This is a genomic window from Gordonia oleivorans, from assembly GCF_040044975.1.
GTDB lineage: Bacteria > Actinomycetota > Actinomycetes > Mycobacteriales > Mycobacteriaceae > Gordonia > Gordonia oleivorans.
Window position 1 is genome coordinate 1 of sequence record NZ_JBDZDI010000028.1, and the last position, 55719, is coordinate 55719.

Annotated in this window: 62 protein-coding genes (1 of these 62 only partly in view); 36 read left to right on the forward strand and 26 right to left on the reverse strand. The window is 65.8% G+C overall.

Going from position 1 to position 55719, the window contains the following annotated elements; translation table 11 throughout:
* The coding region (locus ABLE92_RS23930) for a hypothetical protein (RefSeq protein WP_348807302.1) at positions 1-298 on the forward strand (298 nt) is incomplete at its 5' end.
* Positions 299-325: 27 nt separating this feature from the next.
* Here ABLE92_RS23930 and ABLE92_RS23935 read toward each other — a convergent pair.
* Positions 326-1510, reverse strand: a complete 1185-nt coding sequence (locus ABLE92_RS23935) for an ROK family transcriptional regulator (protein WP_348807303.1) — start codon at positions 1508-1510, stop codon at positions 326-328.
* 47 nt (positions 1511-1557) lie between these two features.
* Between ABLE92_RS23935 and ABLE92_RS23940 the strand changes: the two genes are divergently transcribed.
* The 15 genes from ABLE92_RS23940 to ABLE92_RS24010 all read left to right on the forward strand — a co-directional run bounded on the left by ABLE92_RS23940 (position 1558) and on the right by ABLE92_RS24010 (position 15832).
* Positions 1558-2736 carry an MFS transporter gene (locus ABLE92_RS23940; RefSeq protein ID WP_348807304.1) on the forward strand — a complete coding sequence of 393 codons (1179 nt, stop codon included), beginning with the start codon at positions 1558-1560 and terminating at the stop codon, positions 2734-2736.
* A 207-nt stretch (positions 2737-2943) separates the two neighbouring features.
* A complete protein-coding gene (locus ABLE92_RS23945) occupies positions 2944-3897 on the forward strand; it encodes a LysR family transcriptional regulator (protein ID WP_348807305.1) in 954 nt (317 codons plus the stop codon).
* Between the two features lie 229 nt (positions 3898-4126).
* On the forward strand, positions 4127-5098 hold the full coding sequence (locus tag ABLE92_RS23950) for a putative oxygenase MesX (RefSeq protein WP_348807306.1): 972 nt from the start codon (positions 4127-4129) through the stop codon (positions 5096-5098).
* 26 nt (positions 5099-5124) lie between these two features.
* The gene (locus ABLE92_RS23955) at positions 5125-6150 is read left to right on the forward strand and encodes a methionine synthase (protein ID WP_348807307.1); all 1026 of its coding nucleotides are present in this window, start codon (positions 5125-5127) and stop codon (positions 6148-6150) included.
* Positions 6151-6313: 163 nt separating this feature from the next.
* Positions 6314-6550, forward strand: coding sequence for a type II toxin-antitoxin system Phd/YefM family antitoxin (locus ABLE92_RS23960; protein WP_348807308.1), 237 nt, complete (start codon positions 6314-6316; stop codon positions 6548-6550).
* Positions 6547-6945, forward strand: coding sequence for a type II toxin-antitoxin system VapC family toxin (locus tag ABLE92_RS23965; protein ID WP_348807309.1), 399 nt, complete (start codon positions 6547-6549; stop codon positions 6943-6945). The genes ABLE92_RS23960 and ABLE92_RS23965 overlap by 4 nt, the downstream gene beginning before the upstream one ends.
* 45 nt (positions 6946-6990) lie before the next feature.
* A complete protein-coding gene (locus ABLE92_RS23970; protein ID WP_348807310.1) occupies positions 6991-7470 on the forward strand; it encodes a TspO/MBR family protein in 480 nt (159 codons plus the stop codon).
* A 93-nt stretch (positions 7471-7563) separates the two neighbouring features.
* A complete protein-coding gene (locus ABLE92_RS23975) occupies positions 7564-7800 on the forward strand; it encodes a type II toxin-antitoxin system VapB family antitoxin (RefSeq protein ID WP_348807311.1) in 237 nt (78 codons plus the stop codon).
* Positions 7797-8216 carry a type II toxin-antitoxin system VapC family toxin gene (locus ABLE92_RS23980; protein ID WP_348807312.1) on the forward strand — a complete coding sequence of 140 codons (420 nt, stop codon included), beginning with the start codon at positions 7797-7799 and terminating at the stop codon, positions 8214-8216. The genes ABLE92_RS23975 and ABLE92_RS23980 overlap by 4 nt, the downstream gene beginning before the upstream one ends.
* Positions 8217-8369: 153 nt before the next feature.
* Positions 8370-9236 (forward strand): alpha/beta fold hydrolase, encoded by an 867-nt coding sequence (locus ABLE92_RS23985; RefSeq protein WP_348807313.1) that lies wholly within the window; start codon positions 8370-8372, stop codon positions 9234-9236.
* 156 nt (positions 9237-9392) lie between these two features.
* The gene (locus ABLE92_RS23990) at positions 9393-11399 is read left to right on the forward strand and encodes a sulfatase-like hydrolase/transferase (RefSeq protein WP_348807314.1); all 2007 of its coding nucleotides are present in this window, start codon (positions 9393-9395) and stop codon (positions 11397-11399) included.
* A gap of 113 nt (positions 11400-11512) precedes the next feature.
* A complete protein-coding gene (locus ABLE92_RS23995) occupies positions 11513-12871 on the forward strand; it encodes an HNH endonuclease (RefSeq protein WP_348807315.1) in 1359 nt (452 codons plus the stop codon).
* An 84-nt stretch (positions 12872-12955) separates the two neighbouring features.
* On the forward strand, positions 12956-13423 hold the full coding sequence (locus ABLE92_RS24000; RefSeq protein WP_348807316.1) for a DUF1877 family protein: 468 nt from the start codon (positions 12956-12958) through the stop codon (positions 13421-13423).
* Between the two features lie 31 nt (positions 13424-13454).
* The gene (locus tag ABLE92_RS24005; protein ID WP_348807317.1) at positions 13455-14255 is read left to right on the forward strand and encodes a methyltransferase domain-containing protein; all 801 of its coding nucleotides are present in this window, start codon (positions 13455-13457) and stop codon (positions 14253-14255) included.
* 296 nt (positions 14256-14551) lie between these two features.
* Positions 14552-15832: a lipase family protein gene (locus ABLE92_RS24010; protein ID WP_348807364.1), complete on the forward strand. Its 1281-nt coding sequence runs from the start codon at positions 14552-14554 to the stop codon at positions 15830-15832.
* 7 nt (positions 15833-15839) lie between these two features.
* Here the strand turns inward: ABLE92_RS24010 and ABLE92_RS24015 are convergent, their stop codons facing one another.
* On the reverse strand, positions 15840-16277 hold the full coding sequence (locus tag ABLE92_RS24015; protein WP_348807318.1) for an NUDIX hydrolase: 438 nt from the start codon (positions 16275-16277) through the stop codon (positions 15840-15842).
* A gap of 18 nt (positions 16278-16295) precedes the next feature.
* Here ABLE92_RS24015 and ABLE92_RS24020 point away from each other — a divergent pair, with 18 nt between their 5' ends.
* The 4 genes from ABLE92_RS24020 to ABLE92_RS24035 all read left to right on the forward strand — a co-directional run bounded on the left by ABLE92_RS24020 (position 16296) and on the right by ABLE92_RS24035 (position 18588).
* A complete protein-coding gene (locus ABLE92_RS24020) occupies positions 16296-17048 on the forward strand; it encodes a mycothiol-dependent nitroreductase Rv2466c family protein (RefSeq protein ID WP_425476289.1) in 753 nt (250 codons plus the stop codon).
* Positions 17049-17141: 93 nt separating this feature from the next.
* Positions 17142-17663 carry a hypothetical protein gene (locus tag ABLE92_RS24025; RefSeq protein ID WP_348807320.1) on the forward strand — a complete coding sequence of 174 codons (522 nt, stop codon included), beginning with the start codon at positions 17142-17144 and terminating at the stop codon, positions 17661-17663.
* Between the two features lie 39 nt (positions 17664-17702).
* On the forward strand, positions 17703-18044 hold the full coding sequence (locus tag ABLE92_RS24030) for a DUF1801 domain-containing protein (protein WP_348807321.1): 342 nt from the start codon (positions 17703-17705) through the stop codon (positions 18042-18044).
* A 22-nt stretch (positions 18045-18066) separates the two neighbouring features.
* Positions 18067-18588 carry a methylated-DNA--[protein]-cysteine S-methyltransferase gene (locus ABLE92_RS24035; protein WP_348807322.1) on the forward strand — a complete coding sequence of 174 codons (522 nt, stop codon included), beginning with the start codon at positions 18067-18069 and terminating at the stop codon, positions 18586-18588.
* A 17-nt stretch (positions 18589-18605) separates the two neighbouring features.
* Here the strand turns inward: ABLE92_RS24035 and ABLE92_RS24040 are convergent, their stop codons facing one another.
* Complete coding sequence (locus tag ABLE92_RS24040; protein ID WP_348807323.1) at positions 18606-19121, reverse strand: MarR family winged helix-turn-helix transcriptional regulator; 516 nt, start codon at positions 19119-19121, stop codon at positions 18606-18608.
* A gap of 128 nt (positions 19122-19249) precedes the next feature.
* Between ABLE92_RS24040 and ygiD the strand changes: the two genes are divergently transcribed.
* Entirely contained in the window at positions 19250-20026 is a 777-nt protein-coding gene (gene ygiD / locus ABLE92_RS24045; protein WP_348807365.1) for a 4,5-DOPA-extradiol-dioxygenase, read from the forward strand.
* A 5-nt stretch (positions 20027-20031) separates the two neighbouring features.
* Here the strand turns inward: ygiD and ABLE92_RS24050 are convergent, their stop codons facing one another.
* The gene (locus ABLE92_RS24050) at positions 20032-20409 is read right to left on the reverse strand and encodes a DUF2510 domain-containing protein (RefSeq protein WP_348807324.1); all 378 of its coding nucleotides are present in this window, start codon (positions 20407-20409) and stop codon (positions 20032-20034) included.
* Between the two features lie 69 nt (positions 20410-20478).
* Between ABLE92_RS24050 and ABLE92_RS24055 the strand changes: the two genes are divergently transcribed.
* Positions 20479-21150, forward strand: a complete 672-nt coding sequence (locus ABLE92_RS24055) for a YoaK family protein (RefSeq protein ID WP_348807325.1) — start codon at positions 20479-20481, stop codon at positions 21148-21150.
* Positions 21151-21161: 11 nt separating this feature from the next.
* Here the strand turns inward: ABLE92_RS24055 and ABLE92_RS24060 are convergent, their stop codons facing one another.
* Together ABLE92_RS24060 and ABLE92_RS24065 are read right to left on the reverse strand one after the other, a co-directional pair.
* The gene (locus ABLE92_RS24060; protein ID WP_348807326.1) at positions 21162-21398 is read right to left on the reverse strand and encodes a hypothetical protein; all 237 of its coding nucleotides are present in this window, start codon (positions 21396-21398) and stop codon (positions 21162-21164) included.
* 53 nt (positions 21399-21451) lie between these two features.
* Positions 21452-22105, reverse strand: coding sequence for a winged helix-turn-helix transcriptional regulator (locus tag ABLE92_RS24065; RefSeq protein WP_348807327.1), 654 nt, complete (start codon positions 22103-22105; stop codon positions 21452-21454).
* A gap of 48 nt (positions 22106-22153) precedes the next feature.
* On the opposite strand from ABLE92_RS24065, the gene ABLE92_RS24070 reads away from it, so the two are divergent.
* Positions 22154-23053, forward strand: a complete 900-nt coding sequence (locus tag ABLE92_RS24070) for an alpha/beta fold hydrolase (RefSeq protein WP_348807328.1) — start codon at positions 22154-22156, stop codon at positions 23051-23053.
* Between the two features lie 4 nt (positions 23054-23057).
* Here the strand turns inward: ABLE92_RS24070 and ABLE92_RS24075 are convergent, their stop codons facing one another.
* The 3 genes from ABLE92_RS24075 to ABLE92_RS24085 all read right to left on the reverse strand — a co-directional run bounded on the left by ABLE92_RS24075 (position 23058) and on the right by ABLE92_RS24085 (position 25771).
* Positions 23058-23870: an SDR family NAD(P)-dependent oxidoreductase gene (locus ABLE92_RS24075; RefSeq protein WP_425476288.1), complete on the reverse strand. Its 813-nt coding sequence runs from the start codon at positions 23868-23870 to the stop codon at positions 23058-23060.
* 391 nt (positions 23871-24261) lie between these two features.
* Entirely contained in the window at positions 24262-25050 is a 789-nt protein-coding gene (locus tag ABLE92_RS24080; RefSeq protein WP_348807329.1) for a hypothetical protein, read from the reverse strand.
* 277 nt (positions 25051-25327) lie between these two features.
* Complete coding sequence (locus ABLE92_RS24085; protein WP_425476262.1) at positions 25328-25771, reverse strand: cupin domain-containing protein; 444 nt, start codon at positions 25769-25771, stop codon at positions 25328-25330.
* A 157-nt stretch (positions 25772-25928) separates the two neighbouring features.
* On the opposite strand from ABLE92_RS24085, the gene ABLE92_RS24090 reads away from it, so the two are divergent.
* Positions 25929-26939, forward strand: a complete 1011-nt coding sequence (locus ABLE92_RS24090; RefSeq protein WP_348807331.1) for an acrylyl-CoA reductase family protein — start codon at positions 25929-25931, stop codon at positions 26937-26939.
* A 100-nt stretch (positions 26940-27039) separates the two neighbouring features.
* The gene (locus ABLE92_RS24095; RefSeq protein ID WP_348807332.1) at positions 27040-27921 is read left to right on the forward strand and encodes a formate/nitrite transporter family protein; all 882 of its coding nucleotides are present in this window, start codon (positions 27040-27042) and stop codon (positions 27919-27921) included.
* A gap of 11 nt (positions 27922-27932) precedes the next feature.
* Here the strand turns inward: ABLE92_RS24095 and ABLE92_RS24100 are convergent, their stop codons facing one another.
* Both ABLE92_RS24100 and ABLE92_RS24105 read right to left on the reverse strand, forming a co-directional pair.
* Entirely contained in the window at positions 27933-28409 is a 477-nt protein-coding gene (locus tag ABLE92_RS24100) for a glutathione peroxidase (protein ID WP_348807367.1), read from the reverse strand.
* Between the two features lie 491 nt (positions 28410-28900).
* Positions 28901-29383, reverse strand: coding sequence for a GAF domain-containing protein (locus ABLE92_RS24105; protein WP_348807333.1), 483 nt, complete (start codon positions 29381-29383; stop codon positions 28901-28903).
* A 105-nt stretch (positions 29384-29488) separates the two neighbouring features.
* Here ABLE92_RS24105 and ABLE92_RS24110 point away from each other — a divergent pair, with 105 nt between their 5' ends.
* Positions 29489-30625 carry a metallophosphoesterase gene (locus tag ABLE92_RS24110; protein WP_348807368.1) on the forward strand — a complete coding sequence of 379 codons (1137 nt, stop codon included), beginning with the start codon at positions 29489-29491 and terminating at the stop codon, positions 30623-30625.
* Here the strand turns inward: ABLE92_RS24110 and ABLE92_RS24115 are convergent.
* From ABLE92_RS24115 to ABLE92_RS24145, 7 genes are all read right to left on the reverse strand, one after another.
* Positions 30597-32111, reverse strand: coding sequence for an APC family permease (locus ABLE92_RS24115; RefSeq protein WP_348807334.1), 1515 nt, complete (start codon positions 32109-32111; stop codon positions 30597-30599). The genes ABLE92_RS24110 and ABLE92_RS24115 overlap by 29 nt on opposite strands.
* Positions 32112-32172: 61 nt before the next feature.
* Positions 32173-32676 carry a flavin reductase family protein gene (locus ABLE92_RS24120; protein ID WP_348807335.1) on the reverse strand — a complete coding sequence of 168 codons (504 nt, stop codon included), beginning with the start codon at positions 32674-32676 and terminating at the stop codon, positions 32173-32175.
* On the reverse strand, positions 32673-33170 hold the full coding sequence (locus ABLE92_RS24125) for an NAD(P)H-dependent oxidoreductase (protein WP_348807336.1): 498 nt from the start codon (positions 33168-33170) through the stop codon (positions 32673-32675). Before ABLE92_RS24125 ends, ABLE92_RS24120 begins: the two co-directional genes overlap by 4 nt.
* A 5-nt stretch (positions 33171-33175) precedes the next feature.
* The gene (locus ABLE92_RS24130; protein WP_348807337.1) at positions 33176-34363 is read right to left on the reverse strand and encodes an LLM class flavin-dependent oxidoreductase; all 1188 of its coding nucleotides are present in this window, start codon (positions 34361-34363) and stop codon (positions 33176-33178) included.
* 132 nt (positions 34364-34495) lie between these two features.
* The gene (locus tag ABLE92_RS24135) at positions 34496-34930 is read right to left on the reverse strand and encodes a hypothetical protein (protein WP_348807338.1); all 435 of its coding nucleotides are present in this window, start codon (positions 34928-34930) and stop codon (positions 34496-34498) included.
* Between the two features lie 151 nt (positions 34931-35081).
* Positions 35082-36095 carry a zinc-binding metallopeptidase family protein gene (locus tag ABLE92_RS24140; protein WP_348807339.1) on the reverse strand — a complete coding sequence of 338 codons (1014 nt, stop codon included), beginning with the start codon at positions 36093-36095 and terminating at the stop codon, positions 35082-35084.
* Positions 36096-36242: 147 nt separating this feature from the next.
* A complete protein-coding gene (locus tag ABLE92_RS24145) occupies positions 36243-37106 on the reverse strand; it encodes a sulfurtransferase (RefSeq protein ID WP_348807340.1) in 864 nt (287 codons plus the stop codon).
* 94 nt (positions 37107-37200) lie between these two features.
* On the opposite strand from ABLE92_RS24145, the gene ABLE92_RS24150 reads away from it, so the two are divergent.
* A complete protein-coding gene (locus ABLE92_RS24150) occupies positions 37201-37491 on the forward strand; it encodes a hypothetical protein (protein ID WP_348807341.1) in 291 nt (96 codons plus the stop codon).
* A 169-nt stretch (positions 37492-37660) separates the two neighbouring features.
* Here the strand turns inward: ABLE92_RS24150 and ABLE92_RS24155 are convergent, their stop codons facing one another.
* Together ABLE92_RS24155 and ABLE92_RS24160 are read right to left on the reverse strand one after the other, a co-directional pair.
* Positions 37661-38524: an SDR family oxidoreductase gene (locus ABLE92_RS24155; protein ID WP_348807342.1), complete on the reverse strand. Its 864-nt coding sequence runs from the start codon at positions 38522-38524 to the stop codon at positions 37661-37663.
* Between the two features lie 38 nt (positions 38525-38562).
* On the reverse strand, positions 38563-39060 hold the full coding sequence (locus ABLE92_RS24160; RefSeq protein ID WP_348807343.1) for a MarR family winged helix-turn-helix transcriptional regulator: 498 nt from the start codon (positions 39058-39060) through the stop codon (positions 38563-38565).
* 118 nt (positions 39061-39178) lie between these two features.
* Between ABLE92_RS24160 and ABLE92_RS24165 the strand changes: the two genes are divergently transcribed.
* Positions 39179-40687 (forward strand): MFS transporter, encoded by a 1509-nt coding sequence (locus ABLE92_RS24165; RefSeq protein ID WP_348807344.1) that lies wholly within the window; start codon positions 39179-39181, stop codon positions 40685-40687.
* A 128-nt stretch (positions 40688-40815) separates the two neighbouring features.
* The gene (locus ABLE92_RS24170) at positions 40816-41631 is read left to right on the forward strand and encodes an SDR family NAD(P)-dependent oxidoreductase (protein ID WP_348807345.1); all 816 of its coding nucleotides are present in this window, start codon (positions 40816-40818) and stop codon (positions 41629-41631) included.
* An 8-nt stretch (positions 41632-41639) separates the two neighbouring features.
* Here the strand turns inward: ABLE92_RS24170 and ABLE92_RS24175 are convergent, their stop codons facing one another.
* From ABLE92_RS24175 to ABLE92_RS24195, 5 genes are read right to left on the reverse strand one after another with little or no spacing between them, the layout of a single operon-like run.
* The gene (locus tag ABLE92_RS24175; protein ID WP_348807346.1) at positions 41640-42746 is read right to left on the reverse strand and encodes an ABC transporter ATP-binding protein; all 1107 of its coding nucleotides are present in this window, start codon (positions 42744-42746) and stop codon (positions 41640-41642) included.
* 49 nt (positions 42747-42795) lie between these two features.
* Complete coding sequence (locus tag ABLE92_RS24180) at positions 42796-43683, reverse strand: carbohydrate ABC transporter permease (RefSeq protein WP_348807347.1); 888 nt, start codon at positions 43681-43683, stop codon at positions 42796-42798.
* Positions 43683-44642 carry a carbohydrate ABC transporter permease gene (locus ABLE92_RS24185; RefSeq protein WP_348807348.1) on the reverse strand — a complete coding sequence of 320 codons (960 nt, stop codon included), beginning with the start codon at positions 44640-44642 and terminating at the stop codon, positions 43683-43685. The genes ABLE92_RS24180 and ABLE92_RS24185 overlap by 1 nt, the downstream gene beginning before the upstream one ends.
* A 2-nt stretch (positions 44643-44644) precedes the next feature.
* Positions 44645-46003, reverse strand: coding sequence for an ABC transporter substrate-binding protein (locus ABLE92_RS24190; RefSeq protein WP_496560846.1), 1359 nt, complete (start codon positions 46001-46003; stop codon positions 44645-44647).
* A 29-nt stretch (positions 46004-46032) separates the two neighbouring features.
* On the reverse strand, positions 46033-47040 hold the full coding sequence (locus ABLE92_RS24195) for a sugar-binding transcriptional regulator (protein WP_348807349.1): 1008 nt from the start codon (positions 47038-47040) through the stop codon (positions 46033-46035).
* A gap of 129 nt (positions 47041-47169) precedes the next feature.
* Here ABLE92_RS24195 and ABLE92_RS24200 point away from each other — a divergent pair, with 129 nt between their 5' ends.
* From ABLE92_RS24200 to ABLE92_RS24215, 4 genes are read left to right on the forward strand one after another with little or no spacing between them, the layout of a single operon-like run.
* Positions 47170-48216 (forward strand): NAD(P)-dependent alcohol dehydrogenase, encoded by a 1047-nt coding sequence (locus tag ABLE92_RS24200; protein WP_348807370.1) that lies wholly within the window; start codon positions 47170-47172, stop codon positions 48214-48216.
* Positions 48217-48219: 3 nt separating this feature from the next.
* The gene (locus ABLE92_RS24205) at positions 48220-49686 is read left to right on the forward strand and encodes a mannitol dehydrogenase family protein (protein WP_348807350.1); all 1467 of its coding nucleotides are present in this window, start codon (positions 48220-48222) and stop codon (positions 49684-49686) included.
* Positions 49683-51074, forward strand: coding sequence for a xylulokinase (locus tag ABLE92_RS24210; protein ID WP_348807351.1), 1392 nt, complete (start codon positions 49683-49685; stop codon positions 51072-51074). The genes ABLE92_RS24205 and ABLE92_RS24210 overlap by 4 nt, the downstream gene beginning before the upstream one ends.
* A gap of 5 nt (positions 51075-51079) precedes the next feature.
* Complete coding sequence (locus ABLE92_RS24215; protein ID WP_348807352.1) at positions 51080-52423, forward strand: plasmid pRiA4b ORF-3 family protein; 1344 nt, start codon at positions 51080-51082, stop codon at positions 52421-52423.
* Positions 52424-52467: 44 nt separating this feature from the next.
* On the opposite strand, the gene ABLE92_RS24220 is transcribed toward ABLE92_RS24215, so the two are convergent.
* Positions 52468-53160 carry a GntR family transcriptional regulator gene (locus ABLE92_RS24220; protein WP_348807353.1) on the reverse strand — a complete coding sequence of 231 codons (693 nt, stop codon included), beginning with the start codon at positions 53158-53160 and terminating at the stop codon, positions 52468-52470.
* Between the two features lie 126 nt (positions 53161-53286).
* Between ABLE92_RS24220 and ABLE92_RS24225 the strand changes: the two genes are divergently transcribed.
* The 3 genes from ABLE92_RS24225 to ABLE92_RS24235 all read left to right on the forward strand — a co-directional run.
* A complete protein-coding gene (locus ABLE92_RS24225) occupies positions 53287-54468 on the forward strand; it encodes an acyl-CoA dehydrogenase family protein (RefSeq protein ID WP_348807354.1) in 1182 nt (393 codons plus the stop codon).
* Between the two features lie 288 nt (positions 54469-54756).
* On the forward strand, positions 54757-55503 hold the full coding sequence (gene fabG, locus ABLE92_RS24230; protein ID WP_348807355.1) for a 3-oxoacyl-ACP reductase FabG: 747 nt from the start codon (positions 54757-54759) through the stop codon (positions 55501-55503).
* Positions 55500-55719 carry the 5' end (the start) of an acetyl-CoA C-acetyltransferase gene (locus ABLE92_RS24235; protein ID WP_348807356.1) on the forward strand. The gene runs 1007 nt beyond the window's last position, so only the first 220 of its 1227 coding nucleotides appear in the window; the start codon lies at positions 55500-55502; its stop codon lies beyond the right edge, outside the window. The genes fabG and ABLE92_RS24235 overlap by 4 nt, the downstream gene beginning before the upstream one ends.

Here is a 55719-nt window from a genome sequence, read left to right on the forward strand (position 1 = left end):
CTCCCCGCCATGCTCGGCCAACATCCGCAACGCACGCGCCTTGACCTCCGGATCAATCTTCTTGGGCATACCGCTCATCCTTCCTGACTCAAAAGGAAGCGGCACGAAACCCGGGGGGATTCAGGTCGAGGACTCGCCGACCGGCTACCGCAGCGCCATCGCCGCAGGATGCCATGTCATTGTCCTCAACCTGGTCGCCAGACCCGCAACCGTGTTCCCCGACGCCGAGCTGATCACCGAATCACCCATTGCCGCAGCTCAATACATTCTCGAAACCCGCGGACAACAACAGACCTGACATCTTCGGAAACGCGACAACCGCTCCTCAGCGGTCGGCCCATCGCGCCAAGGCCTCCACGCTTGTCGCGTGATCCACGCCGCGCACAGCCGCCCCGCGCAGCGGGCCGTCGTCGGCGTAGTGGGCATCGAGAACCGGGGGCGGCGCGGATTTCCGGAACGACATCAATCCCGACACGTACGCGGTGTCGAATGACTCTGCCGCACTGGCCCGCAGGAGCGGACCGAGACCACCGAGGGTGACGACATCGGGGTCGTGGAGATTGACCAGCCCACCGATTCCCCGCCCGAAGACCTCGGCGACCTTTTCGAAGGCCACACGTGACCGCGCATCCGCGGGTCGGCGTGCGAGTTCGAGGGCGTATCCGACCGGATCTCGGGGCACCGGGTCACCATGGTGAGCAGCCAGGGCATGTCCACCGACGACCAGATCCCAGCATCCCTCCGCCCCGCATGGACATTGCTGTCCCGGGGTGCCGAATGGAATATGTCCGTACTCCCCGGCACTGCCGTGTGCGCCGAGAGCCGGGACACCGTCGAGGATCAGCGCACCACCCACACCCACCGCGACGATGACGTGAAGCACCGTGCCCACCCCGCGCCCGGCACCGGAGCGCGCCTCGGCCAACCCCGCGAGCGTCGCGTCGTTTCCGATCAGCATCGGCACGTCGTCTCCGTGTGTGGGGAAGCCGGCGATGACCGGTGAGAGGTCCACATCACGCCACCCCGACGTCGTGAATTGGACGAGCATGTCATCGCTCACCGTGCCCGCAACGGAGATCGAGACCGCCCGGACACGCGAGCCGACCGTGGCGCCAACCGACCCGATGACATCAGCCAGGTCCGCCACGACTTGTTCCGGACCGGAGCGCAGCTCATCCGCTTGGACCTCCACACGCGGCTCCGAATCGATACCCGCCAGCGCCACCCGCCATCCAGCTCCGCCCAGTTCCGCGGCGACCACCAGCGGGCCCTGCGGATGAGGTTGGAGAATCGTCGTCGGTCGGCCTCGTTGGCCGGTGGAGGCCGACTGCTCAGAGATCAGCTCCAAAGTGCGCATCCTGCCGAGCAGGTCCGCAGCGGTGCCGCTACTGATCCCCAGCACCTCAGTCGCCTCCGCACGAGTGATTCCGGGGCGATCCCGGACGGCGTCGATCAAGCGCGCCGCGGTCGACCATCGAGCGGCGGCCATCCCCCGCGCAGGTGTGGTCATCGTCATCCCAACTTTATTAAACTCGACAGCCGAGTATATTAGTGGCAGTGACCGCCCCGACCATGACCCACACCGAGCCAACCCACGGCGTACGCGCCGCGATGCCGGGATTGCTCGCACTGGCCATCGCATCTTTTCTCGCGGTCACCACCGAGATGTTGCCAGTCGGATTGCTACCCACGATCGGCGACGCGTTTGGACTGCCGGAATCGACCACCGGTCTGCTCGTCACCGTTTACGCGGCGATGGTGGCAACGCTCTCCGTGCCCCTCACCATCGCGACCCGACGATTTCCCCGACGCGCACTGCTATCGGCGACAGTCGTCGGATATTTACTCAGCAACATCATCATCGCCTGCGCGCCCGGCTTCGCGGTGATCGCCGCCGGACGAGTGGTCGGCGGTATTGCCCACGCCCTGTTCTTCTCTGTCTGCATCGGCTACGTGCCGCGGATCGTCGAGAAAGATCAGGTCGGCCGTGCGCTGGCCGTGGTCAGTGGCGGTTCCACGGCGGGCTTCGTCCTCGGTGTGCCCATCTCCACCACGCTCGGTTCACTGGTGGGATGGCGTGCGGCATTCGCCGTCCTCGCGGGGCTCGCCGCGTTGACGCTCGCCCTACTCCGCGTGAAACTGCCTGCGGTACCAGGGATCACATCACGTCCGCCTGCCAGGTCACGCCGCGAACGCCGCGATCTCCGAGCGGTGGTCACCTCGAACATGGCCACCTTCATCGGGCAATACACCGTCTACTCCTACATTGCCGTCATCCTGCTCACCGGCGGCGCCCACAAGTCGTGGATCGGACCACTACTGCTGGTGTGCGGTCTGTGCGGCCTGGTCGGCCTGGCATGCGTGGGCCGCACGATCGATCGCCGACAGCGCACCACCATCCTCGCCGTGCTCGGATTACTCACCGCGGCAATCCTGTTCGTCGGCGTCGCACACGCCTGGCTCCCCGCACTGATCGTCGCCGTGGCGCTGTGGAGCGGCGCCTTCGGCGGAGTGCCGTCGATGTATCAGGCGGCCGCCGTGAATGCCGCACCGCGCTCGCCGGAGCTCGCGGGCGCCTGGATCAATTCCACCGCCAACATCGGTATCGCGCTCGGCGCATTGATCGGCGGCAGGCTGATCGATGGTCCGCTGATGACCCTGGCCGTCACCGGTGCCGTGTTCATCGTCGTCGGAGCCGCTGTCATCTATCGGACGCGATCGGCGCCCGCATCATGACGGTAGCGGACACGCGGCCGCACGCCGTCGAATGACAGTTCGTGCCGGTTGCCGCGCTTCCGGCACCCCATCCGCACCCGCAGGTCAAAGCCCTTGCCGCGCGCGGTGAGTATCTGGACTGGCAGACGGCCATCAGTGACGAACGGCCGGCACTCGTGGACAGTGCCGCAAGCCCTGAATACCCGGTCGGCTCGATAGTCTCTTGCCATGGCACGGCAGACCGCGGGAGCGCTGCGGGGAATCACCCTGCAGCAGTTGCGCTACTTCGTGGAGGTGGCAGCGGAGGGATCGATCAGTGCCGCGGCCGACATACTTTATGTGGCGCAACCGACCATGTCCGCGGCACTCAAAGACCTTGAAGGTCGGCTGGGACGTACGCTCTTCGTCCGTTCGACGCGGGGAGTGACTCTCACCGACGACGGAGCGGAGTTCCTCGGATACGCGCGCCAGGTCGTCGAGCAAGCAGAACTTCTGGAACAGAAGTATCTGGGGCGCGGCCCCTCGCGTCGACTCCTGGCCGTATCGACTCAGCACTACTCATTCGTCGTCGATGCCTTCGCGCGCATGGTGAAAGCCTCTGAAGCCGCCGAGTATTCGTTCAGTCTCCGCGAGACCCGCACCTGGGACATCATCGAGGATGTTCGTACGCTGCGCAGCGAGGTCGGGGTGCTCTACCGCAACGACTTCAACGCAAGCGTGATCAACAAGCTGATCCGCGAAGCCGGGCTGGTCTTCACGCCGCTGTTCTTCGCGTCACCGCACATCTTCATCGCCCGTACGAACCCCCTCGCAGGGAGAGAGAGCGTGACGCTGAAGGACCTCGAAGACCTGCCCCGGCTCACGTTCGACCAGGGTGTGAACAACTCGTTCTACCTCGCCGAAGAGATTCTCTCGACGCGGTCGTCGAAGCAAGAGATCCGCGTGAGCGATCGAGCAACCATTTTCAACCTGATGATCGGTCTCGGCGGTTACACCATCTCGACGGGCATCATCTCCGACGATCTGGATCCGTCGATCGTCGCCGTTGCGCTCGACGTGGACGAACGCATCGAGATCGGTTGGATCGGCCATGCCTCGGTCTCGTTGACCGCTCAGGCGCAGCGTTTCGTGGCGGAGATGCGCGACGTCGTCTCGGAGTTCGGAGTCGAACTGCTGACATAGCCAATGCCTATGCCTGGCGATCGAAACTAGGAATTAGGCTATCGCGGCCGGTCTCCATACACTGATTTTCACGCCGCTTCGGACTACTGACTCCCAGGTGTCGTCGGTCCGTTCGATTGACCCTCGACCATCGCGAGCTCGATTTCGAAGCGCTATGAAACTCAAGCAGAGAACCGCGCGACGACGCGCACGTGGAATCACTCCTGCGCAGTGATAGGGGCATCAGAGCATGAGAAATGAATGTGTCTTCAGCATCGGCACGACGCGCTTCGACGAGGACTACACCCCGTCGAGCAACTCGCGCGGCACGACAAACTTCGCGAATCTCGCACGCGGAGAAGACCGTCAGCAGAACCTGCGCAACGCGGTGTCGATGATGAACACCCGTGTCAACGAGCTCCTTCATTGGGACAATCCGCGTGGTGACCGCTACGAACTCGAACTCGACATCGTGTCGGTGGATCTGCATCTCACGACAGTCGGGGACGACGCCGCCTTCCCGGTGATCGAAGTGCTCGACGTCGACATCCTCGACACCACCACGGGCGCCCGCACCGAAGGGATCGTCGGGAACAACTTTTCCTCCTACATCCGTGACTACGATTTCAGCGTCCGGCTCCCGGGACACCAGGCGACAGGAATCCCCAACGACTTCGGCGATCTGCACGGTCAGGTCTTTCAACGTTTCCTGGAATCCGACGAGTACCGCGACCGGTTCTCACAGGCGCCGGTCATCTGCATCAGTGTCTCGACGTCGCGGACCTACACCAGGCTCACCAATCGCCACCCGATCCTCGGCGTGGAGTACGAGGCGGACGCGCTGTCGCTCACCGATGAGTACTTCGGGAAGATGGGCCTCACGGTGCGCTACTTCATGCCTCCGGGCTCCGCGGCTCCGTTGGCCTTCTACCACCGCGGCGATCTACTCAACGACTACTCGTTCATCGCGCTCGCGGGAACGGTCGCGACGATGGAGACGTTCCAGAAGATCTATCGTCCCGAGATCTACAACGCGAACACTGCGGCGTCGGAGGTGTACCGGCCGAGTCTCGACAACGGCAACTACTCGCTTCCGCTGGTGACCTACGACCGTGTCGAGCGCACTCAGCTCGCCACCACACAGGGAAAGTTCACCGAAGTGAGTCTCATGCAGCCGTACGGCCATGTCCTGGAGCGTTGGGCCACCAAGCAACCGGCCTGACCACGCGAGACCGTAAGGAACGAGAGATGGACACACTCCTGCCCGCCACGATCGTCGGCAGTCTGCCCAAGCCCTCGTGGCTCTCGGAGCCCGAGAAGCTTTGGTCGCCATGGAAGTTGCACGACGACGAACTGCGCGATGGAAAACTCGACGCCCAGACGCTCGCCGCGCACGAGCAGAGCCGTGCCGGGCTCGACATCATCAGCGATGGCGAGCAGACGCGTCAGCATTTCGTGACCACGTTCATCGAGCACCTCAGTGGCGTCGACTTCGAACGGCGCGAGACCGTGCGAATCCGTGACCGCTACGACGCGAGCGTCCCGACGGTCGTCGGCGCGGTGAGTCGCGAAAAGCCGGTGTTCGCAGCGGATGCGGCGCATCTTCGAGCAGCGACCGATCAGCCGATCAAATGGGCGCTGCCCGGCCCGATGACAATGGTCGATACGCTCTACGACGCCCACTACAAGAGTCGCGAAAAGCTGGCGTGGGAATTCGCAACCATCTTGAACCAAGAAGCGAAGGACCTGGAAGCAGCCGGTGTCGACGTCATCCAGATCGACGAGCCCGCATTCAACGTGTTCTTCGACGAACTGAAGGACTGGGGCGTCGCGGCGCTCGAGCGCGTGACCGACGGGTTGAGTTGCCAGACCGCCGTACACATCTGTTACGGCTACGGCATCAAGGCCAACACCGATTGGAAGGCGACGCTGGGAGCCGAGTGGCGCCAGTACGAAGAGTCGTTCCCCCTCCTGCAACAGTCATCGATCGACATTGTGTCGCTGGAGAGTCACAAATCGCGAGTACCTGTCGAGGTCATCGAACTGCTTCGCGGCAAGACGGTCATGCTGGGCGCGATCGACGTCGCCAGCGACACCATCGAGACGCCGGAGGAAGTCGCGGCGACACTGCGCAGCGCACTCCCCTACGTCGACAAGGACAAGCTCTGGGCCAGCGGGAACTGCGGGATGGCACCGCTCGCCCGACGTGTCGCACGGGACAAGATGGTCGCGCTCGCCCAGGGAGCCGAACTTCTGCGCGCAGAACTCTCCTAGCCGGCCCGGAGGTTCACCGTGCGGCGGGTCCGACACGACCGGGGTGTTCGGACGCTACGGCGATCCGGTGAGCGCGGCCTGGTCAGATGGCGTCGCACCTCCACGCAGCCAGACTGGACGAATATGACTATTCAGACTAGTCCGACCGGTGTACTGTGAGCCCATGAAGACCGTCAGCAGCACCGAGGCCAAGGCGCGTCTCAACGCGCTCCTCGCCGAGGTCGAGCGGACCGGCGAACCGGTCACGATTACCAACCATGGGCGTGCGGTGGCCGTGGTCTCCCCCACCGCTGCACGGCCTCGCGCGTTCGGCCAGTTTCCCGGACTCGTGATTCCCGACGATTTCGATGCCCCGTTGCCCGAAGCCGAGTTGGACATCTGGGAGGGGTCCGCTTCGTGACCGCGGTCCTGCTCGACACCAACGCATTCCTGTGGTTGCTGCAGAACCCTGACCGCCTCGGGAGTCACGCGCTCGAAGTGCTCGAGAATCCGGCCCATGAACTGTATGTCTCTGCGGCGTCGGCGTGGGAGATCGCCATCAAGACCCGACTGGGTCGACTCGATGCCGGACCAGTCCTGTCGACCTGGACTGCCACGCTGGACGCCATGGCGGCAAGCGATCTTGCCATCGACTCTGCCGACGCGGTGATCGCCGGGCAACTCAACTGGGAGCACCGAGATCCCTTCGACCGCATGATCGTTGCCCAAGCGACCCGGCGTGGCCTGACCATCGCGACCAGTGACAAGATCGTCCAGGACGTGACCCTCACACCGGTCATCGACACCCGGCGATGACACAGAGGCGCGTGCGCCTCGACTCCGCCGACGTACGGTGAAACCATGCGCCTGAAAACCCTCATCGCCACCGGAGCGTCCACCGCCGCTGCTGCCGTCGTCGGGAGCGTGGCATCGAAATCCGCTGTGGAGAACTGGTATCCGACGCTGAGCAAGCCGCCTTTCACTCCACCTCCGGTCGTGTTCCCGCTGGCCTGGACGACGCTCTACGCCGACATCGCACTCACTTCGGCCGCCACCCTGGACCGTCTGCACGACGACGCCCGCGACGACGAAGCGCGCCAGTTCGCCGTGGCGCTCGGCACGAACCTTGCACTCAACGCCGGCTGGAGCTGGCTGTTCTTCGGCGCTCACAAGCTCGGACCGGCCGCGCTGGCCGCCGGGTTGCTGACCGCGAGCAGCGCCGACCTCACCCGGCGGACCGCGCAGACTGACAGCACCGCGGGGGTAGCGCTGGCCGCGTATCCGGCGTGGTGCGCATTCGCCACACTGCTGTCGACGGAGATCTGGCGTCGCAACCGCTGACGGCCACCTCCTCGGGCCGGTTTTCGCAGAGCCCCGGTGGCCGCGACCGTAGTAGCTTGGTACCAAGATCACGTAGGTAGGTACCGCATGGCCATGAACATCAAGAACGACCACACGCACTCTGTGGTGAAGGAGATCGTCCAGCTGACGGGCGAATCGCAGGAGACAGCGGTACTACGCGCGGTCGAGGAACGACTACGCAAACTCAAGGCCGCCGATGCCGTCGAGACGACCCTCCGAGAAGGCGCAGAACTAGGGCACCTGCTGGGACTCGACCCCGGCGACGACCCCACTGCGACCCTGTACGACGACTCCGGGATGCCGGCGTGATCGTGGTCGATACCTCCGCCATCATCGCCATCATCGCCGCTGAGCCCGATGCTCGTGATTACGCAGAAGTCCTCGCTGATCACCAGCCGCTGATGTCGGTCCCCACGTACCTCGAATGCTGCATCGTCGTTGATACGAAGAAGATCCCGGAGGCCGGTCGGAGACTCGATCGCATCCTCGATGTGAACGGTGTCGATGTGGTGGACACCGACAAGACAAAGGGCGACATTGCCCGCCAGGCATTCCGGGACTTCGGTAAGGGGATGGGTCATCCTGCCCAGCTGAACTTCGGGGACTGCTTCTCTTACGCGCTGGCCATCCAGCGCAACCTTCCGCTCCTCTGGAAGGGAAACGACTTCATCCACACCGGGATAAGGTCCGCCCTTATCGAGTTCCGCAACAACCGGGACGCGTAATCGCGGGCCTCGCGGCCGCGCACACCGACGTTTGAGCGGATCGAGAGCCCCAAACCGATTGTGGCGCCATCACTCACGTCGGCCCGCCATCCGTCGTCATGATCGTCTCGAGCATCGTTCTGCCGGCGACCCCTCATCACCTATGCTCGATGAATGGCGACCATTGGTGCACAAGACTTTTCCGTCGATGTATCCGGTTTGCGCATCAGCGGTGACCGGTGGCTCGGTGAGCGGTCCGCCGATCACCCCTCGCCCATCGTTCTGTTACACGGGGGCGGGCAGACCCGGCATTCGTGGGATCGCAGCGCAGCCGCGCTCGCGCAGCGGGGGTACGAGGTCTACAGCCTTGACCTGCGTGGACACGGTGACAGTGACTGGGCTCCCGACAAGGACTATGCGATCGGCGCATTCGTCGGTGACCTGGTCGGGTTCGTCAAGACGCTCGATGCACCCCCGATTCTGGTGGGCGCCTCACTCGGTGGCATCACCAGTCTGTGCACGGTCGGCGAGAATCCCGGAATCGCCACGGCGCTGGTGCTGGTGGATGTCGTGGTCGATATCGAGCCGGCCGGCGTCGATCGGATCAAGAAGTTCATGACCGACCACGTCGGCGGGTTCGCCACGCTCGACGAGGTCGCCGACGCGATCGCCGCCTACAACCCGGAACGCAAGCGGCCCCGCAACCTCGACGGCCTCCGCAAGAACGTGCGGCAACACGACGACGGCCGCTGGTACTGGCATTGGGACCCCGAGTTCATCGTGTCCGACGACGACGAACCGCGCCGTCACACCGACCCGGCACGTCTGAGTGCCGCCGCGCGTCGGGTCACGGTACCGACGTTGATCGTGCGCGGCGGCAAGTCGGACGTGGTCAGCGATGCGGGTATCGCCAGCATGCGCGCCCTGGTACCGCACGCCGAGGTCGCCGACGTCAGCGCGGCGGGCCACATGGTCGCCGGCGACGACAACCAGGTGTTCGCCTCGGCCATCGAGTCGTTCCTCGATCGGCACAAACTCTGACCCAGCGGCTTCTGAAGGAACAAATTTCACCGCCGTCGTCGACGACGTGCGACGCGAGACGACGGACAGGACCCCCACCGGCACAGACGGAGGCGACTTCGGCCCAACACGTCTCGAAACACTGCTCGGAACAAACGGCCCTGCCATGCTCTGCACATGCACCGCCAGACCCACGGCCCATCGCTCGCGACGGAGTCCGCTCGGACACGACCGTTCAGCCGTCGCCAGGTCGTCGCCGGTGGCCTGACCGCGGGTGTCGCCGCGGCCATGGCGCCGGTGGGACCGGCGCAGGCGAGCCCGATCGGCAGGCCGAACATTCTCGTCCTGGTGAGCGAGGACTGTGGAGCCCAGCATCTCGCCGTCTACGGCGGACGCGCACACACCCCGACGATCGACGCGCTTGCCGCCAGCGGCATTCGGTGGGCCAACGCCTTCTCCGCCGCCCCGGTCTGCGCACCATCCCGGTTCGCAATGATCACCGGTGTCGCGCCGGAGCGGTGCGCGCCCACCAACCACATGCGCGCCGACGGCGATCTTCCCACCGAACTCCACGGCGCGGGGTGGACCCAATACCTGCGCGACGCCGGGTACTACTGCACCAACAACGCCAAGGAGGACTACAACGCCGCCGGCCTTGATCTCGATCGCACCTGGGATGAGTCGTCCCCCCAGGCACATTGGCGCAACCGGCCCGCAGGCGCACCGTTCTACGCGGTCTTCAACCCGACGATGACCCACGAGTTGTCGATGGCGTTCCTGACACCGTCGCCACCCCCGGGCATCTCGGCGCCCTACCTCCACGAACTCGCCGGAATCCACGCCGTGGCACCGACTCCCATCGTCGGTGGACCGACACGGCCCGACGATGTCCGCATTCCCGACTACTACCCGGACACCCCGACCACACGCAACGATGCGGCCACCTATCTGAATCAGATCACTCAGATGGACTCCGAACTCGCCTTCCGGCTACGCGAACTCGAGGAGGCCGGCCTCGCCGACGACACCATCGTCCTGTACTTCAGCGATCACGGCGGGGTCCTTCCCCGGTCCAAACGGTTCTGCTACGACAGCGGACTCAAGATCCCGCTCATCGCGCGATTCGGACGGAATGTCGCCCACCTGGCACCCGGAAACCCCGGTTCGACCATCGACGACACCGTATGCGTCAGCACCGATCTCGCACCGACCGTCCTCTCACTCACGGGCATCGCGTTGCCCGAATGGATGGACGGCGACCCTTTCTGCGGGCCGGAGCTCGCCGTCTCCCAGTACGCCTTCGGCATGCGCAACCGGATGGACGAACGCTACGACTTCGTCCGAACGGTGCGCGACAAGCGATTTCGCTACATCCGCAACTACATGCCGGACGTCCCCAACGGCCAGCACGTGCAATTCATGTGGCTGCAGGCCGGGTACCGGGAATGGGCCTCGCTCAATCAGCACGGGACACTACCCGAACGTCACGCGCGGTTCTGGACGAGCCGACCGGCCGAGGAACTCTACGACATCCGCGACGATCCCGACGAGGTGACCAATCTCGCCGCGCGTCCCGCGCACGCGGAAGTCCTTGCACGACTGCGTGATGCGCTCGACGCACACATGCTCGAGATCAACGACAACGGCTTCATACCGGAGAGCGCATCGATCGAGGGATACGTCAACAGCAGATCGACGCAGGCCTACCCACTCGCCGAGATCGCGCACCTCGCCGGCCTCGCCATCACCCGGAACCCGATGAATCTGACCGTCTTTCACCAGATTCTCCGTCATCCCAACGCGGTGATGCGCTATTGGGCGGCAAGCGGATTCCGGCTGCTCGGCACGCACGGTGCGCGGGTCGCCGGCGACCTTCGCGACGCGTTCGCCGCGGAGACCTCGGCGCATGTCTCCCTCATGCTCGCCGAAGTACTGGTCATGGTGGTCAATGATCGCCGGGCCCTGCAGCACCTCGCCGACGCGATGGCCCGCCACCCGGACGGATGGATTCGTCTGCAGGCCGCCAATGCGCTGGACCGCCTCGGTGATCGCGCCCGCCCGGTGTCCGACACCCTCCGTCGGGTATCACTCGGAGTCGTTGGAGCCGAGCCGATCTCACTCACGCGCACCGCGGCGACCCATACGTTGCACGCACTCGAGGGATGGTCCGCGGCGATCCCCTGACCGGGCGAATCCGACCGGCGCACTCCTGTTCTCCACAGGTCCCATGTGGCCATCGACAGTTGCGCCACACACGTGTACCATGGAACACATATTCGAGATCCAGCGGGGGTGGGATGTTCGAGACGACCGACGACATCCGTCGAGCACTGACCTCGCTCGTCGAGATGACCTCGGCGGCAACCGAAGCCGACGCCATCGACCGCCTCACCGTCCTCGAGGAACTGAAATCCGCGGCCACCGCCGCGCAGGTCCGTGAAACCGCCCGCCTCGACGAACTCCGCGCCGCCGACGAAGAAGCCCGCCGTGTCCCGCAACGCCGGCGCGGCAAGGGCCTCGGCGCCGAAATCGGCTTGGCCCGCAAGGCCTCCGGACGCAAAGGCTCCAGCCACCTCGGCTTCGCCCGCGCCCTGACCCACGAGATGCCACACACCCTCGCCGCCCTCGCAGCCGGACACCTCACCGAATGGCGGGCCACCATCCTCGTCCGCGAAACCGCCTACCTCACCCGCGAATCCCGCGAAACCATCGACCGCGAACTCTGCAGCGACACCGCAGCATTGGACGGCGTCGGCGACAAAGAACTCGAAGCCAAGGCCAAAGAACTCGCCTACCAACTCGAACCCCGCGCCGTCGTCGACCGCAAAGCCAAGGTCGACAAGGACCGTCGCGTCAGCGTCCGACCGGCACCGGACCTCATGACCCACCTGTCGGCACTGGTCCCCATGGTGCAAGGCATCGCCATGTACGCCGCCCTCAAGAAACACGCCGACTCCCTCATCGGCGCCGACGACCGCACCCACGCCCAGATCATGGCCGACACCCTCGTCGAACGCGTCACCGGACAAGCCACCGCCGACGCCGTCCCCGTCGCGGTCAACCTCATCATGTCCGCCGAGACCATGCTCGGCACCAGCGACGCACCCGCCGACATCCCCGGCTACGGCCCCATCCCCGCCGAGATCGCCCGACGCCTGATCCTCCTCGGCGTCGACGCCACCACCACCTCCACCATCCGCCGGCTCTACGTCCGACCCGCCGACGGCACCCTCGTCTCCATGGACGCCCGCAGTCGCTGCTTCCCGAAGAACCTGGCGCACTTCATCTCCCTGCGCGACCAGCGATGCCGCGTCCCCTACTGCGACGCCCCCGTCGAACAGATCGACCACGCCCACCCCCACCGCCGCGGCGGCGCCACCACCGCCACCAACGGTGACGGCACCTGCAGTGACCACAACCACTCCAAGGAAGCCGACGGCTGGACCTACACCATCTTCACCACCAACAACGGCCCCCACACCCTCGACATCCGCACCCCCACCGGCCACACCCACCGCAGCATCGCACCACCGGTCCTCAGACCCCAACCGCCCGCACCACAACCACCACGCCCCCACCCACCCATCCGCCGCAGACCACGCCGAACCACCCGCAACCGCACCGCCACCCGCAGACGACTCCGATCACCGATCTGACCGTGCGAGAAGTCTGCAGCATCGTTATCCACAGGCAGACCTCGACGCAGGCCCCGACATCGGAGTCCGTGTCATATTCGGCACATGGGAATCCGCTACTACGCATATCCAATCCACGCCGAGGATGTCGGGTCCGCCAGGCGTGATCCGTACCCGTTTCTCTCCGACGACCCATTGGCCGACGCGTGGGGACCCAAGGATCAGCGGCCGCGGATGCTGTATCTCGACAAGGCCTGGCGGGAACTGCAATTCATGTTCGCGGTGAAGGACGATCACCTTCAGCCCCGAATCTCCTTGGAGTTGGTCAAAGGCAATGTGACACCTATTGGTCCGTATCACGCGCATATCGGCTTCGTCCACGTGTTGACGCCGGACCTGGTGCGCGAAATCGCCGAGGACATTGTTCTCGTCGAACCCGTCGACGACGACACGATCAAGAAGGTGTGTTCATACTCGAGCGCGGACTATGCGAATACCCATCTCCGCGCCGCGCAGGAGTTCATGACCACGCTGTCACGCGATGGTCTGGGCCTGGTGTACACGATCAGATGAGGTCCAATCCGACTGTGCAAGAATAACAACCATGCCACCGGAGGACATCTACACCCACGGCCACAGCGAGGTCGTCGTCGGTAGTCACGCCGCGCGCACCGCGGCGAACTCCGCGGCCTATCTCCTGCCGTTCCTGCGTCCGGGCCTCGATCTCCTCGACGTCGGGTGCGGCCCGGGCAGCATCACCGTCGACCTCGCCGAGACCGTCGCACCCGGACGCGTCCGCGGCATCGAGATCACCGAAGACCCACTGCCACAGGCACGCTCGCTCGCCGCCGAACGGGGGATCACCGTCGACTTCGCCGTCGACGACGCCTACGAGTTGTCCGACCCGGACGACAGGTACGACGTCACCCACAACCATCAGGTACTCCAACATCTGTCGGACCCAGTGGCGGCGCTGCGTGAGATGCGGCGGGTGACCCGGCCCGGCGGAGTGGTGGCCGCTCGGGATGCCGACTACGCCGCATTCACCTGGTGGCCGGCCGATCCCCGTCTGGATCGGTGGCTGGAGATCTATCGCGCCGTCGCCCACGGCAACGACGCCGAGCCCGACTCCGGTCGCCGACTGCTGGGCTGGGCCCATGCAGCCGGATTCACCGAGGTCACACCGTCGGCGTCGGTGTGGTGTTATGCGACGCCGGAGGATCGCGCGGCGTGGGGTGGCATGTGGGCCAAGCGAATTCACTCCTCCGTCGGCCAGATGGCGCTCGATCGTGGGCTGGCGACGGAAGCCGATCTCGACGCGATCTCGCGGGCGTGGACGGATTGGGCCGAGCATCCGGACGGGTGGATCATCATCCCGCACGGGGAGATCGTCGCCCGTGCATAGCCCGGGCTCAACCCACGCGTAGATCACCGAACGGCAACGGCGCGGTATCCAAACGCTAACGACACGCCCGAGTGAGTCAAGCGACCCAGTTCGGGCCCCTATCGTGCGACACAGCGGAGCATCGGTCGGGGATGCTTCGCTCACCATCGGGAGGTGGCACGGTGACACACAGCAGGCAACCGCGACAACGACTGCGCTCCTTGCGTTCACGTGTCGTCACGGTCTTTCTGGTGGGTGCGGCCGCGGCTCTCGCGGTGGCGCTCACGGCAACACCCGCCACCGCCGATCCCCCGAACATGATGGGAATCAACCCGCAGATCCCGCAGGCGATCAACGGGGTCATCGGCCCGCCGCCATACCCGCACCTGGAAACGATCCCGCCGCGCGCGGAGTCCCCGGGCTTTCCGCGGCGCGTCGAGGAACTCCGCGAGGCGACGCTGCCCTCTCCCACCGGCGATCCGCTCTTCGATCGGTGGCCGTCGAATCTCGCGGCCATGGCACCGGGCACCGTCATCGCCGTCCGCCACGTCACGGCCACCGCAGCTCCGGTCGTCACCGCGCCGATCACCTCGGCGCGCCTGATCAAGTTCCGCAGTACCGACGCACTCGGCCGACCGAGCTACGGCACCGCAACACTCATCGTGCCGCGCGCACCATCACCGACGCCGGGACCGCGTCCCATCCTGGTGAACAACCTGCCCATCGACTCGCTCGGCGCCGCATGCACACCCGGTTACACACTGGCCCATGGGTTTTCCATCGCCACCGGACCGACGGACATCATCCCGCCGACGACGGCCCTGGCGTTGTCCCATGGTTACGCCGTACTGATTCCCGATCATCAGGGCCCGCGGATGGCCTACGCCGAACCGATCGTCGCCGGACATGTCGTCCTCGACTCCGTCCGGGCGGCGAGCGCTCTCGAACCGGATCAGTTTGGCCGCAGCCGAGTCGCCATGACCGGCTACTCGGGCGGCGCGATCGCCACCAACGGCGCCGCGAAACTGCTCGGCAGCTACGCACCCGAACTGGCACCACGGTTCGTCGGTGCCGCCCTGGGCGGTGTGCCCGCCGACTTCCGCATGCTGGTGGGCAGCATGAACGCCAACCTCGCCACCGGGCTGTTCCATGCCGCGACCTTCGGTATCGCCCGGGAGCGGCCCGAGATCCTCACCATGGCCAACAATCCCGCGCTGTGGATCGCCACATCGCCGCTGAAGAATGTCTGCCTGATCCCCGAGGCGCTGGCCGGTCAGACCTTCATGCCGATGCAGTTGCTGGCCAACGTCGGAGACCCGTTCCACTCACCGGTCGCCGAGCACATTTATCGGGTGACGAAGATGGCCGACAAGAAATCCGTTGTGCCGCTCTATATTTACAACGGCGCCCAGGAGTGGTGGATACCGGCGGCCGGAGCGCGGAACCTGTTCGCCGAGCAGTGCCGACTCGGCGCCACCGCCGTCTACCGGGAGTACTTCGGTGAGCACATCACCACGATGTTCACCGGCTTCCCGGGTGCGATGACCTGGCTGGACGCACGATTGCGCGGCGTCCCGGCTCCCAATGAATGTCCCTGAGGTCGGGTTACCCATCGCCGACCTCGCGGTGACCGTCGTGGGTCCTGGTGGCCACTCGACCGGACAGGGCGTCGGCGACGCGGAGCCAGAACATGTCGCTCAACCGGGTGCGGGCCTCGTCGACGGTGACCCACTCGACGGCCGACGATTCGTCGGAGGTGCGCACCTGTCCACCGATGGGAGTGCATCGAAAGACGAGTGAGACCACACCGCGGGTCATATTCTTGTAGACACCACTCAGACCGTCGACGCGCACGAGGATACCGGTCTCCTCCCGGATCTCCCGCATCGCACCGCGTTCGACCGATTCGTCCACTTCGAGTACACCACCGGGTATTTCCCATGCTCCGTTGTCGCGGCGGCGGATCACCAGGACATGCCCGGCCCGGTCGATCACCACGCCGGCGACACTCACGAAATGCTTGGGTAAGTCGGCATCGGTCATCTCCTCGAGGGTAGGACAATGGGCCCCATGACCGACCCCACGACCGATACCGATGACATCCACTTCTACTTCGACCCGGTGTGCCCGTTCGCCTGGATGACCAGCAAATGGGTGCGGATGGTGCAGGCGCAACGCGATTACGCCGTCGACTTCCGGTTCATCTCGCTGCGGCTGCTGAACGCGCACATCGACTACGCCGCGCACTTCCCGCCGGAGTACGAGGCCGGGCACACCGCGGGACTGCGCTTGTTGCGTGCCGCCGCGAGCGTTCGCGCCGAGCATGGTCGGGCGGTGATCGGCCCGCTCTACGAGGCGTTCGGCACTCGCATCTTCGACTCGCATACCGGCACGTATCTCGTCGACAACCGCGATTTCCGGGGAACCGCAGACTTCCTCGGCCCGATCCTCGAGCAACTCGGCTTACCCGACCACCACCTCGCCGCACTCGACGACGTCTCCTTCGATGCCGAGATCCAGGCCGAGACCGACGAGGCCCTCGCGTTGACCGGCCGCGATGTCGGCACGCCCATCATCCACTTCGAACCACCCACTGGCGTCGCCTTCTTCGGTCCGGTGATCAGTCGGCTGCCCGACGCCGACGGCGCGCTGGAACTGTGGGATCACGTGATCGGTCTCGCACGCTTCCCCGGCTTCGCCGAACTCAAGCGCAGCCTTCGGGAGAAGCCGCAGCTCAAGGCTTTTGGCGTCGACGTCGACGAGGTCGGAACCTCCGAGGACTGGCACGCCGGTAGTCGCCGCACGAAGCATTGACCACGAACCTGCGGTGCGGCAGTAACGATTGTCCGCCGCACGCCGATGACACCGGTACCGAAACAGCGCACCCCACCATCGAAGGGCGCCGAGATGGCATTCACTCATCCGAAATCGGAAAACTCGAACAGCGAAGCGCGTGCCCGGCGTCGCCGCCACCCGATTCGCCTGCATCCGGTCCGATGGTGCGTCATCGCGGTGTCGTGTCTGCTCCTGGCCGCGATACCGGTCACCGCGAAGGCCGAACCCGTCAACCGCACCGTGCTGGCCGGCCCACTGTGGACGGTGGCCGACGGTCCACTCTGCGGCGGCCGGGTCAGTCTGCTGGCAGCACCCAGTGCACCGGGCACCGCCCACATCCAGGTGGTCGGAGGATTCTTCGGCGTCTCTGGTACCTCACTGCCGTGCAGCGTCGGAGTGAGCGTTCACTGGCGAAACCTGAATACCGGCGCTCATGGTGTGACCAACGGATGGGTATCGGGCACCATGCTGCCGTCGGCGCCGACGCACGTCCTGCACGCCGATGTCCGGACCGGTCCCGGTCTCATCAGCCTCCGAATGGACCCGCACCGGCCGAATCTGCCGATCCCGTCGGTGCTTCTGCGGGTTCCGTGACCGCTGTGCCGCCCGCTCTTCGCGGGTTACTGTGAGCACATGACGACCGACTGGCGAACCGAACGTGCCGACGAGGTCCGCGCACTGATCCTGGCCGCGGACTCCGAGATCACCGAAGAGGTCAAGTGGCGCAAGCCGTCGAATCCCGATGGCGTTCCCACCTTTTCGCTCGACGGGATCGTCTGCACGCTCGAAACCTACAAGGACAAGATCAAGCTCACCTTCGCACAGGGGGCGTCGTTGCCCGATCCGGGAAAGGTGTTCAACGCCAGCCTCACCGCCGGCACACGCCGCGCCGTGGACATCAAGGAGGACGACGTGCTGGACTCCGACGCCTTCACCGAACTCATTCGGGCGGCCGTCGCACACAACCGCGCGTAGTCGCCGTCACGACACCCGAGCCATGGACACCGCACCCGACGTCCGGCACACCGTCATCGCCACCGAGTTGTGCCCACTCGTGGTGGTCGCCACCGGAGACACCCTCACCGGACTGCGCTTCGAACGGTCGATGACACCGGCGACGCCACCGCCGGGTCGCCGAGTCGAAACCGACGACGATTCCCTTCTGGATCGAGCCAGAGCCCAAGTGGTGGAATATCTTTCGGGTCGACGCCGCGAGTTCGACCTCCCCCTCGCGACACACGGTGACGACTTCTCCGAGCGGACATGGGCACTGCTGCACACCATCGGCTACGGCGAGACCACCACCTATGGCGCGATCGCCGAGGAACTCGGCAATCGTCAACTCGCGCAACGGGTCGGGCAGGTCGTCGGCCGCAACCCCATCGCCATCATCATTCCCTGTCATCGCGTCATCGGGGCCGACGGCAGCCTCGTCGGCTTCGGTGGCGGCCTCGATCGCAAGCGCCGGCTCCTCGACCTCGAGGAGCCGCCGGAGCGTCGTGCCGAGAGACTGTTCTGACGGTTCTCGATCATCCGTCAGGACGACGATTCGCGCCCGTCCCACAGAATCGGATCTTCTTGCGCCGTCGGCAATTCCAGTCCGATCTCGGCCAGATGAGGCACGATTCGGTCGAGCGCCGCGTTAAGCCCGGCCAGCCGCTCGTCGTCGAGGGCGGAGAAGATCAGCCTCCCCGCCTCGTCGGCGTGACGCGGGGCGGCGTCACGCACGATGTCGAGCCCGGCGTCGGTCAGCGTCACCGACACCGCGCGCCGATCGTCGGCGTCGGCCGACTTGGTGCGACGCAGCCATCCCCGCTTCTCCATCGTGGTCACCGCGTGCGACAGCCGACTCTGCTCGGCGTGAGCCAGGACCGCCAGCCGACGCATGCCCAGCGTCCGGTCCGGCGCCTCCGACAGCCGGAACAAGACGATGTACTGCGAGTGCGTCAGTCCGCTGTCGCGGCGCAGCTGGGTGTCGAGCGCATCGTCGAGCAGCATCGACACCATGAGCAGACCTCGGAAGGCCCGCTCCTGATCGGGGGTCAACGCCACCGGACCATCCTAGCAACTACTTGAACTTTCATATAGATGGCAGTACCCTCGAAGAAACATGAAGATTCATCCACCCCGGTGGACAGTGAAGGAACAGCCCGATGGTCGACAGCACCCCACCCACCGTCATGCCGATGGCCTTCATCGGTCACGGCAACCCGATGAACGCGATCGAGCACAACCAGTTCACGCAGGCGTGGGCGCGGTTCGGAAAGTCGGTTCCCCGCCCGCGCGCGATCCTGATGATCAGTGCGCACTGGTACATCAACGCCACCGCGGTCACCGCGATGTCCAGGCCCCGCACCATCCACGACTTCTACGGCTTCCCCCGCGAACTGTTCGACTTCGATTACCCGGCACCCGGTTTGCCCGAATTGGCCGACGAGGTCGCCGAAACCGTCAAGCCGACCTGGCTCGGCAGCGACCTGGACAGCTGGGGTATCGATCACGGCGCGTGGTCGGTTCTCGCGCACGCATTCCCCGACGCCGACATCCCCGTCGTCCAGCTGAGCATCAACGGTGAACGCGACCTCGACTACCACTTCGATCTCGGTGCGCGACTGGCACCGCTGCGCGAATCGGGCGTGCTCATCGTGGGCAGCGGCAACATCGTCCACAACCTGCGGGCCGTCGACTTCTCCCGGCCCGACACCGGATACGCCTGGGCCCAACGCTTCGACGACGCCGCCCGCACCACGATGCTCGAGAACCCGGCCGACTACCTCACCCTGGCCGAGCACGCCGACTACGCGAAAGCCGTTCCGACACCGGATCATTTCCTTCCGTCGGTGTATCTCGCCGGCATGCTCGCGGCCTCATCGACGTCAACCCCCGACGCCCCCGAGGTTCTCGTGGACGGCTGCTCCTACGGGTCGCTGTCGATGACGTCGTACGTGGCGGGCTGATCGGGTCAGTGCCGAGATCGGCGAGCCCGCCACACATACACCCGCGTGGCGATGCCGACGATCAGCAGAATCCCGACGGCCCACCCGGACACGATCGCTGTGCTAACCCACCAGCCCCTGGTGGCCTCACACGAGAAGTAGTCGGCGCCAGAGGTTGCGGTGCACATATCCGACACCGCCGAGGACACGACGACAAACAGCACCAGCGCGAGTCCGGCAAGGATGAAGGCGATCGTGGAGACCGCGGTCGCCGTCGGGTGTCGTCGCCGGGCGCCGCTGATGCGCGCGGTCCGGGAGGTCCAGTCGGTGCCGTCCCAGTAACGCAGTACGCCGTCGGTCTCGTGGTCCGGGTACCACCCCGGTTGGCCGGACGGAGCATTCACGGTCGTCAGGCTATCGCCAATCGCCATCGCCTACCATCGCACCGACACGATCCCGGACCGGAGGCGCCCATGTTCTCGACGTCGACGACGCTACGTTTCGCGCTTCTGCTGACGTGTGCCAACGGTTTCCTCGACGCGTACACCTTCATCTGCCGCGGTGGGGTATTCGCGAATGCGCAGACCGGCAACGTCATCTTCTTCGCCATCGAAGTGTCCGAACGACATTGGTCGCAGGCCATTGCCCACGTCTGGCCGATCCTGGCGTTCGTCGCCGGGGTCGCCGTCGCCGCTCATGTGCGGGCGGGGCGTCTCGAAGGGGTCATCCCGTACCCGATCCGCTCGACGATCGCACTGCAGGCGATCATCCTGTTGATCATCGGCTTCGTCCCCACCTCGGCCCCGCACTATGCGGCCACCGTCCCGATCGCCTTCGTTGCCGCGATGCAGATCGAATTGTTCCGCAGCATCGGCGATCTCAACTACGTCTCGGTGGCCACCACCGGCAACCTGATGCGCTTCGTTGAAGCCGGATACGGCACCCTCATCGACCGTAACCGCGACTCCCGACGACCCTTTGCCGTGTACTCCGTCGTGGTCGTGGCCTTCGCGCTCGGCGCGATGATCGGGGCGGCGACCACCCAATGGATCGACGGGCGTGCCGCGTGGATCCCGGCCGGGTTCCTCGCGGTCACCCTCGTCATGTTCGTCGTCGATGAGGGCCGCGAACGCCGAAACGTCTGAGTCGCTCGCCGTCAGTCCTCCGGCAGAGCCGCGAAATCCTTTTGCGCCTTGCGGTACCACTTCATCCCGGACACCGGACGACGCCATCGGCCCTTCATATCGTCGGCGGCGGCGCGGTGCGTCTCGTCGCCGGCGGCGACCGCATCCTTGAGATGTTGGTCCTGCGCGTGGATCACGTCGTTGGCGTCCTCGCCGCGGTGCGCGGTGTCGCACGGTCCACCGAGTTCACGGCATGTCATGGTCTTCATCGGGTGCTCCTCTGGGGTGTTGGTAACCGTCTGAATCATCGGGTACCGCAACGTTATGACCGCGGGCCGGTGGGTTGCTTCTCGATTCCTGATCGATCGAAGACGGCAGAGACGGCCGACCGGTCCCCGTCGATGTCGAGGGAGTCGACGGGAAGCATCCCCACGGCCACGCCGAGCAGCACATCCGCGCCGGTTCGGATGACCGCGTCCACCGGGCCGTCGGCGGATCCGCCGAACTCGAATCCCGAACGCGTCGAGGTGATCACGATCGTGCCCTCCGGTAACTCCACTCGGATGGACACCGCCCGGCGCGGCCGTGGCCGATCCGCCAGCACCGCGGGCAGGGCGAGTTCGAGCCACTCGGCACGGAACTGATCACCTTGCGGCCCGCGCGTCATCAGCGGTGTGGACCAGCGGATGAGGCCTTCGATCGGCTCGCGAAGCTCTCGGCCCCAGGGGGTGAGCGCGTACTCGATGCCGTCCGCGTCGTCGGCGAGGCGTCGCTCGATCACGCCCGCCGCCTCGAGCTCACGCAGCCGTCCGGCGAGCAGGTTGGTCGCCACGCCGGGCAGACCCGATCGCAATTCGCTGTAGCGGGCCGGGCGGATCAACAGCTGTCGCACGATCAACAGGTTCCATCGGTCACCCACCACGTCGAGCGCGCGTGCAAGCCCGCAGTACTGGCCGTAGTCTTTACTCACATCCACCTGCTTGATATTTTAAAGTTGCCTTGATCATATCAACCCTAGCCGAGAATGGACATCACCATGCAGGTCAGCCACCGGCCCGACTGGGTCGACGAATCGCTCTATCCGTTCACCAGCCACGTGATCGAGATCGACGGCAACGTCGTGCACTACGTCGACGAGGGTCCCGAGACCGCCCCGGGCGCCACACTGCTCTTCCTGCACGGCAACCCCACCTGGTCGTTCGTCTACCGCGACGTCGTCCGCGACCTGCGTGGTCAATTTCGTTGTATCGCACTGGATTATCCCGGCTTCGGGCTGTCCGAGGAGTCCGACGAGTACACCGCGCTGCCCGAGGATCACACCCGGATCGTCACCGCGTTCATCGATCGGTTGGATCTGACCGACCTGACCCTGGTGGCCCACGATTGGGGCGGCCCGATCGGCCTGGCGGCCGTCGCGCGGGATCGATCGCGGTTCACCGGGCTGATCCTCGCCAACACGTGGGCTTGGCCGGTGACCGCACCCCACGTGAAGATCATGTCGTATGTGATGGGCGGCCCGATCGGGTCGCTACTCATCCGGCAGTTCAATCTGTTTGTGAACGTGATGATTCCGGCGGGACACAAACTCCGCAAGCCCTCTGACGCCGAGATGAACCACTACCGCAATGCCCTGGACACCGGTCAACGACGGCAAGGGTCATCGATCTTCCCCCGGCAACTCACCGCCGGACACGATTTCCTCGCCGCCGTGGCGGACGCGTTGCCCGACCTCGCGACAATGCCCGCGTTGATCATCTGGGCCGATGCCGACATCGCCTTCGGGACTTCGGAACTGAAGCGCTGGGAATCGACCTTCGATGATCATCACACCGAGATCATCCACGGTGCAAGCCATTTCGTACAGTCGGATGCACCCGATCAATTCGCCGCAGCCATCCGCACCTGGTTCGATACACGCGGGTAGCGGGTCAGTCCAGTCCCACCAACTCCGCTGACACCGTCCACAACTGGTCGATCAACTCGGGATCGTGCGCTTGTCGGCTCTCCGGTCCGCGTGCGCGATGCCGGGAGAAGTACACGCCGTTGATGTCCGGATCGGCACCCCGATGAACCAGGTCGATCAGCGCCGCGGCACCCTGCTCCGGCGTGATCGGACCCAGTCGCTTCAGCGGCGTCCGGTACAGCAGCCCGATGACAAAGGAGTCGCGTCCGAAACTCGACGCCACAGCACCCGGATGCACTGCCGCAGAGACGATCCCGTCATCGCGCCACCGCTTGGCGATACCGCGGGTGAACAGGATGTTCTCCAACTTGCTGGTGCCGTAGGCGCGGAATTGTGTTGCGCGGCGGCGCCGGAAGTCGAGATCGGTCGGGTCCACGCGGCCGATCAGGTTGCCGATACTCGACGTGTTGACGACGAGCGCACCGGACTCGGCTGCGGCGAGTCGGTCGTGGAGCAGGTTGGTCAGCAAGAACGGCGCCAGATGATTGATCTGGAAGTTGGGTTCATGGTCATCGACCGTCGGCGGCGTCGGTTCGAAGGTGCCGCCGGCATTGTTCAGCAGGACATCGATGGACGTCGTGCGGTCGGCGATCTCCTTGGCGAGCGCGCGGACGTCATCGAGGCGGGCGAAGTCCGCGGTCAATCCGACAGCTCCGGTGTCGGCGGTCACCTTGGCGAGTTTGTCGGCCGAGCGACCCACGAGGATGAGGTCGACGTCGGGCCCCGCCAGTTCGCGGGCGGCTGCCGCGCCGATACCGTCGCTGGCACCGGTGATCACGATGGTCTAACGGGTCGGCACGTGCCGTCACCCCTCTCCTCAGAGCTCGTCGTCACGCTTGGCAAGTGAACGGCCGCGGTCGCCCGCCCACTCCCGACCCTACAGACCGACCCCACCCGGCCAAGGACGATCGACTCGCCTCGTCGTTGACAGCGCCCGCCTCGTCGTTGACAGCGCGCCGACATCAAGCGATCACTGACCGCCTACGACCACTGAGCTGCGAATCAATCATCTAGGCGAAGGTTCGGACATCGCACTCGCAGCCCGCTGCTAAACGCAGGCTTCCGACTGCGCGGCCACCAGGGGTGGCCATACACCACTCAGAGGGCGGCGCGTATCTGCGGCGCGAAGGCCTTTGCGAAACATCTTCAATCGACACTGGTCTCAACCACTACGTCCTGGGGATCATGAGTTCACACAGCATGTCCTCGATTGAATGCGCGAGATCGCTGATGGGAGCGAGTGTGTCGGCGCCATCGCCCCAGCCGGTGTTGTCAGTTCGTCGCTGGTCGACCGCCCACGCTCGGTTAGTCGTGCCTTCAGCGATTACTCGCAGTTGCGAGAAGTCCGGCCATAGATCGCGCGGCACCGCGACCTGGTAGTCGCCCTCGCGGTGGACGTACATCATCTCCGCATCGGGGTCGACGTAGTCGATCCATAGCTCGGACATTGTCGGCATGTCCAGAATCGCTAGGAGCCCTTGGTCCCACGAGTCGAGCATGAAGCCGTCGTGGAACTCAGTCGCGAGATCGCCCAACACCGACCGGGCAGAACCCCACCACGCAGGCAGCTCATGTCGAAACGGTTGGCGTCCGATCCACGCGTTGAATGTCGCGACGTGATCCAGATCCCGAGTGATGTACACCAGCGCGATGTCGGTGGTGTCGTAACCCGCGCGGTCGCCAAGTTGGAAATCTCGGACCACGTGGTGCGGAGTCGTCATCCGCGACAGCCCGACCTGAATCAGGTTCTCCTCCAAGAAGTCCGCGACACGAGGAAGACGCGGGCAGAACTGCCGCCAAAGCGAGGCGACGGCACCACCCGCCCCATTACCAGAGGCGACCAACTCCCGCCAGATCGTGGGCAGGTCTTGCGCCTCCTTGGCGGTCAGGTCATCGAGCTCCAGATAGGTAGCGTGCCACGTCCCGTAGAAAGACCTACGGATCTCATCGACGTTCATGTGCGCCCCTTCGAAACTCTGCAGGTTACGACGGTACTAAATTTAGCTGCGCGACCGCGCTGCGCAGCAGGTCACGAGCATGCGAGGGTGCCACCGGGAGTATCCGCCCGCCTCGTCGTTGACAGCGCTCAGCGTAGTGCCGGTTGGCCAAACCAGAGCGCCGTGAACGTCGACTCGAGCGCTGTCAGTGACATTGAGAGCGCCGTCAACGGAATTCAGGGCGCTGTCAACGGAACTCGGCACCGCAGCGCCTCGCCGCCGCGCCCACCCGTACGCCTCACTCCGCGAGAGCGTCGCATCCAGGGGCCGGTGCGTCCTCGAAAAGTGGCTTGCCCAACGGGATCAGGTACAGCACGTCCAGGACCACCGGCGTGTTCCCGAGATTCCGGCCGACGTGCGTATTGGACTGTCCCGCCGGTTCTTTGATGATGTCCCCGGTCCGGTAGATCACCGGCTTGCAGTCAGCTCCGGGATGAGTCAGGGTTCCGGCCCGGACCAGACCGACCAGTTGGCCATCGTGATAGTGCCAGCCGGTCGTCCCACCCGGAGCGATCGTGATCTCCCGAACGGCGACGTGGACCCCCTCGGGGACGAACGGCAACAGATCTGCCGGGATGTCTCCCTCCGCGAACGTGACCGCGGGGACCCCGGACGACGGCGTCGCCCGCGCGATCGCCGGCACGAGACCGACACACAGCACCACCGAGACCATCACCAGCATGCCGCGTGCGAGTTGCCTCATTCGTCGACGGTACTGCCGTTCACGCCGGTCGGAGCCGTTTCGGCAAGACCCACCTGGTTCGCACACCCCATCCGGTGGCACGATGTGGACCACGTGACACCCGACGACGTGACACCCCAACTCCAGGAGCACAACGATGAGCACCGTCCCCGACCAATTCACTGCGCTCGTGGCCACGGAATCCGACGGCGCGATCACCGTGGACCGTACCGATTTCGCCGCGGCGGACCTGCCCGGCGGCGACGTGACGATCGCGGTGCAGTACTCCGGCGTCAACTACAAGGACGCCCTTGCGGTGACGCCGCGCGGCGGCGTGGTGCGCAATTACCCGATCATCCCGGGCATCGACATCGCCGGCGAGGTGATCGAATCCACCGACCCGGATTTCGCCCCCGGTGACCGCGTCGTCGCGCACGGCGGCCCGATCGGTACCGAACAGCACGGCGGTTACGCCGATTACGCCCGTGTGCCGGCGGCGCAGGTCGTGAAGCTCACCTCGCTGTCCACCCGCGACGCCGCGGCCATCGGCACTGCGGGATTCACCGCCGCGATGAGCGTGGCAGCCCTCCTCGATCACGGCCTGACACCGGATGACGGGCCCGTCGTCGTCACCGGAGCCAGCGGCGGCGTCGGCGCCGTCAGCGTCGACATCCTTGCCGCACAGGGCTTCTCGGTGACCGCCTCGAGCGGAAAGGCGGAGGCCGCCGAACTGCTCACCACACTCGGCGCCGCCGAGGTCGTCGGCCGCCTCGTCGACGACGAGACCAAGATCCGCCCACTCGGTAAATCGGTCTGGGCGGGCGCGGTCGACTGCGTCGGCGGCAAGACCCTCGCCTACGTGTTGAGCACGATGAACCACAGCGGTGCGGTCGCCGCCAGCGGACTCACCGGCGGTGCCGACCTGCCGACCACGGTGATGCCGTTCATCCTGCGAGGCGTCGCCCTGCTCGGCATCGATTCGGTCCTCATCGGGGCCGATCTCCGACGGGCCATCTGGTCGCGAATCGAGGGCGACCTACGCCCGACACACCTCGATGCCGTCATCGCCGAGATCGGACTCGACGACCTACCCGCCGCCCTCGACTTGATCCGTGCGGGCAAGATGACCGGCCGGACGGTGGTGCGGGTTCTCGGCGACTCCGCCTGACCCCGCAGCCAGGACACCCCCACGCGCCCCGACGACGATCGGGGCGCGTGGGTGTCCCAATCGACGAGCACACACCGCCGATGTCTGTCACCGTTGATGCATGACCGATCCGTCACCGGCTTTCGACGTGAACAAACTGTTCCCGGGAAAGTTCTTCATCAGCACCACGCTCGACGTGCTCGAGTCGAAGAAGAAGATGACCGGCCACATGCGGCGACGGTTCCTGCAACGCGCAGCGATGGCCGGCGCCATCATCGCCATCTTCTACGTCATCAACTACACGATCGTCGCCGCCTTCAATCAGATGGGATCGACGCCCGAGCAACTGCACGCGGTGGGCAAACTCATCGGAGCCTTCATCTTCGGGTGGGCACTGGTGTTCATCTATTACACCAAGTCCGAACTGCTCACATCGAACATGATGATCGTCTCCGTCGGCGCCTACTACCGACGGCTCACCCCGATGCTGTTCATCCGCATCCTGGCGTTCTGCTACCTCGGCAACATCCTGGGCGGCCTGTTCATCGCGCTACTCTTGCGCGGCACCACCCTCATCGAGGGACCGGTCCTCGAAGCCATGCACCATGCCGTCGAGGTGAAGACCGGCTACGTCACCGACGGCTTCTCCGGATGCATGGACCTGTTCATCCGCGCCATCCTCTGCAATTTCATGATCAACATGGCGATGCTGCTGGTGTACAACGGCTATCTGGTGGAGGACATCGCCAAATGCATGGCGATGGTCACCTCCGTCTTCGTCTTCGCCTTCCTGGACTTCGAACATTCGGTGGCCAACACCGTCCTGTTCATGATCGTCGGCATGCATGGCGACGTGAACCTGTGGCCGGCGCTGGGAAATCTCGGAATCGTGTTGGCGGGCAACTTCATCGGCGGTGGTTTACTCATCGGCATCTACTATGCGTGGGTCAACGACGAGCACGACACCCACCTGCCGCATCTACGCCACCGGCGTAAGTCCTGACGCCGGTGGCGTTAGAGCACCTTGTCGATGTCGTCGGTCAGCTTCTCGGGCTTGACCGTCGGAGCGAATCGGTCCACCACCGCACCGGACTTGTCGACGAGGAACTTGGTGAAGTTCCACTTCACCCGTGAACCCAGAACTCCCGACTTCTGTTGGCGCAGCCACTGATACAGCGGATGCGCCTGATCACCGTTGACGTCGACCTTGGCGAACATCGGGAATGTCACATCGTAGGTGAGTGAACAGAAATTCTTGATCTCCGCCTCATCGCCGGGCTCCTGATGAGCGAACTGGTCACACGGAAAACCGAGGATCACCAGGCCTTTGTCGGCGTACTCGCGGTGCAGCTTCTCCAGTCCCTCGTACTGGGGTGTGAAACCACACTTCGACGCGGTGTTGACGATCAGCATCGGATGGCCCCGGTACTTCTCGAGATCCACCGGATTGCCGTCGATGTCGGTTGCAGTGAAGTCATAGGCGCTGGTCACGGCCATCCCCTGTTCCGTCGGTGTCACGCTCGCTGGTTGCGGCACGTCTGGCTTCTCACCCTACGGCCCGGTTACGTCGCCGACCACCATTGCACTCATCCCACGCAGGCAGCCCGCCCTCGGACACCTCGACCGCGTTGACAGCGCTCTGAATTCCATTGACAGCGCTCTGGTTTCGGTCGAACGACCCACCCTGTCGGTCGATCCCCGTCCCGCCTGTCGAGCCGCCCCTCCCGTCGGTCGAGCCTCCCGCATCTCGTCGGTCGAGCCGATCCGGAGCGCCAGCCTTGCGACAATGCTGATACGGAACCAGCAGCAACACAACAGGTCTCGAGGCTCGTCGCTAGCGCTCCTCGCACCTCGACCAGCGGGACAAAAGGCTCGACCAGCGGGACAAGGGCGCGCTCGGCGGTCAACGATCCCGTGGCTGGTGCACAGCGTACGCTACCTCGACAACCGTCACCGTGCGGCCGCCAGCCGACTTCGTCCGATCAGACTTGCAACGACCGCACATACACCGCCGCGACAGCCTCGAGCCCTCGCTGATCGTCGTCGCTGAACCGATCCGCGTCGGGACTGTCGATGTCGAAGACACCGATGAGTGTGCCATCGTCGGCGACCAGCGGGACGACCAACTCCGACCGACTCCCCGCGTCACAGGCGATATGGTCCGGCACGGCGTGAACGTCGGCCACCCGTTGAGTCCGGCGGGTCCGTGCGGCCGCGCCACACACACCACGATCCAGCGGAATCCGAACACACGCCGGCTTGCCCTGGAACGGCCCCACCACCAACTCGGTGCCGTCGAAGAGGTAGAAACCAACCCAATTCAGTCGGGGCACAGAGTGATAGATCAGCGATGAGATGTTGGCGGCATTCGCGATCCGGTCATGTTCGTCGGCGACCAGCGTTGCCGCTGCGGACTCGAGTTCGTCGTAGGTCCATTCCGCATCTGTCGACAGCTCAAAGCTCATTACCCCATCATGCCCACCTCGCAGGGGTTCACCCACCCACCGATCACCCCGATTCCATCCGCCGATCCGCCCATCTCCGACATTCCGGTAGGTTGGGAGATCATCATGATCCTCGTCTTCGCAGCGTTCCTCGCGCTCATCACCTTCTGGCTGCACCGCCGCATCGTTCGTGCCACGGCCATGCCGCGCCCGTGGTCGATCGTCGCCGACGCCGTGCTCGTCATCATGTGGGCATTCGCCGTGGTCGGCATCGCCACCGGACGCGAACTCAACCCGTCCGCCTTCCGGGCCCCCGCGTGGCTCGGGCTGACGTGGCTCGCCGTGGTTCTCTACCTGGTTCTCGGATTCATCGTGGTCGGCCTGATGTCGCTGATCTGGCGACTGGTCCTGCGGGTCAGACCCAGCGATACCGGGCGACGACGCCGCCTCCTCGCAGTACGCGTCACCACCGGCGTCGTCGTCATCGCAGCACTCGTCACCACCTCGTACGGCGTCTGGGAAGCAGCTTCACCACGCGTCACGCAGACGACGGTCACCCTCCCGCAACTGCCCGAGCAGTTCGACGGCATCCGCGTCGCACTGATCTCCGACCTCCACGTCGGCCCCGCACGCGGACGCAACTTCACCCAGCAGGTCGTCGACGAGGTCATGGCCGAAAAGCCCGACCTGATCGCCATCACCGGCGATCTCGCCGACGGCACCGTCGCCGAGGTCGGTGCCGACATCGACCCCCTCGCCCAACTCCGAGCTCCGCTGGGAGTGTTCGGGGTCAGCGGCAATCACGAGTTCTACGCCGACGACGGGGGACGCTGGCTCGACCACTGGGAGCAGCTCGGCATCACCACACTGCGCAATCAACGAGTCGAGGTCACCCACGACGGTGCGACGATCGACGTCGTGGGCATCCAGGACTACACGGCACCGAAACCTTATGAACCGGACCTTCCCGAGGCGCTCGACGGCAGCGACCCCGACAGGTTCCGGCTCCTGCTCGCCCATGAACCGCGTCAGGCGCTGCAGGCCTCCGATCTCGGTGTGGACTTTCAGCTGTCAGGCCACACGCACGGCGGTCAGATCTGGCCGATCCGCTATCTCGTACCCCTCCAGCAGCCGTCCGTCGAGGGCCTGGATAAGGTCGGCAACACCGTGCTGTACACGACGCGCGGTGCCGGTGCGTGGGGCCCACCGGTGCGTGTCGGCGCACCGCCCGAGGTCACGATCCTGGAACTGCACCGCGGTTGACCTCACCGGCGCCCGAATCTCGGCCCGCACGCGCCAGATTCGCGTGCGATCGCCCATAGAAGGCGTAGATGAGGAGTCCGATGACCAGCCACACCACGAACCGCAACCAGGTCTCGATGGCGAGGTTCACCATCAGTCCCGCGCAACAGATCGCGGAGACGATCGGCAGGACCGGTGACCACGGAACACGGAAGGGCCGCTTCATATCCGGCTGGGTCCGGCGCAGCACCGGAACGGCGATCGAGACCACCAGGAACGCGAACAGCGTTCCGATCGACACCATCTCGGCCAATGCCGCCAACGGGACGAACGCCGCGAGCAGCACCACGACGGCGGTGGTGATCATCGTGATGCGGTACGGGGTCTGCCATTTCGGATGGATTTTGCCTGCCGAATGCGGGATCAGCCCATCACGCGACAGCGCGAAACCGATGCGGGACATGCCGACGATGTCGACGAGGATCACCGACGTCAGCCCGGCAACCGCAGCGATCCCGAGAAGCACACCGGCCCAACTCAATCCGACCTGATTGAACGCATCCGACAGCGGCGCCCCGGTGCTGAGATCGGTGTAATGCACCATGCCCACCAGCACGAAGCACACGCCGACGTAGAGGACCGTGCAGATCAACAGGGTGCCCAACAAGCCGCGGGCCATGTCACGTGCGGGATGCCGGGTCTCCTCGCCGAGGTTCGCGACGATCTCGAAACCGCTGTAGGAGAAGAACACCACCGCCGAGGCGAACAGCACCCCGGCCACCCCGAATGCCGTCGCCTCCACTCCGGAGATCCACTGCCACAACGGTTGCCGCCAGCCGCTTTCCCCGCCGGTGGGTTGCGCGGGCGGGATGAAGGGCGTGTAGTTCGCCGCCTTGATGAAGAAGAGGCCGGCGACGATGACGAAGACGCAGATGCTCACCTTCAGATAGACCAGCGCGTTGGTGACCCAGCCCGATTCCTTGATACCGACGGTCGCCACCACACCGAGGACCAACGCGATCGCGACCGCCCCCAGGTTGACCGTCGAATCCTCACCGAAGAACGTCGTCGGCAGGTTGAAGACGTCCTGCAGGTAGCCCGACCACCCGCGGGACACCACCGCCGCACCGAGCGCGAACTCGAGGATCAGATCCCAGCCGATGATCCACGCGATGATCTCGCCGAGGGTGGTGTAGGCGTAGGTGTAGGACGATCCGGCCGTCGGCACCGCGGAGGCGAGTTCGGCGTAACAGAATGCGGCAAACAGGGCGATGACCCCGGCCACCACGAACGAGATCATGATGGCCGGTCCCGCATTGTCTTTCGCCTGCACGCCGGTCAACGTGAAGATTCCCGTACCGATGACCATGCCGACGCCGAACCCGATGAGATCGCGGGCCCGCAGTGTCTGTTTGAGTCGTCCGCCTTCGAGTTGGTGTCCCTCGTCGTTCTGATGGATCACCGTGTCGACGGGCTTCTTCCGGAAGATGCCGCCCAACTGCGTCATCCCTCCGACGCTAGACCCGTCCGCGTCGGTCGGCAGCCAACACGCCGGAGACCGACAGCGCCTAAACCAATTGGGCCAACTTGGGAAAGCCACTGCGGTGGAAGATGAGTGGATTGCCCGATTCGGGATGTTCGACGCCGTGCAGTTCGAGGAGAACGATGAAGTGGTCGCCCGCCTCGACCTCGCGGTAGATGGTGCAATCGAAGTGCGCCACACCGTCATCGAGGGTGACCGCGCCGTCGTCGGAGGCCTTGATCGCGATATCGTCGAATCGGTTGGCGACCGGCCCGGCCAGCTGACGGCACACGACGGCCTGGTGCTCGGCGAGGACGGTGACGCCCAGGTGGGCGGCACGCCGCAGATCCGGCCAGGTCTTCGACGTGTTCGCGATAGAGATCGAGACGAGCGGCGGATCGAGGCTGACGCTGGTGAAAGAGCTTGCGGCAAGACCGATCAACTCGCCGTCGACCTCGGCGGCCACCGCGACGACGCCGGTCGGGAAGACCCCGAAGGCCTTGCGTAGTCGCGCCGCATCGAGATCCTGGTTGGTGGCGAAGTCACTCATGAAAGCACTCCCAGTTGTCGGGACACGATGGGCGCGGTGGCCGCCAACCAGTCGGCGTACGCCGACGGATCGTCGTGACGGGAATCCACCACGTACAGACCGCGACCGGGGACGGTGCCACCGATCTCGGTGAGCACCGGCCGCAGCACCAGTTCCGGAGCCAACGAATGCGCCTCCGAACCACCCAGCATCAACGGGATGGCCAGACCGGAAAGTCCTGTACCACCGGCAAATCGGTCCAGGAACAGCTTCAGCAGACCGGTGTAGGCGGCCTTGTAGGTGGGACTGGCGACGACGACGAGGTCGGCCTCGCCGACCTGCCGCACCAGATCCGACACCTCCGGATCGGACCAATCCAGCACTGCCGCACCAAGAGTGGCGATGTCGATGATCAGATCCGGTTCGGCACCGGTCAGCTGGGTGGCCACATAGCTCGCCGCGGACAGGGTCCGACTGGCGGGCTTCGGATTGCCCACCACCACAGCTGTTCTCACGGTCGTCACGATGCCGACACCGCCGTCGCCGGGCGGCTGTCGGGGCGGGCAGAGACGGGGGCCTGCGCGCCGAAGGGCACGGATGCGGCCCGGACGTTCGGCGGCGCCGGGTGTTGCCAGAGACCACGCCGGGTCAACTCCGGCAGCACGCCCTCGCCGAACCAGTACGACTCCTCGAGATGCGGATACCCGGACAACACGAATTCGTCGATACCGACCTCGTGGTAGGCCTCGATGAGGTCGGCGATCTCGGTGTACGACCCGACCATCGCCGTACCCGCGCCGCCACGGACCAGGCCGATGCCCGCCCACAGGTTCGGATAGATCTCCAGATCGTCCTTGGAACCGTTGTTGAGAGCCAACATTCGCTGTTGTCCCACCGATGCCGAACGTTTGAGGCCCGACTGGATGCGCGCGATGTCGTCGGCGGAGATGTGGGTGAGCAGGCGATTCGCCTCCGCCCACGCCTCCTCGGAGGTGTCCCGGGCGATGGTGTGCAGGCGGATGCCGTAGACGAGTTCCCGGCCCTGTTCCTCGGCGGCGCGCCGGACGCGGGCGATCTTCTCGGCCACCGCCTCGGGTGGTTCACCCCAGGTGAGGTAGACGTCGGCGTGTTTGGCGGCCACCGCGATACCGGCGGGCGAGGAGCCACCGAAGTAGATCTCCGGTACCGGGTCCGGAATCTGGTGCAGCGTCGCATTTTCCACCGACAGGTACTGTCCGGTGAAGTTCACCGTCTCCCCGGTCCACAGGCGTCGCACGATCTCGAGGAATTCGTCGGCGCGCGCATACCGCTCGTCCTTGGTGGAGAAGTCGCCGAACATCGCCTGCTCGGCGTCCTCGCCCCCGGTGACGACGTTGAGCAGCAGCCGGCCGCCGGACAGATTCTGGAAGGTGCCCGCCATCTGCGCGGCCAGGAAGGGAGCGGTCACTCCGGGCCGGAAGGCCACGAGAAACTTGAGCCGTTCGGACAGGCTGTTGAGCATGGCGGTGGCCACCCACGCGTCCTCACACCAGGCGCCGGTCGGCGTCAACGCCGCCTCGAATCCCAGTTGCTCGGCGCTGCGGGCGATCTGTCCGAGGTAGGGCACCGTCGCCGCGCGCGACGACGCCTCGGCCGCCAGTCCGTGACCGCCGCCGACCACACTGCGTCCGTCACCGCCGTTGGTGGGAAGAAACCAATGAAACTTCACGCCAGCTCAATCCATTTCTCATCGTCGTCCTCTGGGCACAACCCCACGATTGCACCCGAGAATCGACGACCCGCCAAGAGTTTGGACCGCGGTGATCGGGACCCGTCCCTACCTGGGCATCCACCCTCCTCGTCAGCAGACCGAACGCACTTCGGGTGCTTCCCCCTGCAAGGTCACCGACAGCGACCGATAGCCGCGGACACCTCCGCACATCCCGACGTCGGAGGCGACCAGCGTCGTCGGTACTCGAGAATCCGAGGCACTTCGGCAGGCCGTCCCCGTCCCTCTCGCCGTCGGCGCGCCCCACGATTCCCACACGATGTTGCCGATCGTGTTGGCACACAACGAGCTCAGCGACAAGGTCGGAGGTCGCACCGACCCATAACCCACCGAGTACGCGCCGTCGGGTTGACCGAGAACCAGATTCGGCTCCACGGACACAGCCGAGGCGGCGGATGTGTCCTCGCCGGACACGGCCGTTCCGTCGGTCGAACAGCCGGCGGCGAACAGCGCGATCAGAACCACTGCGATACACATCGGAGGCTTCAGGAGGTCAGAGGTGGCCACAGCTGACGACTGTAGGCCGCCGCGAGCGACCTCGTAAGCACCCGATCGGACCACGCGCGGTGCCTGGTCAGGGCCGCTGAGCATGGTCGACGGGCAGACGAGCGACGGCGCCATCGGCGTGGCCGAGGGCGCCGTCGGTGGTCACAATGCCTTACGACTCGTCAGACGTGATCAACTCGTGCAGAAACTCCATCTTCTCCAGAACCTTCGGCGGCAGCACGAACGGGTACAGGTCCTGATGACCCATCGAGCGGTTGATCTGGTTCAGCGCCCAGGTCAACGGCAACCACCATTCGATGATCCGGTCGAAACCGACCTGACCGGGCAGGTCCGCGTCCAGGGTCGCACCGGCCGGGGCGAGAGCGAACGCCGCTGCGGTGTCGAGCGTGTCACGAATGTGCAGGTAGTGCGCGAATGTCTCGGCCCAGTCCTCGGCCGGATGCATCGTCGCGTAGGAGGACACGTAGTCGTCCTCCCAGTTCGCCGGCGGGCCCTCGCTGTAGTGCCGGTCGAGCGCGGCCTGATAGTCGTCGTCCGGATTGCCGAACAACTCCTCGTAGCGGGCGCGGTTCGGGCCGTCCCCGACGAGCACCATCTGATAGAAGTGCCCGATCTCGTGCCGGAAGTGTCCGATGAGGGTGCGGTACGGCTCGTCCATCGACACACGCAGTTGCTCGCGGTGGACGTCGTCACCCTCGGCGAGGTCCAGGGTGATCACACCGTCGGCATGGCCGGTGATGACCGATTCGTTCGCACTCGACAGCAGGTCGAAGGCGAGGCCGACGGCGGGGTCTTGGTCTTTGCCGAAGATCGGCAGGCCGAGTTCGTCGAGTTCGACGATGACGCGCCGCTTGGCCAGTTCGGCCTCGGCGAAGGCCTCCATCGCCTTGGTGTCACTGTCTTCCGGCCGGGTACGGGTCAGACGGCAGGATTCGCACAGTGCCGGGAGATCGTCGCCGACGGCGACGAGCCAATTGCAGGCGGCCACCGGTGCGTTCGCACACCGGGCCACCGGCACATCGTCGACGGTTGCCGTCTCGTTGTCGTCGAGCACCTGAATCGTGCGGGACGGCAGGTGGAATCCCAACTGGCTCTCGCAGTTGAGGCAGAGCGAGTTCTCGAAGATCAGCTGTTGGCCGCATTTACGGCAGTGGAAGTCGCGCACTCTTTGCCACTCCTTGGTTGTCGATCATGTGGTCATGGGGTCGGTCCGGCGGCATTGTCGATCGCTTCTTGATCGGTGGGCATGCCGCGCCCAGTTGTTGGTCGAAACACATGGCCAATCGTGCACATGAAGGTGATGGATGTCACATCAGGTTATCGAATCCCCTGCAGTTGGACGGTCGGGGTCGGCCGACCACTGCGACCACGACCCGGGATAGAGCACCCCGGAGATCCCGGCGACCGCCAGTGCGGCGATCTCGTGCGCCGCGTTGACCCCCGATCCGCAGTAGACGACGGCCTGTTTCCCGTCGGTGATGCCGTTCGCCGCGAACCGGGCACGCAGGTCCGCCGCCGACAGGAAGTGCCCGTCGGAGGTGAGGTTGCCCGCAGTCGGTACGTTCACCGCCCCGGGGATGTGGCCGGCCCGGGGATCGATCGGCTCGACCTCACCGCGGTACCGCTCGTCGACGCGCGCATCGACGAGCGCGTCGCCCGCCGCGTCGTCGGCGCACAACCGGTCCGACAACGCCGCGACCTCATCGATGGTGACGCTCGGCAGTTCGCCGGCGCGCAGCGTGATCGTGCCGCGGCGGGGTGCGGTGTCCCCGGTCGACAGGCGCAGTCCGGCCGACCGCCACGCGGCGAGCCCGCCGTCGAGGATGCGCACGTCGGAGTGACCACCCCAGCGCAGCAACCACCACGCCCGTGCCGATGCGAGATTGCCGATGTCGTCGTAGACGACCACAGGCGACGCGTCGTCGACACCCCACCTGCGTGCCGCCTCCTGCAATCGCGACAGCGACGGAAGCGGGTGGCGACCCGCCTCGGGTGTGGGCGGATCGGCGAGTTCGGTGTCGAGATCCACCCAGACGGCACCGGGCACATGACCTTCGCGGTACTGCTCATGACCGTCGGTGCGCCCGAGTTGCCACCGCACGTCCAGGATGACCGGTGGCCGGTCCGACAGCATCTCCTCGGTCAGTGCGTTGACATCGATCAGTACCTCGGTCATGGACGTTCTCCTCCTGATCGGCTGTGCGGTCTCGATTAAACGGGTCGCCCGGATCGATCCGCAATCGAGGGTGACGATCACTACGATCGCAGGCATGAAGCAATCAGATGGCGAGTACTACGTGACGGCCGACGAGGTGGCAGCGTTCGAGCAGTCGGGCAAGCAGTACTGGTACATGCGTGAGGACGGTTCGACGGACCTCTACCTCGACGAACTCGACATCACCCACGGCTGGCCCATCTTCCTGATGAAGCGCGACGATTCCTGGTTCGCCAAGTGGGACGGCGACTACGAGAAGGCCGTGGAGACCGACCTGAATCCGCATCTCATCAAGAACTTCGAAGAGCTGATCACGCAGGGCAACTGGCCGCACGACCAGGACTGAACGCCCACTCGCCGCAGAGCAGCGCACACTCAACGGGATTCGACGCACACTCGACGGGAAACAGCGCCCACTCAACGCAATCCGACGCACACTCGACGGGAAACAGCGCACACTCAACGCAATTCGACGCACACTCGACGGAAATGGGCGCCCACTCGCCGGGCCCGGGTCAGTACTGCGCGACCTGCCCCTTCTTCGGTGCGCGATACATCTGCCACAGCACCCGCGGCACCGTGTGCAGCGGCACCGCCCGCGGCCAATCCCGGCCCCGCAGAAGCGCTTCGGTCCCACCGTCGACGGTGACGACGGTGCCGCACATGAAATCGGCTGCGGGAGAGAGCATTAGCATCACCCACTGGGCCAGCTGATCGGGGGTTCCGTATTCGCGCACCGGAACCGGGAAGGAGCGCACGTTCTTCGCCGACGGCCCGTCGAGTTGCGATTTCAGCAGCGGGGTCATCACCGGGCCCGGCGCGATGACGTTGATGCGAATGCCCTCACCGGCCCACTCCGGAGCGGTGCCGTGCACGCGACACCACCGGGTGACCGCGATCTTCGACGCCGCGTACGCCGCGGGGCCCGACAACATCGGTCCACGCCGCCGGAGGATGGCGGTTGCGCGTTCGCGGTCGCCACGCAGCAGTGCGCGTACCGCCCGGGCCGGCACGAACGGTGTGGCGGTCGTCGAATTCGAGCCGAAGACAACGACCTTCGCCTTCTCTGAGGCGGCGAGCGCAGGGCGCAACGCCTCCAGCAGGTCGGTCACGCCGGCCATGTTCACCTCGACGATGACGCGTTCGCGATCACGTGCGGGACCCAGACCCGCGGCGAACACCGCGCCGGCGAGTTCGCCGCCCGATTTCTCGAGGATCGCGTCGATGGCGGCGCGTCGCCCCTCCTCGGTGGACAGATCGGCCGTCACGTCTGCGGTGTCACGGTCGATACCGATCACCGTGTGACCGGCGGTGCGTAGGGCCTCTGCCACGGCCGCACCCATCCCGGATGCCGAACCGGTCACGACGTACCTACCCATCACGATCCCTCTCGTGTCATTCCCGTTGTGCGACTCGGTCATCCGTGCCGGCGGTGATCACCGTCGACACGGGCCTCGGCGCGCAGTGCGCGATCGTAGGCCTCATTGAATGCCTGCAGCTCTCGCAGGAGCGCGTCGGGCTCGCCGGGTGCGAGATCGGCGAAGACCTGCTCGAGGCGCCGCACCCGCAGCATGCCGTCATGGACGAACGCCTCGTGTCCGGCATCGGTGGGGCGAACCATCCGACTCAACGAACCCTCGACGTCGAAGCGTTCCAGGTAGCCCAACTTGATGGCCGCGTTGACCTGACGATTGACCGTCGACTGTTCGAGATCGAGGTCCTCCGCGAGGTTGCGCAGAGTGCGGGGCCGGCCATCGGAGAGCACCAGCAGGATGGCGAACGCCGAGCCCTCCAGGATCGAGTCGACGTGGTACTGCCCCTTGCGGCGGTGCAGCCGACTCAGTTCCTCGACGAGGTCGCGATACAGCGGCGACGGCCACGGCGCATGGTCATCGTCCACGTTCGCGTCATCCATTCTCCGGCCCCCTCGGTCCATGATGTTCGGTCCATGATGTCCGATTTGTCGCGGCACCGTACCGCCGAGTTGATTATGTACGGTACATATGTACCCTACACATAGCCAAGGAGGTGTCATGTCTGACGCGCATTCTTCGCCGGGAACAGAGAATCCGGCCCCCTACGCCGATACCCCCCGCGACGGTTCGTCGCAGGGAGCGGCGATCGCCACCGTCGTCGCGCTGTGCTTCGGCGGTCTCATCGCATCGCTGATGCAGACGCTGGTCATCCCGATCCAGCCCGAACTACCCGAGTTGCTCGGCACCTCACGATCCAACGCGTCGTGGGTCATCACCGCGACGCTGCTCGCCGCGGCCGTCGCGATGCCCATCGCCGGTCGGCTCGGCGACATGTTCGGCAAACGCCGCGTGATGCTGGCCAGCGCCGTCCTGCTGGTCATCGGATCGATCGTGTGCGCCCTGAGCACCTCGGTCATCCCGATGATCGCCGGCCGCGCCATCCAGGGTCTGGCCATGGGCTTCATCCCGGTCGGTATCAGCCTCATGCGTGAGGTCACCCCACCCCGGATCACCTCGATGGCGATCGCCGCGATGAGTGCGACCCTCGGCGTCGGCGCCGCCATCGGTCTGCCGCTGTCGGCGTGGATCGCGCAGAGCTGGAACTGGCACGGACTGTTCTGGATCTCGGCGATCCTGTCCGCGGTGGTCGTCGCGCTGGTCGTGGTGGTCGTCCCGAATGTCTCCGACGCGGTCGGCGGTCGCCTCGACATCGGCGGCGCCATCGGCCTCGCCATCGGCCTGTGTGCCGCACTGATCGCGATCTCCAAGGGCAATGACTGGGGCTGGGCGAACGGCAAGACCCTCGGCCTGCTGATCGCCGGCGTGGTCGTCCTCGTCGCGTGGGGCTTCTTCGAACTGCGCACCACCGACCCGCTGGTCGACCTGCGCACCACCGCCCGTCCGGCGGTGCTGCTCACCAACATCGCCGCCATCGCCATCGGCTTCGGCATGATGGCCCAGTCGATCGTCATCCCGATGCTGCTGGAGATGCCGAAGGAAACCGGTGTCGGACTCGGGCAGTCGCTGCTGCACGCCGGCCTCTGGATGGCTCCGGGCGGTCTGATGATGCTGGTTTTCGCACCGGTCTCGGGCACCCTGATGAACAAGATCGGCGCCAAGTACACCCTGGCGATCGGCGCCACCGTGCTCGGCAGCGGATATCTGATCGCGATGTTCCTGATGAACTCGCCGTGGCAGCTCATGCTGGCCTCGATCATCGCCGCATCGGGTGTGGGCATCGGCTACGCGGCCATGCCCACGCTGATCATGGGCGCGGTGCCGATGACCGAAGCCGGTGCCGCCGTGGGCCTCAACGGCCTGATGCGCTCGATCGGCACCACCATCTCGTCGGCGGTGATGGCCGTACTGCTGACCACCTCGACGATCTCGATGGCCGGCAGCGACGTCCCGACGCACACCACCTTCAAGCTCTGCTTCCTGGTGGGCGCTCTGGCCGCCTTCGTCGGCGCCGCGATCACGCTGCTCATCCCCAAGCGTGGACCGCAGCCGGTCCCCTCCGGTGTGGTGGTCGGCGGGGAATCGCGGTCGCCCGCGGCGTCGCACTGATCGGCCGTAACCCGCACCGCTACTCCTCGGCTCCGGCGTATCCTGCTCCTCGGATACGCCGGAGCCGTCGTATCCGGCACGCCGATCGGCGCAGTGACGTCGGACGCCACGACATCCGGGGGGAACATTTGGACACGGCCGGACGGGTCTTCGTCGTCACCGGGGCCGCGAGCGGGATCGGGCGTTGCGTCGCACAGGAATTGGTGCGGCGCGGCGGATACGTGGTGGGCGCCGACCGCAACGACGCCGGGCTGGCCGAGACCTCACTGCTCATCGGCGACCGCTCACGCTTCTCCACCCATGTGCTCGACATCGGCGACGCCGACGCGATCGCCGTATTCCCCGACGAGGTGATCGTCGCGCACGGACGGGTGGACGGACTGTTCAACATCGCCGGCATCCCACAGCCGGTGTCGACGGTGACCGAGGTCGACGCCGACACCGCCGAGCAGATCCTGCGCATCAACTTCTTCGGCACGCTGTGGATGTGCCGGGCCTTCCTCCCACGCCTCGAGGAGCGGCCCGACGGCGCGGTCATCATGAACACCTCGAGCCTGTCGGCGATCGCACCGTTCCCCGGCGCGGCGATCTACGGGGCCTCCAAGGCCGCCGTCGCCCTGATGAGTTACGGCCTGGCCCAGGATCTTCGAGGACGCTCGAAGGTCACCGTGACCGCCGCTCTACCCGGAACGGTGTGGACCGGACTGGTCCGCGACACCGCCCGCTCTCTCGGCACCAGTGAGGCACTCGCGCAACGGTTTGCGATGCGCCCGGAGCGCGCGGCCCGCCGGATGGTCGATGCCACACTCAAGGGACGACAGCGGGTGGTGATCGGCGCCGACGCGCATGTCTTCGACGCGGCCAACCGACTGAGTACCCATCTGGCAGAACGGATCTCCTACCTACAGGTCGGGCCGTTCGTCTATCGGCGGCCGCGGGACTGACACCCGCATCAGACGATGCGGTCACCGGTCTCCGGGTGGAACAGGTGCACCGCCCGATCGGCCTGGCGCAGTCGCACTCCCTCACCGCGTTTGGCCGGGGCCCGTTCGTGCGAGCGGGCGACGAGCACCATCGGCTCACCGTCGAGGTTGCGCACCGACTGATCGGCGAGACTCGCGTAGACGTAGGTCTCGCTGCCCAGTTCCTCCAGCAGCGCGACATCCGCGGACAGGCCACGGTCGTCGTCGGAGAGCGCGAGATGCTCGGGTCGGATACCGACGATCACCGACGACAGGCCCGCCTTGCGCAGCGCCGCCTGCGACTGTGCGTCGATGTCGATCGATGCTCCCGAGATGGTGATGTCGCCGTCGGTGACCGGGGCGGTGAACAGATTCATGCCGGGTGAGCCGATGAAGCCGGCGACGAAAGCGTTGACCGGATGATCGTAGAGTTCGGTGGGCGTGGAGAACTGCTGCAGTACACCATGTTTGAGGACCGCCACCCGATCCCCCATGGTCATCGCCTCCACCTGGTCGTGGGTGACGTAGACGGTGGTGGTACCCAGCCGCCGCTGCAACGCGGCGATCTGGGTGCGGGTCTGCACGCGGAGTTTGGCGTCGAGGTTCGACAACGGCTCATCCATGCAGAAGACCTGCGGCTCCCGAACGATGGCGCGTCCCATGGCAACTCGCTGACGCTGACCACCGGAGAGCTTGGCCGGTTTGCGGTCGAGAAAGTCGGTGAGGTCGAGCAACTTCGCCGCCTCGGCCACCTTGCGCTTGCGTTCCTCGGTGGGCACGCCGCGCATCTTCAGCGCGAAACCCATGTTCTCGCCGACGGTCTTGTTGGGATAGAGCGCATAGTTCTGGAACACCATGGCGATGTCGCGGTCCTTGGGCGCGACGCCGACCATGTTGTCACCGCCGATGCGGATCTGGCCGGAGTCGATCTCCTCGAGGCCGGCGAGCATCCGCAGCGCGGTGGACTTGCCCGAGCCGGACGGGCCGACCAGGACGACGAACTCGCCGTCGTTGATGTCGAGGTCGAGGGAGTCGACGGCGAGTTTGTCGGCGCCGGGGTAGACGCAGCACGCCTTGTCGTAGGTGATGGAAGCCATGGTGTTCTCCTTGGTGAAAAACGTTGTAGTGGTGGGGTGGACGACGGATCTACTTGATGGCGCCGAAGCTCAGGCCGCGGACGAGTTTGTTCTGGGCGATCCAGCCGCAGATGACGACCGGCAGTGCGGCGAGGACCGACGCCGCCGACAGCTGCGCCCAGTACAGTCCCTGGCCGGACATGAATCCGGTGAGGAACACCGGCATCGTCTGGGCGTTGACGGCGGTCATGTTGACGGCGAAGAAGAACTCGTTCCATGAGAAGATCACGCAGATCAGTGCGGTGGCGGCGATTCCGGGTGAGATGAGCGGCAGGATCACCTCGCGCACCGAGGTCCACAGGCTCGCTCCGTCGATGCTGGCCGCTTCGAGGAGTTCTCCGGGTACTTCCAGGAAGAAGGACCGCATCATCCATACCGCGATCGGAAGATTCATTGCGGTGTAGAGGATCACGAGTGTCCAGATGTTGTCGAGCATGCCCATCTTGCCGACGATCACATACAGCGGGATGATCGCCGCGACGATCGGCAGCATCTTGGTGGAGATGAAGAAGAACAGCGCGTCCTTGGTCTTGCGGACCGGTCGCAGCGACAGCGCGAACGCCGCGGGCACACCGAGTAGCAGCACCAGGATGGTGGAGACGATGGTGGCGAACAGCGAATTGAGCAGCGGGGTACCGATTCCCGCGTCGAAGACGTCGCGGAACTGCTGCAGCGTCGGCGTGAAGATGAACGTCGGCGGGTTGGTGGCCGCGTCGCTCTCCTGCTTGAACGCGGTCAGCACCATCCACAGCACCGGGAAGAAGAAGCCGATGGCGAGGATCCAGGTGATGGTGGTCAGTGCCATCTGCCGCGGGTCGCGGCGGCGTTCGATGTCGTCGGGGGTCAGGTGTCCGGCGGACGCGGGTGCGCTCGCCTCGGGGCGGATGTCGGTGCTCATCAGGCCGGCTCCTCTGTTCCGGTGAAACTCTTGAAGATCAGGCGCAGGGCCAGTGATGCGACGACGATGGTGCCGATCACGGTGACCACGCCCATCGCTGCGGCCTGCCCGATGTCGAATCCGAGGAAGGCGCGTTGATAGATGTAGTAGGACAGGTTCGAACTCGACACCCCGGGACCACCGGAGGTCATCATGTACACCGCGTCGAAGGTGTTGACGAGGTAGATCGCGCCCAGCACGGTGCCGAGTTCGATGAACCGCCGCAGGTGCGGCAACGTCAGTTCCCGGAACAGCCGGAAGCTGGTGGCCCCGTCCACCCGTGCGGCCTCCTGGATGTCGCGCGGCATCGACTGCAGGCCGGCCAGGATGAGCAGCATCATGAACGGTGTCCACTGCCAGACCAATTCGGCCATCACACTCATCAGCGGGAACTCCGAGAGCCAGTCGGTGTGAATTCCGAAGGGACTCAACGCCCAGTTGACCAGGCCGTTGGTGGGTGAGAGGAGGCTGGTCTTCCACAGCAGGGCGGCGGCCACCGGCGTCACCAGGAACGGCGTGATCAGCAGGGTTCGAACCACCCCGCGGCCCAGGAACTTTCGGTCCAGCAGCAGCGCGAAGATCAACCCCAGGACCACCGACACGATGACGGTGCCGACGATCAGCACGATGGTGTTGAGGGTGACCCGCCAGAACTGCATGTCGGCGAACACGGCGCCGTAGTTGTCGAGTCCGACGAATCGTCGTGAACCCGGTCGGACCAGATTCCACGACTGGGTGGAGTAGTACAGGGTGAACACGAACGGGATCTGGGTGACCACGATCATGAAGATCAGCGCGGGCAGGAGTGGGCCGCGGCGGCGCCAGCCTTCGGCGCGGCTGATGTGGTCGCGTCGCGACGTCAACGGCGCATCATCGCCGCCGTCCGTTCGCGACCCGGCGGTCGATACTGCGGTGGCCATCGCTACTGCTCCCTCTGGTAGGTCTTACCCACGACCTGGGCGTATTGCTGCGCCTGTTCGAGGGCGTCGTGGACGCTGATCTGTCCGGCGATCGCGGCCGAGATCTGTTGGCTGACCCGGGTTCCCAGGTCTTGGAATTCCGGGATCGCCAGGAATTGGATTCCGGTGTAGGGCACCGGATCCACGGTGGGCTTCTGCTGGTCGGCCGCCTGCATGGCCTGCAGTGTCTGAGCCGCGAAGGGTTTCGAGATCTCCTGGTAGGCGGGCAGCTGGTAGGTCGAGAGCCGGCTGCCGGGCGGGATGTGGGTGGCACCGAGGGTGTCGGCGACGTGCTCGATGTATTTGCGGTTGGTCATCCAGTCGATGAACTTCCACGCCTCGTCCTGATGGCTGCTGCTGGTCGGGATGCCCAGCGACCAGGTGTAGAGCCATCCGTTGTCGCTCTTGGCCATTCGCGGTGCCGGCAGGTAGCCGACATCACCGGCGATGGTGGAGGTGTCGGGGCTTTCCAGCACCGAGACCGCCGACGTGGCGTCGTACCACATCGCGACCTGCCCCTGCGACATCAGGTTTCCGCATTCCTGGAAGCCCGACGACGATGCGCCGGCCTCACCGTACTTGCGGACGGTGTCGACGTAGAACTGCACCGCGGCCTCCACCTGCGGGCTGGTGAGCTGTGCGTTCCAGTCCTCGTCGTACCAGCGGCCGCCGTAGGCGTTGATCACCGTGTTCAGCGGGGCGAGGACCTCACCCCAGCCGGGCTTGCCGCGCAGGCAGATTCCGGCCGTGCTGTCGGTGGTCAGTTTGCGGGCGGCCTCGGCGACCTGCGGCCACGTCGGGTCCGCGGGCAGACTCACACCGGCCTGCTGGAACAGTTTCTTGTTGTACATCAGGAACGACGACTCGCCGTAGAACGGCGCCGAGTACATCGAACCCTGGTACGACAGTGCGGATTTGAGTGTCGGGATGAAGTCGTCGGCCTGATAGCTCGGGTCGGCGTCCATGTAGGGCGTGAGGTTGACCAGCCAGCCGTTCTCGGCCCACATCGGGGTCTCGTAGTTGCTGATCATCACCACGTCGAATTCCCCACCCCCGGTGGCGACCGATGCGGTGATCTTGGCGCGTGCCTCGTTCTCCGACAGGGTGACGAAGCGGACCTTGACGCCGGGGTTCTGCTCCTCGAACTGACTCGAGAGCGAGACCGCGTCCTGCATCTGGGAATTGGAGACCATGGCGACGGTGATCTCACGATCCCCGCCGCCGGTCAGCGAGCCCGCGCCCGCACAGGCGGTGGCCGTCAATGCCACCGCGGCGAGGACGGCCACCACGGCCGCACGCCCGTGCCGCCAGGTCCGGCGCACCGTCGCGCCCGGACGTCGTCGTGAATATCTCACTGTTGACCTTCCTGTTGTGAGACAAGCCATTCCGCGGTGGTGACGTCGGTGACGAGAATGGTCGAGTAGCCACCGCGGAGGGCACCGAGAATCGATTCCCGGCGGTGGGTTCCACCGGAGATGAGAAGTGCCGTGGGACAGGCCCGGATCGCTTCGAGCGGGACCGACACGGTCCGCTGCACCAGACTGGAGTCGACGGGAGCGCCGTCCTTGTCATAGAACCGGCCGCCGATCTCGCCGACCGCGCCGAGCTCGATCAGTTCGTCGAGGACGATCGCGTCGATGTAGGCACCCTCGAACAGGGTCGTCGAGGTGGATACCGAGCCGACCCCGAACAGCATCACCTGGGCGCCGCGCGCCGCGGAGAGTGCCTGCGAGAGAATCGAATCCCGGTTGAGGGCGATCACGGTCTCCGGATCGGCGAAGAGCGGGGCGACCAGTCGCAGCGGTTGCGCGTGCAGCCGTTCGGAGAATCGCGCCAGGGCGTGGTCGACGCCGGTGTGGTAGTCCACCGAGGTCATCGATCCGTCCATCTGGACGACCCGCTGACAGCTCGATGCCCCGCCCATGGCGTCGGCGGTGGCCACCTGCTCCGGGCCCCAGGTGAAACCGAAGGTATCCGATGCCTGGATTCGGCGTGCCACCACCGAGGCGCCGGCGCGCCCGAGTGCCGCGTTGCCCGACGCCGATCCGTCGGCCTCCTCGTCGATGATGAGGACCTCGTTGAGTCCGAAGACCTCCTCCACGCGTCGTTCGAGGTCGGTGTGGATCGATGCCGACAGGTGCGCCGGGGCGGTCACGCTGACCTGGACGAGGCCCTGCGCGCGGGCCCGTTGGATGAGTCGGCCGGCGGTGGGTCGTGACACGCCGAGCCGGGCGGCGATGTCGGCCTGGGTGAGGCCTTCGAGGTGGTACATGGTCACGGCGCGCACGAGCAGCCGCAGGTCCTGCCCGGTGTCGGTGGCCGAGCGCACCGTCTCGGTTGTGTGTGTACGGGATGCCATCGGCGGTGATTCCGTCCTGTCAGCATTCGTGAGCATCTGCTCACTAGCGGTGAATGTGCTCAGTACGCTAACATCCTCGATGTGAGCTACGCAACAGTCATCGATCAACGTGAGGCAACCGGCCACACCATGCGAGCGGCGGTCCTGACCCCCGGGCGCACCATCACCACCGAGGACCGGCCGATCCCCACTCCGGCACGTGGCGACGTGTTGGTGCAGGTCAGCGCGGTGGGTGTGTGCGGTTCGGACACCCACTACCTGCGCCACGGCCGGATCGGGGAGCACGTCGTCACCGAACCGCTGATCCTCGGACACGAGGCTTCGGGCGTGATCACAGCCGTCGGTGACGGCGTCGACCCCGGTCGGATCGGCCGACGCGTCTCCATCGAGCCCCAGCGTCCGGACCCCACGACCGCCGAATCCCTGCGCGGCGACTATCACCTCTGTCCGCACATGCGGTTCTTCGCCACTCCCCCCGTCGACGGCGCGCTCGCCGGCTTCGTCACGATCGGATCGGCGTTTGCGCACGACATCCCCGACGAGGTGAGCGACGAGGCGGCCGCTCTCTTCGAACCACTGTCGGTGGGAATCGCGTCGATCACGAAGACCCACGTCGGGATCGGCGACTCCCTGCTCATCGCCGGCGGCGGACCGATCGGCCTGATGTGCGCGCAAGTGGCCCGCGCGGCCGGCGTGTCACGAATCGTCGTGAGCGAACCGGATGCGGATCGACGCTCGCGCGCCGCGGAGTTCGGCGCCACGCTGGCGGTGTCCCCGGGCGACGAGGTCGCACCCGTCGACGCCTTCGTCGATGCCAGTGGTGCGCCCATCGCGGTGCGTGCCGGACTCGCGGCGCTGCGCCCGGGTGGCCGGGCCGTCCTGGTCGGCATGGGTGCAGACACCATGGAACTACCGGTGTCGCTGATCCAGAACCGCGAGATCGTGCTGACCGGCGTGTTCCGCTACGCCAACACCTGGCCGACGGCACTCGCGCTCGTCTCGTCGGGGGCCGTCGATCTCGACTCGATGGTCACCGCGCACTACGGCCTCGACGACACCGAGCAGGCCCTGAACTCCGATCGGATACCCGGGATGATCAAAGCCGTTGTCCATCCCCAGATCTCACATCTTTCCGAAGCGATCACTCCGTCGCCCACAGCATCGGCGAAAGGCTGACTCATGACCATCACACTGACCGAGGATCACCTCACATCCATTACCGGCACGCCCACCCCCACCTACGATCGCGGCGCCGTCATACCGTCGATCGTCCACTTCGGGGTCGGCGGATTCCACCGCGCCCATCAGGCGATGTACCTCGATCGCCTGCTCTCCCACGATCCGTCGTGGGGAATCCGAGGCGTCGGCGTACGACCCGCCGATGCCCGGATGCGCGATGCCCTCCTCCCGCAGGACTGCATGTACACGCTGACCCTCAAGCATCCGGACGGGGAGGTCGAGACGTCGGTGATCGGGTCGATCGTCGACTATCTCTACGCCCCCGACGATCCCGAGGCCGTCATCGAGGCGCTGGCCAGTACGGCCACCCGTATCGTGTCCCTCACCGTCACCGAGGGTGGATACAACTTCTCGCCGGCCACCGGAGAGTTCGACGCAGCCAATCCCGAGATCGTGGCCGATCTGTCCGGGACACGCTCTCCGACAACGGTATTCGGCCTGGTCACCGAGGCCCTCGCCCGCCGCCGCGACCGCGGAATCGACTCCTTCACCGTGATGTCGTGCGACAACATCGCGGGCAACGGCCACGTCGCACGAGCCACCTTCCTCGCCTACGCCCGGCTGCGTGATCCCGCTCTGGCGGAATGGATCTCCGAGCACACGACCTTCCCCAACTCGATGGTGGATCGGATCACGCCGGCCACCCCACCAGATCTCGCCGACGAGGTGGTGGCGCGCACCGGCATCGTCGACCGCTGGCCGGTGGTGGCCGAGCCGTTCACCCAGTGGGTCCTCGAGGACGACTTCGCCTGCGGACGACCACCCCTGGAGACGGTGGGTGTGCAGGTCGTCGACGATGTGGAACCGTATGAACTGATGAAGCTGCGGCTGCTCAACGCCGGCCACCAGGCACTCTGTTACTTCGCGTATCTCCTGGGGTACCGCTACGTCCACGACGCCGCCGTCGACCCTGATCTGCGAAGCCTGCTGCGCCGCTACATGACCGAGGAGGGCAAGCCGACGCTCGCGCCACTGCCGGATGTGGACGTCGACGCCTACATCGACACCCTGCTGGAGCGATTCGCCAATCCCGCTGTCGCCGACACGATTGCACGACTGTGTCAGGACTCGTCCAATCGGATTCCGAAGTGGCTGGTACCGGTGATCCGCGATCGCCTCGACGCCGGCGGTTCGGTGGATCTCGCGGCCGCGGTGGTGGCGTGCTGGACGCGCTATGCCGAAGGTGTCGACGAGAACGGCGAACCCATCGACGTCGACGACCCCCTCGCCGATCGGCTCGTCCCGCTGGCCCGGCAATCCCGCAACGATCCGCTCGCCTTCCTCTCCGAGGAGTCGCTATTCGGCGATCTCGGCACCCGCGAGGCATTCACCGCGCCCTACTCCTGGGCGCTGGAATCACTGCGCAGCAAGGGAGCTCGCGCCACTCTCGCCGAGTTGCTGTCATGACGCTGGTCGCCGGCGTCGACTCGTCGACGCAGTCGTGCAAGGTGGTGGTGTGCGATGCCGACACCGGGGCGGTGGTCCGCATGGGCGGCGCACCGCACCCCGAGGGCACCGCCGTCCATCCCGATCGATGGTGGGAAGCGTTGTGCGCGGCCATCTCCGCCGCCGGCGGCATCGACGACGTGGCCGCAGTGTCGGTGGCCGGACAACAGCACGGCATGGTGTGCCTCGACACGTCCGGTGCGGTGGTGCGGGATGCGTTGTTGTGGAATGACACCCGATCCGCACCCGCTGCAGCGGAGTTGATCGAGGAGCTCGGCGGAGCAGGTTCGTGGGCCGAGCAGGTCGGCGTCGTACCGGTGGCCTCGATCACCGCCACCAAACTGCGGTGGCTCGCCGACCACGAACCGGAACACGCCGACGCGACCGCCGCGGTGTGCCTGCCCCATGACTGGCTGACGTGGCGGCTGTCGGGCACCGGTGACATCGCGACACTCACCACCGATCGCAGCGACGCCTCCGGCACCGGCTATTTCAGCGCCGCTTCCGGCGAGTACCGAAAGGACTTCCTGGCGATGGCTTTTCGGGGGCGTACCCCCGCGCTGCCCCGGGTCCTCGGTCCCGCGGAGTCTGCCGGGCGGACGCCGACCGGAGCCCTGCTCGGCGCGGGTGCGGGTGACAATGCCGCTGCCGCATTGGGTTTGCACGCCGGACCGGGCGACGCGATCGTGTCGCTGGGCACCTCGGGGGTGGTCAGCGCCGTCACCGAGGTGGCACCCCACGACGCGGACGGACTCGTCGCAGGATTCGCCGACGCCACCGGACGGCACCTTCCCCTGGTGTGCACCCTGAACGGCGCGCCGGTGCTGGCCGCCGCCGCGCGAGCACTGGACGTCGACCTCGCGACGTTCGCCGACCTCGCGCAGTCGGCACCGTCCGGAGCCTGCGGCCTGACGATGGTGCCCTACCTGGGCGGTGAACGCTCACCGAACCTGCCCGACGCCACCGGAAACCTGGCCGGGATCACCGCCGCCAACTTCACACCCGCCAACATCGCACGAGCCGCCGCGGAGGGGTTGCTGTGCTCGTTGGTGTACTGCCGCGAACAGATCGAGGCCCAGGGCATCACGCTGCGCCGGTTCATCACGATCGGCGGCGGCACCAAATCGTGCGCGGTGCAATCGATCGCCCCCGGACTCTTCGGGGGATCGATCGTCCTGCCCGCCGACGGCGAGTACGTGGCGCTCGGCGCCGCCCGCCAGGCCGCCTGGGCGCTCACCGGCGATCTGCCCGACTGGGAGATCGGGTCCACCCTGATCAGCGCGGACCCCAGACCCGAGGTGTACCAGCAGTATCGCCGGCACGCGGACGTCGCCTTGTCGTTACGCTGACCACCGTGCCAGCGTCTCGCCGTCATCTGTCGGTCGTCCCCGATGCCGCCCCACCGGTGTCCGATGCGGGCGGCTTCATCCTGCGCGTCGAACTCGACGAGATCACCCCACCGATCTGGCGTCGCCTCCGGGAGGCATCCACCATCGCCCTCGACGACCTGCACCTCGCCATCCAGGCTGCGATGGGCTGGGACAACTATCACCTGCACCAGTGGCGTTCGCGTTCCGACCCGAACGACCGGAACCTACCTACGTACAAGCCGACCTACGCCTTCGCCGACTGGGAGACCGATGAGGACGAGCGTGACGAGGCCGGGGTGCCGTTGACGACGCTGCTGCATGATGTCGGGGATCGGCTCGGCTACGAGTACGACTTCGGCGACAGTTGGGATCACACCATCACCGTCGAGGCCGTCACCGAGGACGCCGGAGCGACTCGCTGTCTCGATGGGGCGCGCGCCTGCCCGCCGGAGGACATCGGCGGCACCCACGGCTACGCGACACTGCTGGAGGTCAAGGCCGATCCGGAGCACGAGTATCGGGACTGGCTCGGCGAACATGCCGACGCCTTCGATCCCGAGGCGTTCGACGTCGACGCGGTGAATCGCCGCATCTCATCGGAAGCTCACGCGGCAGCCATCTTTCGGACCGCAAAGGCCAACTCGGCGCTGGTGTCCTCGATCGCCGGACGCCTCTTTCCGGAGTCCGTGCCCGACTTCACCGCGGCCCTCGGCGCGGCCCGACTCGACGAGCCGGTCACCGTCCCCGACGACGCGGCGCAATTCCTGGCCCCGTTCGCCGCACTCGTCCGCGCGAGCGTCGGCGGCATCAAGCTCACCCAGGCCGGCTATCTTCCACCGGTGGTGGTCGCCGAACTCCGTGAGCTCATCCCGGACACGATCGGTCCATCCAATCGGGAGATCGACCACTATCAGGTCAGCATGCTGCGCGAGTACGCCCGCTCGATGGGCCTGACCAGGGTCTACAAGGGCACCTACATGGCGACCAAGATCGGCGGCCGATGTGCCGAGGACCCGATACTGTTGTGGGACACCATCACCCGCAAGATCCCCTTCGACAAGGACGACGCCGACCGAGAGCTCGCCATCATCGAACTCATCCAGATCGCTGCGGGCATCCTGGATCGCGGGCCGCTGGCACACGAGACCATGACGGCGTTGAAGTGGCGTAAGACCAACGGCGGCAACATGGGCGACAGTTACTCCGAACTCCAGCGACTGTTCACCATGCTCGGCGTCGAACGGCCGTCTCGATGGAGCAGGCGACCAACGCCGCCGATCTCCGACACTGCCCGGATGTTCGCCCGCACGGCGCTGGTGCACTCTTGACCTGCACCCCCGACCCGCACTCCTGACCGCAGCGGCCGAGCCGTTCACGCCCAGAAGCCGCGTTCCTCGAGCAGCGCCACCGCGCGGTGACCGCCACGCAGGAAGTGTCCCTCGGTGAGGGTGCGGGCCATCCCCGGTGACCGGCTTGCGAGCGCGTCGACGATCTCGCGGTGATCGCGCAACGAGGATGCGACCGACTCGGGATGGGAGTCGAAGAAGCCGTCCGGGATGGCTCCGCTGAGGAGTTTCAGTTCGGCGACGAGCCGCCGCGACCGCGCACCGAGGTTGATGAGCCGGTGGAAGCCGAAGTTGAGGCGTTCGAGGGCGAGGAGATCGTCGGCGGATTCCATTCGGGTGGCCAGTGCACTCAGTTCGGCGAGTTCGTCGTCGGACAGATTCATCGATGCGCGTTCGGCGGCCAGCCCGGAGATGACGCCGAGCATCCAGTAGTGATCGCGGATGTCCTCACGTGCGAGGTCGGCGACGAAGGCACCACGCCGCGGGATGGTCTCGATGATCCCCTCGCCGGCCAGGGAGATCAGCGCTTCGCGAACGGGGAGTTTGCTCATGCCGAGCCGATCGGCGAGCGCGTCCTGATCAACCTTGGTCCCGGGCTTCATCTCGCCGGAGAACACCCGTCGCCGGATCTCCTTGGCGGCGGTCTGCTTGAGCACCGACGACGAAGAGACCGCCGACGAGGAGTCAGGGGTGGCGGGATGCGGTTCCGCGCGGGTCATGGGCTCTCTTCCGTTGCTGGTAGGCGACGCGCATAGATTATCAAATCCTGACGCCATAGGCAGAGTCTTACAGGTACTTTTCGACTTCCTCTGGTTTGTGGTCCACGTTTTTGATAATTTTGGGTCATGTCAGTCACGACTCAGCCACACACCCCCACCGTCGGCGCCGACGATTTCGAGCAGATCCGCGCGGTCGTCCACGACTTCATCCGCACCAAGGTGGTGCCCCGCGAAACCGAGATCATGGAGACCAACGCCATCCCCAGCGACCTGCGCGCACAGGCCGCCGAGATGGGGCTGTTCGGCTACGCGATCCCGCAGGAGTGGGGCGGTCTCGGCCTCGACCTCACCCAGGACGTCGAACTCGCCATGGAGTTCGGCTACACCAGCCTCGCGCTGCGGTCGATGTTCGGCACCAACAACGGAATCGCCGGACAGGTGCTGGTGAACTTCGGCACCGAGGAGCAGAAGAAGCAGTGGCTCGAAGGCATCGCCTCCGGCGAGGTGGTGGCATCGTTCGCGCTGACCGAGCCCGGCGCCGGGTCCAACCCCGCGGGACTGCGCACCAAGGCGACCCGCGACGACGACGAGTGGGTGATCGACGGGCAGAAGCGGTTCATCACCAACGCCCCCATCGCCGACCTGTTCATCGTGTTCGCCCGCACCCGCCCCGCCGACGAATCCGGCACCGGCATCGCGGTGTTCCTCGTCCCCGCCGACACACCCGGTGTCGAGGTGGGCGTCAAGGACAAGAAGATGGGCCAGGAGGGTGCGTGGACGGCCGATGTCTCCTTCGACGGTGTCCGCGTCCCGGCGTCCGCCCTCGTCGGCGGCAAGGAGGAAGCCGGCTACAAGGCGGCGATGACCTCCCTGGCCCGCGGACGCGTCCACATCGCCGCACTCTCGGTGGGTGCGGCGCAACGTGCGCTCGACGAGTCGGTCACCTACGCCGCCAGTGCCACCCAGGGCGGAAAGCCCATCGGCTCTTTCCAATTGGTACAGGCGATGCTCGCCGATCAGCAGACCGGTGTGATGGCCGGCCGCGCCCTGGTCCGCGACGCCGCCGCCAAATACGTCTCCGGCGAGGACCGCCGGACCGCACCGTCGGTCGCGAAGCTCTATTGCACCGAGATGGTCGGCAGGGTCGCCGACCTCGCGGTCCAGATCCACGGCGGCACCGGCTACATGCGTGAGGTCCCGGTCGAACGCATCTATCGCGAGGTCCGCCTGCTGCGCCTCTACGAGGGCACCAGTGAGATCCAGCGACTCATCATCGGCGGCAACCTGATTCGCGCGGCGTCGAAGTAGTCGGACCCAACCCAGGTCGGTCGAGGTGTGACCCTCACCCCCGCCGGGAGAGACCACCCCCGCCCCAGCCGGTCGACACCGCCACCCTCCCGCCGGTCGAGGCGCGAGGAGCGATAGCGACGAGCCTCGAGACCACCGCCACCGCAGCTGGAACCTAACCACCCGCACACCACCGCAACCCCCCGCCGGTCGAGGCGTGAGGAGCGATAGCGACGAGCCTCGAGACCACCGCCACCGCAGCTGGAACCCAACCACCCGCACACCACCGCAACCCCAAAGGACCCACCCATGCCCGGACCACTCCTGAACAACCAGACCGCCGTGATCACCGGCGCCGCACAGGGAATCGGCTTCGCCATCGCCCAGCTATTCGTCGACGAGGGTGCACGCGTCGTCATCGGTGACGTCAACGCCGAGGCCGCCGAGAAGGCCGCAGTCGAACTGGGCGGCCCGTCGGTCGCGATCGGCGTGCGTTGCGACGTCACCAAGGGTGACGATGTCGACGCCCTCCTCGCCGCCGCCGCGGACACGTTCAGCCCTGTCGACGTCATGGTCAACAATGCTGGTATCACCCGGGACGCGACGATGCGGAACATGACCGAGGAGCAGTTCGATCAGGTCATCAACGTGCACCTCAAGGGCACCTGGAACGGCACCCGCAAGGCCGCCGCGATCATGCGGGAACGTAAGAGCGGCGCCATCGTCAACCTCTCGTCACTGTCGGGCAAGGTCGGCATGGTCGGGCAGACCAACTACTCCACCGCCAAGGCCGGCATCGTCGGCATGACCAAGGCCGCCGCCAAAGAGCTTGCCCATCACGGTGTTCGGGTCAACGCGATCCAGCCCGGCCTGATCCGGTCGGCGATGACCGAGGCCATGCCACAGAAGGCGTGGGATCAGAAGATGGCCGAGATCCCGATGGGCCGCGCCGGTGAGGTCACCGAGGTGGCCACGGTGGCACTGTTCCTGGCCACCCATCTGTCGTCCTACATGACCGGCACGGTCATGGAGGTCACCGGCGGGCGGTTCATGTGAGCGCGCAACAGCTTCGACGGGCCGCGATCGTCGCACCCGCACGCACCGCGGTCGGCACCTTCGGTGGCGCCCTCCGCGATGTTCCGGTCGAGGACCTCGGCGCCACCGTCGTCAAGGCGGTCGTCTCGCGCTCCGGCATCGATCCGGAGCGGATCGACGACGTCGTCGTCGCCCAGTCCTACGCCAATTCCGAGGTTCCCTGCGTCGGACGCTGGC

Coding starts and splice junctions, on each gene's coding strand:
- ABLE92_RS24160 (WP_348807343.1), bottom strand. CDS start 39,060: ATGGATGACGCGAACGTGGACGATGACCATGCGCCGTGGCCGTCGCCG.
- ABLE92_RS24180 (WP_348807347.1), bottom strand. CDS start 43,683: ATGAGCACCGACATCCGCCCCGAGGCGAGCGCACCCGCGTCCGCCGGA.
- ABLE92_RS24115 (WP_348807334.1), bottom strand. CDS start 32,111: ATGACGCAGTTGGGCGGCATCTTCCGGAAGAAGCCCGTCGACACGGTG.
- ABLE92_RS24175 (WP_348807346.1), bottom strand. CDS start 42,746: ATGGCTTCCATCACCTACGACAAGGCGTGCTGCGTCTACCCCGGCGCC.
- ABLE92_RS24205 (WP_348807350.1), top strand. CDS start 48,220: ATGACCATCACACTGACCGAGGATCACCTCACATCCATTACCGGCACG.
- ygiD (WP_348807365.1), top strand. CDS start 19,250: ATGCCGATGGCCTTCATCGGTCACGGCAACCCGATGAACGCGATCGAG.
- ABLE92_RS24165 (WP_348807344.1), top strand. CDS start 39,179: ATGTCTGACGCGCATTCTTCGCCGGGAACAGAGAATCCGGCCCCCTAC.
- ABLE92_RS24225 (WP_348807354.1), top strand. CDS start 53,287: ATGTCAGTCACGACTCAGCCACACACCCCCACCGTCGGCGCCGACGAT.
- ABLE92_RS23950 (WP_348807306.1), top strand. CDS start 4,127: ATGAGAAATGAATGTGTCTTCAGCATCGGCACGACGCGCTTCGACGAG.
- ABLE92_RS24000 (WP_348807316.1), top strand. CDS start 12,956: ATGGGAATCCGCTACTACGCATATCCAATCCACGCCGAGGATGTCGGG.
- ABLE92_RS24080 (WP_348807329.1), bottom strand. CDS start 25,050: ATGAACGTCGATGAGATCCGTAGGTCTTTCTACGGGACGTGGCACGCT.
- ABLE92_RS24060 (WP_348807326.1), bottom strand. CDS start 21,398: ATGAAGACCATGACATGCCGTGAACTCGGTGGACCGTGCGACACCGCG.
- ABLE92_RS24010 (WP_348807364.1), top strand. CDS start 14,552: ATGATGGGAATCAACCCGCAGATCCCGCAGGCGATCAACGGGGTCATC.
- ABLE92_RS24090 (WP_348807331.1), top strand. CDS start 25,929: ATGAGCACCGTCCCCGACCAATTCACTGCGCTCGTGGCCACGGAATCC.
- ABLE92_RS24195 (WP_348807349.1), bottom strand. CDS start 47,040: ATGGCATCCCGTACACACACAACCGAGACGGTGCGCTCGGCCACCGAC.
- ABLE92_RS24220 (WP_348807353.1), bottom strand. CDS start 53,160: ATGACCCGCGCGGAACCGCATCCCGCCACCCCTGACTCCTCGTCGGCG.
- ABLE92_RS24105 (WP_348807333.1), bottom strand. CDS start 29,383: ATGAGCTTTGAGCTGTCGACAGATGCGGAATGGACCTACGACGAACTC.
- ABLE92_RS24095 (WP_348807332.1), top strand. CDS start 27,040: ATGACCGATCCGTCACCGGCTTTCGACGTGAACAAACTGTTCCCGGGA.
- ABLE92_RS23970 (WP_348807310.1), top strand. CDS start 6,991: ATGCGCCTGAAAACCCTCATCGCCACCGGAGCGTCCACCGCCGCTGCT.
- ABLE92_RS24185 (WP_348807348.1), bottom strand. CDS start 44,642: ATGGCCACCGCAGTATCGACCGCCGGGTCGCGAACGGACGGCGGCGAT.
- ABLE92_RS24035 (WP_348807322.1), top strand. CDS start 18,067: ATGGACACCGCACCCGACGTCCGGCACACCGTCATCGCCACCGAGTTG.
- ABLE92_RS23995 (WP_348807315.1), top strand. CDS start 11,513: ATGTTCGAGACGACCGACGACATCCGTCGAGCACTGACCTCGCTCGTC.
- ABLE92_RS23945 (WP_348807305.1), top strand. CDS start 2,944: ATGGCACGGCAGACCGCGGGAGCGCTGCGGGGAATCACCCTGCAGCAG.
- ABLE92_RS24025 (WP_348807320.1), top strand. CDS start 17,142: ATGGCATTCACTCATCCGAAATCGGAAAACTCGAACAGCGAAGCGCGT.
- ABLE92_RS23960 (WP_348807308.1), top strand. CDS start 6,314: ATGAAGACCGTCAGCAGCACCGAGGCCAAGGCGCGTCTCAACGCGCTC.
- ABLE92_RS24005 (WP_348807317.1), top strand. CDS start 13,455: ATGCCACCGGAGGACATCTACACCCACGGCCACAGCGAGGTCGTCGTC.
- ABLE92_RS23975 (WP_348807311.1), top strand. CDS start 7,564: ATGAACATCAAGAACGACCACACGCACTCTGTGGTGAAGGAGATCGTC.
- ABLE92_RS24150 (WP_348807341.1), top strand. CDS start 37,201: ATGAAGCAATCAGATGGCGAGTACTACGTGACGGCCGACGAGGTGGCA.
- ABLE92_RS24015 (WP_348807318.1), bottom strand. CDS start 16,277: ATGACCGATGCCGACTTACCCAAGCATTTCGTGAGTGTCGCCGGCGTG.
- ABLE92_RS23935 (WP_348807303.1), bottom strand. CDS start 1,510: ATGACCACACCTGCGCGGGGGATGGCCGCCGCTCGATGGTCGACCGCG.
- ABLE92_RS24055 (WP_348807325.1), top strand. CDS start 20,479: ATGTTCTCGACGTCGACGACGCTACGTTTCGCGCTTCTGCTGACGTGT.
- fabG (WP_348807355.1), top strand. CDS start 54,757: ATGCCCGGACCACTCCTGAACAACCAGACCGCCGTGATCACCGGCGCC.
- ABLE92_RS23990 (WP_348807314.1), top strand. CDS start 9,393: ATGCACCGCCAGACCCACGGCCCATCGCTCGCGACGGAGTCCGCTCGG.
- ABLE92_RS24110 (WP_348807368.1), top strand. CDS start 29,489: ATGATCCTCGTCTTCGCAGCGTTCCTCGCGCTCATCACCTTCTGGCTG.
- ABLE92_RS24145 (WP_348807340.1), bottom strand. CDS start 37,106: ATGACCGAGGTACTGATCGATGTCAACGCACTGACCGAGGAGATGCTG.
- ABLE92_RS24120 (WP_348807335.1), bottom strand. CDS start 32,676: ATGAGTGACTTCGCCACCAACCAGGATCTCGATGCGGCGCGACTACGC.
- ABLE92_RS23985 (WP_348807313.1), top strand. CDS start 8,370: ATGGCGACCATTGGTGCACAAGACTTTTCCGTCGATGTATCCGGTTTG.
- ABLE92_RS24070 (WP_348807328.1), top strand. CDS start 22,154: ATGGACATCACCATGCAGGTCAGCCACCGGCCCGACTGGGTCGACGAA.
- ABLE92_RS23955 (WP_348807307.1), top strand. CDS start 5,125: ATGGACACACTCCTGCCCGCCACGATCGTCGGCAGTCTGCCCAAGCCC.
- ABLE92_RS24210 (WP_348807351.1), top strand. CDS start 49,683: ATGACGCTGGTCGCCGGCGTCGACTCGTCGACGCAGTCGTGCAAGGTG.
- ABLE92_RS24030 (WP_348807321.1), top strand. CDS start 17,703: ATGACGACCGACTGGCGAACCGAACGTGCCGACGAGGTCCGCGCACTG.
- ABLE92_RS24155 (WP_348807342.1), bottom strand. CDS start 38,524: ATGGGTAGGTACGTCGTGACCGGTTCGGCATCCGGGATGGGTGCGGCC.
- ABLE92_RS24020 (WP_425476289.1), top strand. CDS start 16,296: ATGGGCCCCATGACCGACCCCACGACCGATACCGATGACATCCACTTC.
- ABLE92_RS24200 (WP_348807370.1), top strand. CDS start 47,170: ATGCGAGCGGCGGTCCTGACCCCCGGGCGCACCATCACCACCGAGGAC.
- ABLE92_RS24085 (WP_425476262.1), bottom strand. CDS start 25,771: ATGCTGGTGATGGTCTCGGTGGTGCTGTGTGTCGGTCTCGTGCCGGCG.